Annotated in this window: 55 protein-coding genes, 1 tRNA gene, 2 pseudogenes and 1 riboswitch (1 of these 59 only partly in view); of the genes and pseudogenes, 22 read left to right on the top strand and 36 right to left on the bottom strand. The window is 72.2% G+C overall.

Going from position 1 to position 54,579, the window contains the following annotated elements; all coding sequences use genetic code 11:
- Positions 1–206, bottom strand: partial view of an ATP-dependent RNA helicase HrpA gene (gene hrpA, locus ACGFI1_RS42670; protein ID WP_392793373.1) — the 5' portion only. 3,730 nt of this gene lie to the left of the window's left edge; only the first 206 of its 3,936 coding nucleotides appear in the window; the start codon lies at positions 204–206; its stop codon lies beyond the left edge, outside the window.
- Between the two features lie 209 nt (positions 207–415).
- Here hrpA and ACGFI1_RS42665 point away from each other — a divergent pair, with 209 nt between their 5' ends.
- Positions 416–1,822, top strand: coding sequence for a protein kinase domain-containing protein (locus ACGFI1_RS42665; protein WP_392793371.1), 1,407 nt, complete (start codon positions 416–418; stop codon positions 1,820–1,822).
- Between the two features lie 22 nt (positions 1,823–1,844).
- On the opposite strand, the gene ACGFI1_RS42660 is transcribed toward ACGFI1_RS42665, so the two are convergent.
- Together ACGFI1_RS42660 and ACGFI1_RS42655 are read right to left on the bottom strand one after the other, a co-directional pair.
- Positions 1,845–2,753 (bottom strand): SDR family oxidoreductase, encoded by a 909-nt coding sequence (locus ACGFI1_RS42660; RefSeq protein WP_392744316.1) that lies wholly within the window; start codon positions 2,751–2,753, stop codon positions 1,845–1,847.
- A complete protein-coding gene (locus ACGFI1_RS42655; protein ID WP_392744319.1) occupies positions 2,750–3,523 on the bottom strand; it encodes an SDR family oxidoreductase in 774 nt (257 codons plus the stop codon). The genes ACGFI1_RS42660 and ACGFI1_RS42655 overlap by 4 nt, the downstream gene beginning before the upstream one ends.
- A gap of 54 nt (positions 3,524–3,577) precedes the next feature.
- Between ACGFI1_RS42655 and ACGFI1_RS42650 the strand changes: the two genes are divergently transcribed.
- From ACGFI1_RS42650 to ACGFI1_RS42635, 4 genes are read left to right on the top strand one after another with little or no spacing between them, the layout of a single operon-like run.
- Positions 3,578–4,324 (top strand): enoyl-CoA hydratase family protein, encoded by a 747-nt coding sequence (locus ACGFI1_RS42650; RefSeq protein ID WP_386875636.1) that lies wholly within the window; start codon positions 3,578–3,580, stop codon positions 4,322–4,324.
- Positions 4,325–4,335: 11 nt separating this feature from the next.
- Positions 4,336–5,184: a CoA transferase subunit A gene (locus ACGFI1_RS42645; protein WP_138638550.1), complete on the top strand. Its 849-nt coding sequence runs from the start codon at positions 4,336–4,338 to the stop codon at positions 5,182–5,184.
- Entirely contained in the window at positions 5,181–5,912 is a 732-nt protein-coding gene (locus ACGFI1_RS42640; protein ID WP_138638543.1) for a CoA-transferase subunit beta, read from the top strand. The genes ACGFI1_RS42645 and ACGFI1_RS42640 overlap by 4 nt, the downstream gene beginning before the upstream one ends.
- Positions 5,913–5,964: 52 nt before the next feature.
- Complete coding sequence (locus ACGFI1_RS42635) at positions 5,965–7,026, top strand: NAD(P)H-dependent flavin oxidoreductase (RefSeq protein ID WP_392793369.1); 1,062 nt, start codon at positions 5,965–5,967, stop codon at positions 7,024–7,026.
- Here the strand turns inward: ACGFI1_RS42635 and ACGFI1_RS42630 are convergent.
- Entirely contained in the window at positions 6,995–7,636 is a 642-nt protein-coding gene (locus ACGFI1_RS42630; RefSeq protein WP_392793368.1) for a TetR/AcrR family transcriptional regulator, read from the bottom strand. The two genes, ACGFI1_RS42635 and ACGFI1_RS42630, sit on opposite strands and share 32 nt — an antisense overlap.
- 69 nt (positions 7,637–7,705) lie before the next feature.
- Here ACGFI1_RS42630 and ACGFI1_RS42625 point away from each other — a divergent pair, with 69 nt between their 5' ends.
- Positions 7,706–8,281, top strand: a complete 576-nt coding sequence (locus tag ACGFI1_RS42625) for a peroxiredoxin-like family protein (protein WP_392793367.1) — start codon at positions 7,706–7,708, stop codon at positions 8,279–8,281.
- A gap of 3 nt (positions 8,282–8,284) precedes the next feature.
- On the opposite strand, the gene ACGFI1_RS42620 is transcribed toward ACGFI1_RS42625, so the two are convergent.
- The 6 genes from ACGFI1_RS42620 to ACGFI1_RS42595 form a co-directional block, all read right to left on the bottom strand.
- Positions 8,285–9,265: a quinone oxidoreductase family protein gene (locus ACGFI1_RS42620; RefSeq protein WP_392793366.1), complete on the bottom strand. Its 981-nt coding sequence runs from the start codon at positions 9,263–9,265 to the stop codon at positions 8,285–8,287.
- On the bottom strand, positions 9,265–10,275 hold the full coding sequence (locus ACGFI1_RS42615; RefSeq protein WP_387075957.1) for an aldo/keto reductase: 1,011 nt from the start codon (positions 10,273–10,275) through the stop codon (positions 9,265–9,267). The genes ACGFI1_RS42620 and ACGFI1_RS42615 overlap by 1 nt, the downstream gene beginning before the upstream one ends.
- Positions 10,276–10,404: 129 nt before the next feature.
- On the bottom strand, positions 10,405–11,265 hold the full coding sequence (locus ACGFI1_RS42610; RefSeq protein ID WP_386875644.1) for a helix-turn-helix transcriptional regulator: 861 nt from the start codon (positions 11,263–11,265) through the stop codon (positions 10,405–10,407).
- A gap of 28 nt (positions 11,266–11,293) precedes the next feature.
- Positions 11,294–12,475: an acyl-CoA dehydrogenase family protein gene (locus tag ACGFI1_RS42605; protein WP_392744335.1), complete on the bottom strand. Its 1,182-nt coding sequence runs from the start codon at positions 12,473–12,475 to the stop codon at positions 11,294–11,296.
- Positions 12,476–12,505: 30 nt separating this feature from the next.
- On the bottom strand, positions 12,506–13,282 hold the full coding sequence (locus ACGFI1_RS42600; protein ID WP_392793365.1) for an enoyl-CoA hydratase/isomerase family protein: 777 nt from the start codon (positions 13,280–13,282) through the stop codon (positions 12,506–12,508).
- Between the two features lie 60 nt (positions 13,283–13,342).
- A complete protein-coding gene (locus ACGFI1_RS42595; protein WP_386875650.1) occupies positions 13,343–14,038 on the bottom strand; it encodes a GntR family transcriptional regulator in 696 nt (231 codons plus the stop codon).
- Between the two features lie 92 nt (positions 14,039–14,130).
- Here ACGFI1_RS42595 and ACGFI1_RS42590 point away from each other — a divergent pair, with 92 nt between their 5' ends.
- Positions 14,131–15,282: an acyl-CoA dehydrogenase family protein gene (locus ACGFI1_RS42590; RefSeq protein ID WP_386875652.1), complete on the top strand. Its 1,152-nt coding sequence runs from the start codon at positions 14,131–14,133 to the stop codon at positions 15,280–15,282.
- Between the two features lie 17 nt (positions 15,283–15,299).
- Here the strand turns inward: ACGFI1_RS42590 and glpK (ACGFI1_RS42585) are convergent, their stop codons facing one another.
- Together glpK (ACGFI1_RS42585) and ACGFI1_RS42580 are read right to left on the bottom strand one after the other, a co-directional pair.
- Positions 15,300–16,826, bottom strand: a complete 1,527-nt coding sequence (gene glpK / locus ACGFI1_RS42585; protein ID WP_138640805.1) for a glycerol kinase GlpK — start codon at positions 16,824–16,826, stop codon at positions 15,300–15,302.
- A gap of 42 nt (positions 16,827–16,868) precedes the next feature.
- Positions 16,869–17,636 (bottom strand): IclR family transcriptional regulator, encoded by a 768-nt coding sequence (locus tag ACGFI1_RS42580; RefSeq protein WP_138640804.1) that lies wholly within the window; start codon positions 17,634–17,636, stop codon positions 16,869–16,871.
- 247 nt (positions 17,637–17,883) lie between these two features.
- On the opposite strand from ACGFI1_RS42580, the gene ACGFI1_RS42575 reads away from it, so the two are divergent.
- The 3 genes from ACGFI1_RS42575 (at position 17,884) to ACGFI1_RS42565 (ending at position 22,143) form a co-directional block, all read left to right on the top strand.
- Positions 17,884–18,720: an MIP/aquaporin family protein gene (locus ACGFI1_RS42575; RefSeq protein ID WP_392793363.1), complete on the top strand. Its 837-nt coding sequence runs from the start codon at positions 17,884–17,886 to the stop codon at positions 18,718–18,720.
- A gap of 34 nt (positions 18,721–18,754) precedes the next feature.
- Positions 18,755–20,272 carry a glycerol kinase GlpK gene (gene glpK, locus ACGFI1_RS42570; RefSeq protein ID WP_386875655.1) on the top strand — a complete coding sequence of 506 codons (1,518 nt, stop codon included), beginning with the start codon at positions 18,755–18,757 and terminating at the stop codon, positions 20,270–20,272.
- Positions 20,273–20,487: 215 nt separating this feature from the next.
- Positions 20,488–22,143 carry a glycerol-3-phosphate dehydrogenase/oxidase gene (locus ACGFI1_RS42565; protein ID WP_392793361.1) on the top strand — a complete coding sequence of 552 codons (1,656 nt, stop codon included), beginning with the start codon at positions 20,488–20,490 and terminating at the stop codon, positions 22,141–22,143.
- Here ACGFI1_RS42565 and ACGFI1_RS42560 read toward each other — a convergent pair.
- From ACGFI1_RS42560 to ACGFI1_RS42510, 11 genes are all read right to left on the bottom strand, one after another.
- The gene (locus ACGFI1_RS42560) at positions 22,140–22,946 is read right to left on the bottom strand and encodes an FAS1-like dehydratase domain-containing protein (protein WP_392793359.1); all 807 of its coding nucleotides are present in this window, start codon (positions 22,944–22,946) and stop codon (positions 22,140–22,142) included. The genes ACGFI1_RS42565 and ACGFI1_RS42560 overlap by 4 nt on opposite strands.
- 24 nt (positions 22,947–22,970) lie before the next feature.
- Positions 22,971–24,131 (bottom strand): NADH:flavin oxidoreductase, encoded by a 1,161-nt coding sequence (locus tag ACGFI1_RS42555; protein WP_386875659.1) that lies wholly within the window; start codon positions 24,129–24,131, stop codon positions 22,971–22,973.
- Between the two features lie 169 nt (positions 24,132–24,300).
- Positions 24,301–25,458: an acetyl-CoA C-acetyltransferase gene (locus tag ACGFI1_RS42550; protein WP_138641425.1), complete on the bottom strand. Its 1,158-nt coding sequence runs from the start codon at positions 25,456–25,458 to the stop codon at positions 24,301–24,303.
- 22 nt (positions 25,459–25,480) lie between these two features.
- On the bottom strand, positions 25,481–26,098 hold the full coding sequence (locus ACGFI1_RS42545; RefSeq protein ID WP_138641426.1) for a TetR/AcrR family transcriptional regulator: 618 nt from the start codon (positions 26,096–26,098) through the stop codon (positions 25,481–25,483).
- Positions 26,099–26,105: 7 nt separating this feature from the next.
- A complete protein-coding gene (locus ACGFI1_RS42540) occupies positions 26,106–26,885 on the bottom strand; it encodes an SDR family oxidoreductase (RefSeq protein ID WP_386875665.1) in 780 nt (259 codons plus the stop codon).
- Positions 26,882–28,120 carry an acyl-CoA dehydrogenase family protein gene (locus ACGFI1_RS42535; protein WP_386875667.1) on the bottom strand — a complete coding sequence of 413 codons (1,239 nt, stop codon included), beginning with the start codon at positions 28,118–28,120 and terminating at the stop codon, positions 26,882–26,884. Before ACGFI1_RS42535 ends, ACGFI1_RS42540 begins: the two co-directional genes overlap by 4 nt.
- 24 nt (positions 28,121–28,144) lie before the next feature.
- Positions 28,145–29,395 (bottom strand): glycosyltransferase, encoded by a 1,251-nt coding sequence (locus tag ACGFI1_RS42530; RefSeq protein ID WP_387075989.1) that lies wholly within the window; start codon positions 29,393–29,395, stop codon positions 28,145–28,147.
- On the bottom strand, positions 29,379–32,288 hold the full coding sequence (locus ACGFI1_RS42525) for a bifunctional glycosyltransferase/CDP-glycerol:glycerophosphate glycerophosphotransferase (protein WP_392793358.1): 2,910 nt from the start codon (positions 32,286–32,288) through the stop codon (positions 29,379–29,381). Before ACGFI1_RS42525 ends, ACGFI1_RS42530 begins: the two co-directional genes overlap by 17 nt.
- Positions 32,289–32,532: 244 nt before the next feature.
- On the bottom strand, positions 32,533–33,300 hold the full coding sequence (locus ACGFI1_RS42520) for a C40 family peptidase (protein WP_138642010.1): 768 nt from the start codon (positions 33,298–33,300) through the stop codon (positions 32,533–32,535).
- Positions 33,301–33,310: 10 nt separating this feature from the next.
- Positions 33,311–33,467, bottom strand: a riboswitch (cyclic di-AMP (ydaO/yuaA leader).
- Positions 33,468–33,924: 457 nt separating this feature from the next.
- A complete protein-coding gene (locus ACGFI1_RS42515; RefSeq protein ID WP_301176054.1) occupies positions 33,925–35,787 on the bottom strand; it encodes a PP2C family protein-serine/threonine phosphatase in 1,863 nt (620 codons plus the stop codon).
- A 214-nt stretch (positions 35,788–36,001) separates the two neighbouring features.
- Positions 36,002–36,673: a hypothetical protein gene (locus ACGFI1_RS42510; RefSeq protein WP_392793356.1), complete on the bottom strand. Its 672-nt coding sequence runs from the start codon at positions 36,671–36,673 to the stop codon at positions 36,002–36,004.
- Positions 36,674–36,910: 237 nt separating this feature from the next.
- Here ACGFI1_RS42510 and ACGFI1_RS42505 point away from each other — a divergent pair.
- A tRNA-Pro gene (locus ACGFI1_RS42505) sits at positions 36,911–36,984 on the top strand.
- A gap of 338 nt (positions 36,985–37,322) precedes the next feature.
- Here ACGFI1_RS42505 and ACGFI1_RS42500 read toward each other — a convergent pair.
- The 5 genes and pseudogenes from ACGFI1_RS42500 to ACGFI1_RS42480 all read right to left on the bottom strand — a co-directional run bounded on the left by ACGFI1_RS42500 (position 37,323) and on the right by ACGFI1_RS42480 (position 40,675).
- Entirely contained in the window at positions 37,323–38,069 is a 747-nt protein-coding gene (locus ACGFI1_RS42500; RefSeq protein WP_392793355.1) for a hypothetical protein, read from the bottom strand.
- Positions 38,070–38,243: 174 nt separating this feature from the next.
- Positions 38,244–39,016 (bottom strand): annotated as a pseudogene (locus tag ACGFI1_RS42495) (DUF1003 domain-containing protein).
- A gap of 144 nt (positions 39,017–39,160) precedes the next feature.
- Complete coding sequence (locus ACGFI1_RS42490; RefSeq protein ID WP_392793354.1) at positions 39,161–39,337, bottom strand: hypothetical protein; 177 nt, start codon at positions 39,335–39,337, stop codon at positions 39,161–39,163.
- Positions 39,298–39,717, bottom strand: a complete 420-nt coding sequence (locus tag ACGFI1_RS42485) for an SPFH domain-containing protein (RefSeq protein WP_392793353.1) — start codon at positions 39,715–39,717, stop codon at positions 39,298–39,300. The genes ACGFI1_RS42490 and ACGFI1_RS42485 overlap by 40 nt, the downstream gene beginning before the upstream one ends.
- 43 nt (positions 39,718–39,760) lie before the next feature.
- Positions 39,761–40,675 carry a LysR family transcriptional regulator gene (locus ACGFI1_RS42480; RefSeq protein ID WP_392793351.1) on the bottom strand — a complete coding sequence of 305 codons (915 nt, stop codon included), beginning with the start codon at positions 40,673–40,675 and terminating at the stop codon, positions 39,761–39,763.
- Between the two features lie 105 nt (positions 40,676–40,780).
- Here ACGFI1_RS42480 and ACGFI1_RS42475 point away from each other — a divergent pair, with 105 nt between their 5' ends.
- The 3 genes from ACGFI1_RS42475 to ACGFI1_RS42465 all read left to right on the top strand — a co-directional run bounded on the left by ACGFI1_RS42475 (position 40,781) and on the right by ACGFI1_RS42465 (position 43,190).
- Entirely contained in the window at positions 40,781–41,284 is a 504-nt protein-coding gene (locus ACGFI1_RS42475; protein ID WP_392793350.1) for a UBP-type zinc finger domain-containing protein, read from the top strand.
- A gap of 81 nt (positions 41,285–41,365) precedes the next feature.
- On the top strand, positions 41,366–42,574 hold the full coding sequence (locus ACGFI1_RS42470) for a PP2C family protein-serine/threonine phosphatase (RefSeq protein WP_392793348.1): 1,209 nt from the start codon (positions 41,366–41,368) through the stop codon (positions 42,572–42,574).
- A 358-nt stretch (positions 42,575–42,932) separates the two neighbouring features.
- On the top strand, positions 42,933–43,190 hold the full coding sequence (locus ACGFI1_RS42465; protein WP_392793428.1) for a DUF6458 family protein: 258 nt from the start codon (positions 42,933–42,935) through the stop codon (positions 43,188–43,190).
- A 102-nt stretch (positions 43,191–43,292) separates the two neighbouring features.
- Here the strand turns inward: ACGFI1_RS42465 and ACGFI1_RS42460 are convergent, their stop codons facing one another.
- The 4 genes from ACGFI1_RS42460 to ACGFI1_RS42445 all read right to left on the bottom strand — a co-directional run bounded on the left by ACGFI1_RS42460 (position 43,293) and on the right by ACGFI1_RS42445 (position 45,338).
- Entirely contained in the window at positions 43,293–43,769 is a 477-nt protein-coding gene (locus tag ACGFI1_RS42460) for a hypothetical protein (protein ID WP_392793347.1), read from the bottom strand.
- Between the two features lie 82 nt (positions 43,770–43,851).
- Positions 43,852–44,289 (bottom strand): STAS domain-containing protein, encoded by a 438-nt coding sequence (locus ACGFI1_RS42455; RefSeq protein WP_392793345.1) that lies wholly within the window; start codon positions 44,287–44,289, stop codon positions 43,852–43,854.
- Between the two features lie 78 nt (positions 44,290–44,367).
- Positions 44,368–44,937, bottom strand: coding sequence for a DUF5994 family protein (locus tag ACGFI1_RS42450; protein ID WP_392793343.1), 570 nt, complete (start codon positions 44,935–44,937; stop codon positions 44,368–44,370).
- A 47-nt stretch (positions 44,938–44,984) separates the two neighbouring features.
- Positions 44,985–45,338, bottom strand: coding sequence for a hypothetical protein (locus tag ACGFI1_RS42445; RefSeq protein WP_392793341.1), 354 nt, complete (start codon positions 45,336–45,338; stop codon positions 44,985–44,987).
- Between the two features lie 634 nt (positions 45,339–45,972).
- Between ACGFI1_RS42445 and ACGFI1_RS42440 the strand changes: the two genes are divergently transcribed.
- Genes ACGFI1_RS42440 through ACGFI1_RS42430 form a run of 3 tightly spaced genes read left to right on the top strand, consistent with a single transcriptional unit; the run spans position 45,973 to position 46,883 of the window.
- Entirely contained in the window at positions 45,973–46,329 is a 357-nt protein-coding gene (locus tag ACGFI1_RS42440) for a hypothetical protein (protein ID WP_392793339.1), read from the top strand.
- Positions 46,326–46,682, top strand: coding sequence for a PRC-barrel domain-containing protein (locus ACGFI1_RS42435; RefSeq protein WP_392793338.1), 357 nt, complete (start codon positions 46,326–46,328; stop codon positions 46,680–46,682). Before ACGFI1_RS42440 ends, ACGFI1_RS42435 begins: the two co-directional genes overlap by 4 nt.
- A gap of 33 nt (positions 46,683–46,715) precedes the next feature.
- The gene (locus tag ACGFI1_RS42430) at positions 46,716–46,883 is read left to right on the top strand and encodes a hypothetical protein (protein WP_392793336.1); all 168 of its coding nucleotides are present in this window, start codon (positions 46,716–46,718) and stop codon (positions 46,881–46,883) included.
- A 195-nt stretch (positions 46,884–47,078) separates the two neighbouring features.
- Here ACGFI1_RS42430 and ACGFI1_RS42425 read toward each other — a convergent pair.
- Positions 47,079–47,282 (bottom strand): annotated as a pseudogene (locus ACGFI1_RS42425) (YhjD/YihY/BrkB family envelope integrity protein); the annotation flags it as partial.
- Between the two features lie 32 nt (positions 47,283–47,314).
- On the opposite strand from ACGFI1_RS42425, the gene ACGFI1_RS42420 reads away from it, so the two are divergent.
- From ACGFI1_RS42420 to ACGFI1_RS42410, 3 genes are all read left to right on the top strand, one after another.
- Positions 47,315–47,560 carry a hypothetical protein gene (locus ACGFI1_RS42420; RefSeq protein ID WP_392793335.1) on the top strand — a complete coding sequence of 82 codons (246 nt, stop codon included), beginning with the start codon at positions 47,315–47,317 and terminating at the stop codon, positions 47,558–47,560.
- Positions 47,561–48,002: 442 nt separating this feature from the next.
- Entirely contained in the window at positions 48,003–48,413 is a 411-nt protein-coding gene (locus ACGFI1_RS42415) for an STAS domain-containing protein (protein ID WP_392793333.1), read from the top strand.
- A 632-nt stretch (positions 48,414–49,045) separates the two neighbouring features.
- Entirely contained in the window at positions 49,046–49,294 is a 249-nt protein-coding gene (locus ACGFI1_RS42410; protein WP_392793331.1) for a hypothetical protein, read from the top strand.
- A gap of 25 nt (positions 49,295–49,319) precedes the next feature.
- Here the strand turns inward: ACGFI1_RS42410 and ACGFI1_RS42405 are convergent, their stop codons facing one another.
- Positions 49,320–50,288, bottom strand: a complete 969-nt coding sequence (locus ACGFI1_RS42405) for a YihY/virulence factor BrkB family protein (RefSeq protein ID WP_392793329.1) — start codon at positions 50,286–50,288, stop codon at positions 49,320–49,322.
- A gap of 430 nt (positions 50,289–50,718) precedes the next feature.
- Here ACGFI1_RS42405 and ACGFI1_RS42400 point away from each other — a divergent pair, with 430 nt between their 5' ends.
- Positions 50,719–51,243 (top strand): STAS domain-containing protein, encoded by a 525-nt coding sequence (locus tag ACGFI1_RS42400; protein WP_392793327.1) that lies wholly within the window; start codon positions 50,719–50,721, stop codon positions 51,241–51,243.
- 103 nt (positions 51,244–51,346) lie between these two features.
- On the opposite strand, the gene ACGFI1_RS42395 is transcribed toward ACGFI1_RS42400, so the two are convergent.
- Entirely contained in the window at positions 51,347–52,114 is a 768-nt protein-coding gene (locus ACGFI1_RS42395) for a GAF and ANTAR domain-containing protein (RefSeq protein WP_392793326.1), read from the bottom strand.
- Between the two features lie 100 nt (positions 52,115–52,214).
- Positions 52,215–52,886: a GAF domain-containing protein gene (locus tag ACGFI1_RS42390; protein ID WP_392793324.1), complete on the bottom strand. Its 672-nt coding sequence runs from the start codon at positions 52,884–52,886 to the stop codon at positions 52,215–52,217.
- Between the two features lie 345 nt (positions 52,887–53,231).
- Here ACGFI1_RS42390 and ACGFI1_RS42385 point away from each other — a divergent pair, with 345 nt between their 5' ends.
- Positions 53,232–54,341, top strand: a complete 1,110-nt coding sequence (locus ACGFI1_RS42385; protein ID WP_392793323.1) for a fatty acid desaturase family protein — start codon at positions 53,232–53,234, stop codon at positions 54,339–54,341.
- Positions 54,342–54,579: the final 238 nt, after the last annotated feature.

Here is a 54,579-nt window from a genome sequence, read left to right as displayed (position 1 = left end):
GGCACGGCGCGGCGGCGCCGCTCGACCCGCCGCTCGGCGGCCTCGACGTCGGCGGCGATCTCCTCGGCGACCTTCGCGCGGCGCGCCGCGTCCCGCATCTTCTGGACGCCGTCGATCCGGCGGCGCAGCCGGTGCTGGTCGCGGAGCATCAGCTCCGGCAGGCGCGCGCGCAGACCGGCGAGCGGCGATTTCACACTCGTCCCCATAACCATCGACAAGGATAGGGTTCCAGGCTCCCCGGCCTCGCTGACCCCACAACCTTCGCACCGTAGCCGGAACGCCCGGCGCTGGGCGATCCATTTTCCCGCCGTTACAACACCGCCGCCCGGAACCGCATTCCGGGCGAGCACGCTGCGTCGTCATTCATTCACGGAAAGTCCTCCCTTCGAGGTCCGGCTCCGTCATCATGGGTGAAGTGGAACCCCCGACCACCGCGGGCCGCCACCGGATCGACCGCCTGCTCGGCTCGGGCGGGTTCGCCTCGGTCTGGCTCGGCCACGACCCGGACCTCGACGCCCCCGTCGCGATCAAGATCCTCGGCGAGCACTGGACGCTCCGCGCCGACGTGCGGGAGCGGTTCGTGCAGGAGGCGCGGCTGCTGCGCCGCGCCGACTCGCACCGGCTGGTGCAGGTCTTCGACATCGGCGAACTGCCGGACGGGCGGCCCTACTTCGTGATGACCTACGCCGACCGGGGCACGCTCGCCGACCGGCTGGCGGGCGGCCCGCTCCCGGCGGACGAGGCGCTGCACGCCGCGCGGGAGATCGCGCGCGGCGTGCAGGACCTGCACGACCTCGGCATCGTGCACCGCGACCTGAAGCCGTCCAACGTGCTGCTGCGGTCGGCGCCGGGCGGCGGCGAGCGGCTCATGATCGCCGACCTCGGGATCGCGCGCAGCGGCGACCACCTGTCCTGCCTGACGCTGCCCGCGGGCTCCCCCGGCTACATGGCCCCCGAGCAGGCGCAGGTCGACGGGGCCCCCGACCACCGCGCCGACGTGTACGGCCTCGGCGCGCTCACCCACCACCTGCTGACCGGGGAGCCGCCCGCGGTGCCCGCGCGGCCGCCGAGCGCGGCACGGCCCGCCGTCCCGCCCGCCGTGGACGCGGTCGTGCTGCGCGCGCTGGACCCCGACCGCGAGCGGCGCTGGCCGTCGGCCGCCGGGTTCGGGGCCGCGCTCGCGGGCGCCGCCGCGACCGGGGCCGGCACCGCCACCGCTCCCGCCGAGGCGGGCGGGCGGCGGGCCCGGCACCGGTCGCTGGCCGCCGCGACCGCGCTGGCCGCCGCGGCGACCGCCGCCGCCGGGACGTACTGGGCGCTCGCCGGGCCGGCGGGCGGAGCGCACCACCGCCCTGCGGACCGGTGGCTGCGGGCCGGCTCCGACGTCCCCGACCGGTACCGCGGCCTGATCGTCCAGGCGGGGACGTGGTGCCGGATGCCGGGGCTGAGCCCGGCGCTGATCGCGGCGATGCTGAAGGCGGAGAGCGGCTTCGACCCGCACCTGTCCGACCCGGCCAGGGACGAGTACGGCATCGCCCGCTGGACGCCGCGGGTGCTGGTGTTCTGGCAGCCGGGCGGGCTCGACAACCCCGAGCCCGCCCCGGGCCGGATCACGCCGGAGCTGTCGATCCCGGCGATGGGCCGCTTCCTGTGCTTCTGGGGCAAGGACCTGAAGAACGTGCCGGGCGACCCGGCACTGAACCTCGCCGCCACCTACCGGACGTCGTCCAAGACGGTGGTGAAGGCGGGTGGTGTGCCCGCCAAGGTCAGGCCCTACACCGACCTGGTCCGCCGCTACTTGGACGACTACCGGCCGCGTTAGCGCCGCGTCCGGCCGGCCCGGCTCAGCCGGCGCCGTAGACGGGCTCGGGGGCGGGGGCCTTGGCCAGGAGGTCCTTGACGACGTCGCCGACCTCGGCCGGGTCCCAGCGGGCGCCCTTGTCGGCCGTGGGGCCGTGCCGGAAGGCGTCCATCACGCAGATCTTGCCGCCCTCGGCCTCGAAGACGCGGCCCGTGACGCCGCGGGACCCGGCGGAGCCGAGCCAGACGACGAGCGGCGAGACGTTCTCGGGGGCCATCGCGTCGAACTCGCCCTCGGCCGGGGCGGCCATCGTCTGCGCGAAGACCTCCTCGGTCATCCGGGTGCGGGCGGCGGGCGCGATCGCGTTGACGGCCACGCCGTAGCGGCCCATCTCGGCGGACGCGACGAGGGTCAGCCCGACGATGCCGGCCTTGGCGGCGGAGTAGTTGCCCTGGCCGACGCTGCCGAGCAGCCCGGCGCCGGACGAGGTGTTGATCACGCGGGCGTCGACGTCGCGGCCCGCCTTGCTCTCGGCCCGCCAGTACCGGCCGGCGTGCTTGAGCGGCAGGAAGTGGCCCTTGAGGTGGACGCGCATGACGGCGTCCCACTCGTCCTCGCCCAGGTTGATCAGCATGCGGTCGCGCAGGAACCCGGCGTTGTTGACGAGGGTGTCCAGCCGCCCGAACGTGTCGATCGCGGCCGCGACCAGGGCGGCGGCGCCCGCGTCGGTGGCGATGTCGTCGGTGCTGGCGACGGCCTTCCCGCCGAGCGCCTCGATCTCCTCGACGACGTCGTGCGCAGGGCCCCCGGACGCGTCGCCGGTGCCGTCGCGCGCGACGCCGAGGTCGTTCACGACGACGAGGGCGCCCTGGCGGGCGAACTCCAGCGCGTGGGCGCGGCCGAGCCCGCGGCCGGCGCCGGTGACGGCGACCACCCGGTCCTTGCAGATCATCGTGATTCCTCCTTGTTCACGGTGGCGGCGTCCAGGAAGGCGGGGCGCTCTCCCCCGCCGTGGACCTGCATCGACGCGCCGGTGACGTAGGACGCGAGGTCCGAGGCCAGGAACGCGCAGGCGGCGCCGATGTCGTAGGGGTCGGCGAGGCGGCCCATCGGGACCGTCCCGGCCACGGCCGCGATGCCGTCCTCGTCCCCGTAGTGCAGGTGGGACAGCTCGGTGCGGACCATCCCGAGGATCAGCGTGTTGACCCGGATGTGCGGCGCCCACTCGACGGCGAGCGAGGTGGTGAGGCTGTGCAGGCCGGCCTTGGCGGCGCCGTAGGCGGCGGTGCCGGGCGACGGCCGCACCCCGCTCACGCTGCCGATGTTGATGACCGAGCCGCCGCCGCGCTCCATGATCTTCGGCTGCAGGGCGCGCGCCATGATCAGCGCGGAGGTCAGGTTCAGCTCGATGATCTTGACGTGGGTGCGCAGGCTGCCGTCGGCGACCGGCAGGTAGGGCGCGCCGCCCGCGTTGTTGACCAGCACGTCGACGCCGTCGAGGCCGTCGGCGAACGCCTGCACGGCGTCGGGGTCGCGCACGTCCAGCGAGACGAACCGCGCCGTCCGGCCGCCGGCCTCGGGCAGCGCCTCGGGTTCGCGCCTGGCGACCGCGACGACGTCGGCGCCCGCCTCCAGCAGGGCGCGGCTGATCCCGGCGCCGACCCCGCGCACGCCCCCCGTGACCACGGCGGTCCGGCCGCCCAGGTCGAGCGTCAGTGACATTCCGCCTCCTCTGCTACCTTCTGTTCTAACAAATGTTTGGTGGAAAGGTAGCGCATGGGAGTCTCCACCACGACCCTGGACGGGGTCGCCGAGATCGTCGTGGACGCGCCGCCGGTCAACGCACTGACCGTCGCGGGCTGGTACGAGCTGGCCGACGCGGTGCTCGCCGCGGGCCGCGACCCCGAGGTCGGCGCGGTCGTGCTCCGGGCCGAGGGCCGGGGCTTCAACGCGGGCGTCGACATCAAGGAGATGCAGAGCACCGAGGGCCACGCCGCCCTCGTCGGCGCGAACCGCGGCTGCTACGCCGCCTTCGCCGCCGTGTACGACTGCGAGGTCCCGGTCGTCGCCGCGGTCCACGGCTTCTGCCTCGGCGGCGGGGTCGGCCTCGCCGGCAACGCCGACATCGTGGTCGCCGCGCAGGACGCCTACTTCGGGCTGCCGGAGGTGGACCGGGGCGCCCTCGGCGCCGCGACCCACTTGGCCCGGCTCGTCCCGCAGCACCTGATGCGCGCGATGGTCTACACGTGCCGCAACGTCACGGCGGCGGAGCTGCACCACCACGGCTCGGTGCTGGAGGTCGTCCCGGCGGACGAACTGCGCGCCAAGGCCCTGGAGGTCGCCGCGAACATCGCCGCCAAGGACCGGTACGTGATCCGGCGCGCCAAGGAGTCGCTCAACGGCATCGACCCGGTCGACGTCAAGCGCAGCTACCGCTACGAGCAGGGATTCACGTTCGAGCTGAACCTCGTCGGCGCGGGCGACGAGCACCGTGACGCCTTCGTCGCGAAGGGGGCCAAGTGAGTTCCAAGGTGATGTCGGCCGACGAGGTCGCCGCGTCGCTGGAGAGCGGCATGACCGTCGGGATCGGCGGCTGGGGGTCGCGGCGCAAGCCGATGGCGCTCGTCCGGGCGATCCTCCGCTCCCCGGTCACCGACCTGACCGTGGTGAGCTACGGCGGCCCGGACGTCGGCCTGCTGTGCGCGGCCGGGAAGGTCCGGCGGCTCGTCACGGCGTTCGTGACGATGGACTCGGTCCCGCTGGAGCCGCACTTCCGGCAGGCGCGCCAGACGGGCGCGATCGAGCTGACCGAGTACGACGAGGGCATGTTCCTGTTCGGGCTGTACGCGGCGGCGCACCGGCTGCCGTTCCTGCCGACCCCGGTCGGGCTCGGCTCGGACGTGATGAAGGTCAACCCGGAGTTGAAGACGGTCCGATCGCCGTACGACGACGCGACCGAGCTGGTCGCCGTCCCGGCCCTGACGATGGACGTCGCGCTCGTCCACATGAACCGCGCCGACGCCCGCGGCAACGCCCAGTACCTCGGCCCCGACCCGTACATGGACGACCTCTTCGCCAAGGCGGCCGGCCGCACCTACGTCTCGTGCGAGCGGCTGGTCGACACGGCCGACTTCGCCAAGGAGGGGCCGGTGCAGTCCATGCTGATCAGCCGGTCGCACGTGGCGGGCGTGGTGGAGACCCCGAACGGGGCGCACTTCACCGACTGCGTGCCCGACTTCGGGCGGGACGAGAAGTTCCAGAAGCTCTACGCGCAGTCCGCGGCCGACCCGGAGAAGTGGGCCGAGTTCAGCGCGCGGTTCCTGTCCGGCGACGAGGCCGCCTACCAGGACGCCGTCCGGACCTGGCGGGAGGAGTCCCGATGAGTGATGTGACGCGCGCGGAGGTGTGCGCCGCGGCGTGCGCCGACCTGTTCCGCGGCGACGGGGAGATCGTCGCGGCGGCGGTGGCGGGGTTCGTGCCGATGCTGGGGTCCCGGCTTGCGCGGGCCACGTTCGAGCCCGACCTGCTGACGACCGACGGCGGGCCGTCGCTGAGCGCCGAGCCGGTCCCGCTCGGCCGGTCGGCGGAGACCGTCGAGGGCTGGCTGCCCTTCCGCGACCACCTGTGGCTCGTCCTGAACGGCCGCCGGCACGTGGTGATGGGGCCGAGCCAGATCGACGCGCACGGCAACACCAACATCTCGTGCATCGGCGACTGGGAGCGGCCGTCGCGGCAGCTCCTCGGGGTGCGCGGCGGGCCCGGCAACACGCTGCTGAACACGACGAGCTACTGGGTGCCCAAGCACTCGACCCGCGTGTTCACCGAGAAGGTCGACATGGTGAGCGGCGTCGGCTGGGACCGGGGCGCGCACGAGATCCGCGCGGTCGTGACCAACCTCGCCGTTCTCGACTTCGACACCCCGGACCGGCGGATGCGGCTGCGCTCGGTGCACCCGGGCGTGAGCGTCGCGGACGTGACCGCCGCCACCGGCTTCGAGCTGGCCGTCCCGGACGAGGTGCCCGAGACGCGGCTGCCGGACGAGGCCGAGCTGCGGATCATGCGCGAGGTGCTCGACCCGAAGGGGCTGCGGGAGCGAGAGGTTCCGGCATGAGCGAAGCGAACCGGGGGGTGCGGGGGACCGCCCCCCGAAGGAGGTGGGCCTGATGGAGCAGCTGCTCGACACCCCGCTGACCCGGCTGGCCGGCGTGCGGCACCCGGTCGTCCAGACCGGCATGGGATGGGTGGCCGGGCCGCGGCTCGTCACCGCCGTGGCGAACGCGGGCGGGCTCGGCATCCTGGCCTCGGCGACGATGACCCTCGACCAGCTCGCCGACGCGATCCACGAGGTCAAGGACCGCACCGACGCGCCGTTCGGGGTCAACCTGCGGGCCGACGCCGGCGACGCGGCCGACCGCATCGACCTGCTGATCAAGGAGGGCGTGAAGGTCGCCTCGTTCGCGCTCGCCCCCAAGCAGGAGCTGATCGCCAAGCTGAAGGACGCCGGACTCGTGGTGATCCCGTCCGTCGGCGCGCGGCGGCACGCGGAGAAGGTCGCGGGCTGGGGCGCGGACGCCGTGCTCGTCCAGGGCGGCGAGGGCGGCGGCCACACCGGCGCCGTCGCCACCACGCTGCTGCTGCCGCAGGTCGTGGACGCGGTCGACATCCCGGTCATCGCGGCCGGCGGCTTCTTCGACGGGCGCGGCCTCGCCGCCGCGCTCGCCTACGGGGCGGCGGGCGTCGCGATGGGCACCCGGTTCCTGCTGACCTCCGACAGCTCGGTGCCCGACGCGGTCAAGCAGGTCTACCTGCGGACCGGCGAGACCGTGGTGACGCGGCAGGTGGACGGCATGCCGCACCGCGTGCTGCGCAGCGAGCTGGTCGACACGCTGGAGAAGTCCGGGCGGGTCGGCGGGCTCGTGCGGGCGGTGCGCAACGGCGCCCGGTTCAAGAAGCTGTCCGGGATGTCGTGGCGGGAGATGATCGCCGACGGCAAGGCGATGAAGCACGGCAAGGACCTGTCCTGGTCGCAGGTGCTGATGGCCGCGAACACGCCGATGCTGCTGAAGGCGGCCATGGTGGACGGCCGCCCCGACCTCGGTGTGATGGCCTCGGGCCAGGTCGTCGGCGTCATCGACGACCTGCCCACCTGCGGTCAGCTGATCGACGGCATCGTGCGGCAGGCCGCCGCGGCGATCACCGCCCAGCAGTCCCTTCTGGTGCGCTAGGCGCGCCCAGGCCGCGCAGCACGGCCGCCAGTCCCCCGCGGAACTCCTCGTCGGGGCCGATCCGGCGGCCGTGCCGCGCGGTCTCCGTCAGGTGGGGGAACTCCTCCCGGGGCAGCGCGGCGATGGCGGCCGTCCCCTCCCCCGACAGCGCCCCCAGATGCTCCAGCTGGATCGCGCCGATGACGTAGGCGAGCACGGCGCGCAGCGCGATGGCCCCCCGTCGCCCGGTGATGCCGGCCTCGGCGAGGATCGCGGCGACCGCCTCCCCCCAGCACAGGGAGCCCGCCGACGCGTGCCGGTGGGCGAGCGTCAGCGGCATGATCGCGGCGTGCGCGACGAAGGCGTCCCGCAGCCGCAGCGCCATGGCCGTGATCCGCTCCTCCCACGGCCCGTCCTCCGGCGGCACCGGGTCGACCTCCGCGTAGACGAGGTCGACGACGAGACCCTCCAGTTCCTCCCTGTCCCGCACGTAGCGGTAGAGCGCCATGGTGCTCATCCCGAGCTCCTTGGCGACGGCGCGCATGGACAGCCCGGCGAGCCCGTCGCGGTCGATGACGACGAGCGCGGCTCCGGCGAGCTTCTCGGTGGTGAGTGAGCGTGGTCGAGGCATGGCGCTTGACAGCGTACGACATACGCCTACGATCTTAAGCGTATGCCGTACACCTAAAGGAGCGGTGCCATGCACCTCGCGCCCGGTTCCGACATCCCCGCCCGTGAGCTGACGCCCGTCAGCGGCCCGGCGGTACCCGTCCCCGACCCCGGCCGCCTCGTCCACCTGCAGTTCCGCCGGTTCGCGGGCTGCCCGGTCTGCAACCTGCACCTGCGCTCGTTCGCCGTCCGGCACGCCGAGATCGAGGCCGCGGGCGTCCGCGAGATCGCGGTCTTCCACTCCGCCGCCGAGGAGCTGCGCGAGCACGTCGCCGGCCTCCCGTTCGCCGTGATCGGCGACCCGGGCAAGCGGCTGTACGCCGAGTTCGGCGTGGAGTCCGCCCGCCGCGCGCTGCTCGACCCGCGCGTGTGGTGGACGATCGTCCGCGCCCTCGCCGCCGGCGGCCGGGCGCTCGCCCGCGGCCAGGCGAAGGCGCCGAAGCTCCGCCCGGACGGCGGCCGCCTAGGCCTGCCCGCCGACTTCCTGATCGGCCCGGACGGCCGCCTCCTCGCCGCCAAGTACGGCGAGCACGCGGGCGACCAGTGGAGCGTCGACGAGCTGCTCGCACTGGCCGCCGGCGCCCCGGCCCCCTCCGGGCGGCGCTGAGGTTCAGCCGCCCACGGCGAGGACGAGCTTCCCGGTCGTGGCGCCCGACTCGATGCGCTCGTGCGCCTCGGCGGCCCGCTCCAGGGGCAGTTCCTCCACCTGGACGCGCAGGCCGCCGGAGGCCGCTGCGGCCACCGCGCGGCGCAGCGCGCGGCCCGCCTCGGCCGGCGCGGTCCCCGCGAACGCGGCGAGGTTGAACCCGGACACGGTCTTGTTGGCGAACCACAGCTCGTTCGCCGGGACGCCGACGTCGTCCGCGCCGGACGCGTTGCCCATCACCACCAGCCGGCCCATCGGGGCGAGCGCGTCCAGGCTCGCGCGGCGGGCGGGGCCGCCGACCATGTCCACGACGATGTCGAAGCCGCGGCCGCCGGTGAGGCCGGCGACCTCGCCCGCCAGGTCGCCGCGCAGCACGACTTCGTCGTAGCCGAACCGGCGCGCCGCCTCGACCTTGGCCGGGCCGCCGACGGTCCCGGCCACCCGGCCCGCGCCGAGCAGCCGGGCGGCCTGCCCGAGCTGGCTGCCGACGCCCCCGGCCGCCGCGTGCACCAGGACGCTCTCGCCCGGCTCGATGCGCGCGACGCGGTCCAGGACGAGGAACGCGGTGGCGCCGTTGGACGGGACGGCCGCCGCGACGTCCAGTCCGAGGCCCAGGCCGTCGAGCGGGGCGACGAGCTCGGCGGACGTCACGGCGACCTCCGCGTAGCCGCCGCCGTCCACGATCGTGAGGGCGGCGACGGGCTGGCCCCTGCGCAGCCCCTCGACGTCCGGCCCGACCTCCCGGATGCGGCCGGACACCTCGATGCCGGGGACGAACGGCAGCGGCACGTCGACGACGCCCCGCCGGTACAGGACCTCGGCGAAGTTCGCCCCCGCGTACGCGACGTCGATGGACACCTGCCCCGGCCCCGGCTCGGGGGCCTTCACCTCGGCCGGGCGCAGGACGTCCGCGCCGCCGAACTCGGGGATCGTGACGGCGCGCATCAGTACCGGCCGCCGACGGCCGCGGGCACCTCGCCCAGCTCGGCCAGGTCGGTCTCGGTGAGGTCGAGGCCGGCGGCGCCGGCGTTGTCGCGCAGGTAGCGCCGCTTCTTGGTGCCGGGGATCGGGATGACGTGGTCGCCCTGCGCGAGGGTCCACGCGATCGCCACCTGCGCGGGGGTGGCGCCGTGGCGGGCTGCGACGGCCTTGACCACGTCCACGATGCGCATGTTGGCCCGGAGTGCGTCCTCCTGGAAGCGCGGGTTGCCGGCCCGGAAGTCGGTGCCCTCGAAGTCGGCCGAGGTGACGGTCCCGGTCAGGAACCCGCGGCCGAGCGGGGAGAACGGCACGAACGCGGCCCCGTTGGCGGCGCACCAGCCGACCACGTCGCCCACGCCCCCGCCGGTCCCGGCCGTGTCGCCGGGCATGGTCCCCGCGCGGCCGCCGGGCGCGCCCATCGCGTCGCGCGTCCACAGCGACAGCTCCGACTGGACCGCCGCGACCGGGTGGATCGCGTGCGCCTCGGCGGCCTGCGCGACGCTGACCTCCGACAGCCCGAGCGTGCGGACCTTGCCCTCGGCGACCAGTTCCGCCATCGCCCCCCAGGTCTCGGCGAGCGGCACGTCCGGGTCGACCCGGTGCAGGTAGTACAGGTCGATCACGTCGGTGCCGAGGCGGCGCAGGCTGTCCTCGGCGGACGCCTTGGCGTGCTCCGGGCGGCCGTCGCGGACGATGTTCCGGGTGACCGGGGACTCCACGACCAGGCCCGTCTTCGTGGCGACGACCGCCTCATCCCGGCGGCCCTTCAGCGCGCGGCCGACGAGGGTCTCGTTGTGGCCGTCGCCGTAGGGCTGCGCGGTGTCCAGGAACGTGACGCCGAGGTCGAGGGCCTCCCGGATCAGCGCGACCGACGCCTCGTCGTCCCGCTCCGACTCGGTGTAGGCCCAGCTCATCCCCATGCACCCGAGCCCGACGGCGCCCACCGGCGTGCCCGCGAAATCACGCGTCCTCATGACTCGTCCTCCTTCGGTTCTCGCTACGAGGACGATCCTGCAGGGCGCGCGCGGAGGATGGCAGACTCCGTTGAACCTGGGTGTGGCACCACCACCCTCAGTGCGGAACGGGCCCGCGGCCCCGCGGAGTCAGCCGGCGGCGGGCAGGGCGCGGCGGGCCATCAGGCGTTCGAGGCGCTCCTGCGTGCCGGTGCCGGGCCGCGGGTTGTGCAGCACCAGGTGGTGGCCCGGACGGTCGGCGAGCGGCAGCATCGTCCCCTCGAAGACCAGCTCGCCCGCGTCGGGGTGCTGGATCCCCTTGACGGCCAGCGGCGGCGCGCTCACCTCGTGGCGGGGCCACAGCTCGGCGAACTCGGGGCTGGCGGCCAGCATGTCGGCGATGAGCCGGTCGAAGCCGGGGTCGTCGGGGTAGCGGGCGGCGTCGGCGCGGAACCGCGCGACGACGTCGGGCGCGGCGGCGGTCCAGTGCGTGTGCATCGACCGGTAGCGGACGTTGGTGAAGAACGTCACCAGGCAGTTGTGGTCGGTGTCGCCGTAGCCGAACACCTCGCGGGCCGCGTCGTTGATGGCGAGGAAGTTCCAGTGCCGGTCGCGGACGTAGGCCGGGCGCGGGGACCAGGCGTCCAGCACCCGCTGCAGCTCCGGCGTGACCGGGACGGCCGGGTCGGCCTCCGCCCGCGGCGGGTTCAGGCCGGCGAGCAGGTACAGGTGCTCGCGCTCGGCCGCGTCCAGCCGCAGCGCGCGGCCGACCGCGTCGAGGACGTCGCCGGAGACCTTGATGTCGCGGCCCTGCTCCAGCCACGTGTACCAGGACACCCCGACCCCGGCGAGGACGGCGACCTCCTCGCGGCGCAGGCCCGGCGTGCGGCGCCGGCCCCCGTCGGGCATGCCGACGTCGGCGGGGGTGAGCCGGGCGCGGCGGGTCCGCAGGAAGTCGCGCAGCTCGTCGCGGCGGCGGCCGGGGGCGGCGGCGGGGGTCGGGCTGGCCATGCCGCCACGATATCCGCCGCCCGCCCGGTCAGCCCGCGCCGTCCAGCAGCCGGCGGCCGATGATCATCTTCTGGATGTCGGCGGTGCCCTCGCCGATCAGCAGCATCGGCGCCTCCCGGTAGAGCCGCTCGATCTCGAACTCCGTGGAGTACCCGTAGCCGCCGTGGATCCGGAACGCGTCCTCCACGACCTCCTTGCAGTACTCGCTGGCCAGGTACTTCGCCATGCCCGCCTCGAGGTCGTTGCGCTCGCCGGAGTCCTTGCGCCGCGCCGCCATGACCATCATCTGGTGGGCGGCCTCGACCTTGGTGGCCATCTCGGCGAGGCGGAACAGGACGGCCTGGTGCTCGGCGATCGGCCTGCCGAACGTCTCGCGCTGCCGCGCGTAGTCCAGGGCCAGCTCGTAGGCGCGCCTGGCGACGCCGCAGCCGCGCGCCGCGACGTTGACACGGCCGACCTCGACGCCGTCCATCATCTGGTAGAAGCCCCGGCCTGGCGCGCCGCCAAGGATCTGGGCCGCCGGGACGCGGTACCCGTCGAAGAGCAGCTCGGTGGTGTCGACGCCCTTGTAGCCCATCTTCTCGATCTTGCCCGGGACGGTCAGGCCGGGCGCGACCTCGCCGAAGCCGGGGGTCTTGTCGATGAGGAACGTCGTCATGCCGCGGTGGCCGGCGTCGGGGTCGGTCTTGACGAGCGTGGCGACGAGGTTGGCGGAGCCGCCGTTGGTCAGCCACATCTTCTGGCCGTCGATCACGTAGTCGTCGCCGTCGGGCACGGCGCGGGTCGTGATGGCGGAGACGTCGGAGCCGCAGCCGGGCTCCGACATCGAGAACGCGCCCCGGACCTCCCCGGTCGCCATCTTCGGCAGGTAGTGCGCCCGCTGCTCGGCGGTGCCGTGGTGGGCGATCATCCAGGCGACGATGAAGTGGGTGTTGACGATGCCGGACACGCTCATCCAGCCTCGCGACAGCTCCTCCACGACCAGCGCGTACGTCAGCAGCGACGCGCCGAGCCCGCCGTGCTCCTCGCCGATCATCAGGCCGAAGAGCCCGAGGTCCCTCATGCCGTCGACGATCGCCTGCGGGTACTCGTCGGCGTGCTCCAGGGCGGTGGCGACCGGGAGGATCTCCCGGTCGACGAACGCGCGGACGGTCGCGACGATCTCCCGCTGCTCGTCCGACAGCCCGTGCGTCTGCTGCAGCCTGCTCATCCGTGCTCCCTCTCTGGCGGCCCCGAAGCCCTAGCGGCCCTCGAAACGCGGCGGGCGGCGCGCGGCGAACGCGGCGCGGCCCTCGGCGAAGTCGGCGCTGCCGAACAGCGCGGTCTGCTCCTCCATCTCGGCCTCCAGCAGCCCGTCCGGGTCGAGGTCGGTACAGGCCAGCAGCTGCTTGGCGGCGGCGACCGAGAGCGGGGCGAGCGCGGCGGACTCGGCGGCCAGGCCGAGCGCGGCGTCCAGGGCCCCGCCGGGCGGCGCGAGGGAGTCGGCGAGGCCGATCTCGTAGGCGCGGGGCGCGGGGACGGTCCGCCCGAAGACGAGCATCTCCTTGGCGCGGCCCATGCCGACGCGGCGCGGGAGCGTCCAGAGCAGGCCGCCGTCGGCGACGAGGCCGACCTTGCCGAACGCGGCGACGAACCGGGCGTCCTCGGCGGCGACCACGTGGTCGCAGACGGCGGCGAGGGACACCCCGAGCCCGGCGGCGGCGCCCTCGACGGCCGCGATCACCGGTGTGCCGCACGTCGCGATGAGCCGGACGGCCTCGTGCAGCGGGGTGAGCCGGGCGCGGACGTCGTCCGGCGCGGCGCCCTCCATCGACCGGACGTCGCCGCCCGCCGAGAACGTCCCGCCGGCGCCGGTCAGCACGATCGCCCGCACCGCGGGGTCGTCGGCGGCGCGCCGCAACTCCGCCAGGAGCCGCTCGCGCGTCGGGAGGTCGACCGCGTTGCGCGCCTCCGGCCGGTTCAGCGTGAGCACGCGCGCCGCGCCGCGATCGGTGACCGTGACCACCTGGTCGTCCATCCGCCCTCCCGGAAATTTTTTATACGATACGCGGCCTGCCGCGGCCGGGTTCGGGCGGCCTCACTCCGCCTCGGCCGCCCAGAAGCCCCGCGCCTCCAGATGCACCACCAGCAGCGTGCCCGCGTGCCGGATGTGGGCGCGCATCGCCTGCCGCGCGGCCTCGGCGTCCCCGGCGCGCAGCGCGGCGAGGACGAGCCGGTGGTCGTCGACCGACGCCCGCGTCCAGCCCTCGATGCCCGCGTAGAAGCGGCGCGGCGCGTACCGGACCACGGTCTGCAGCAGCCACGCCATCTTCGGCGACCCGGCGCGCAGGTTGATCAGCCGGTGGAACTGGTGGTTGGCGCGCTCGACGCCCGCCGAGTCGCCGGCCGCGAACGCCTCCTCCAGCAGCGCCTGCGTCCGGTCGAGGGCGTCCAGGTCGGCCTCGGCGGCCCGGCCGGCGGCGCGGGCGGCCAACTCGCCGGCGAAGTACGCCTGAGCCTCGAACAGGTCCTGGACGTCCTGCCGGGTGAGCGGCGCCGGCATGAACCCGCGGCGCGGCTCCAGCGTCACGAAGCCCTCGCCGCGCAGCGACAGCAGCGCCTCCCGGACCGGGGTGACGCTGATCCCGAGGTCGTCGGCGATCCGCTCCAGCCGGAGGAACTCGCCGTGCCCGACCTGGCCGGACATGATCAGGTCGCGGACGTGCGCGGCCACCTCGTCGCTCAGCTGGCGGCGGCGGCCGAGGGCCGGGCCGCCGGATCCGGCAGCGGTCATCGTCCCCCCTGGGCGCCTGCGGTATTTTCACATCAAATATATGAGAGATCGCCCCCGTGCGGGAGCCCGCGCGGGAGGAGGGTGGAGCCGCCGTGTTCACGCTCAGCGACGAGGAGCGCGCCATCGTCGAGGTCGTCGCGGACTTCGTCGACAGGGAGGTCCGCCCGGTCGCCCGGGACCTGGAGCACGCGGGCGCGTACCCCGAGCGCCTCATCGACCGGATGAAGGAGCTCGGCGTCTACGGCCTCGCCGTGCCCGCGCCGTACGGCGACGTCGCCGTCTCCAAGGCGTGCTACGCGCTCGTCACCGAGGAGCTGGCGCGCGGCTGGATGACCCTGGCCGGCGCGTTCGGCGGGCACACGGTCGTCTCGCACCTGCTCGCGGTGTTCGGCACCGAGGAGCAGAAGGCCCGCTACCTGCCCCGGATGGCGACCGGCGAGCTGCGCGCCACGATGGCGCTCACCGAGCCGTCCGGCGGCTCGGACCTGCAGGCGATGAGCACGACCGCGCGGCGGGACGGCGACCGGTACGTCGTCGACGGCGCCAAGATGTGGATCACCAACGCCCGGATGTCGGGGCTCATCGCGCTGCTGTGCAAGACCGACCCGCACGCGTCCCCGCGCCACCGGGGCATCAGCATCCTGCTCGTGGAGAAGGGCCCCGGCCTGACCGTCTCCCGCGACCTGCCGAAGCTCGGCTACAAGGGCGTGGAGAGCTGCGAGCTGTCCTTCGACGGCTACGAGGCGCCGCTCGACGCGCTGCTCGGCGGCGAGGAGGGGCGCGGTTTCGCCCAGATGATGCGGGGCCTCGAAGTGGGCCGCATCCAGGTCGCGGCGCGCGCGCTCGGCGTCGGTCGCGCCGCCCTTGAGGACTCCCTCCGCTACGCCCAGCAGCGCGAGGCGTTCGGCAAGCCGATCTGGCAGCACCAGTCGATCGGCAACTACCTCGCCGACATGGCCACGCAGCTGCGGGCCGCGCGGCTGCTCACCCTCGACGCCGCCCGGCGCCTGGACGCGGGCGAGCGCTGCGACATGGAGGCGGGCATGGCCAAGCTCTACGCCTCCGAGGCCGCGATGCAGATCGCGCTGAACGCCGTTCGCATCCACGGCGCGGCGGGCTACTCCACCGAGTTCGACGTGGAGCGCTACTTCCGCGACGCCCCGCTGATGATCGTCGGCGAGGGGACGAACGAGATCCAGCGCAACGTCATCGTCAAGCAGCTGATCGAGCGCGACCGGATCTAGGGCGGGGGGCTCCGGCCTCACGGCGCGGTCGCGGGGTCCTCGCCGGCGCGGATCCAGCCGAACGTGCGCTCCACGGCCCGCTTCCAGTTGTCGTACTCGGCGGCGCGCCGCGTCGGCTCCATCGCCGGGACCCAGCGGGCGGCCCGGTGCCAGTTGCGGCGCAGCCCTTCGAGGCCCGCCCAGTAGCCGACGGCGAGCCCGGCGGCGTAGGCGGCGCCGAGCGACACCGTCTCCACCACCATCGGCCGCTCCACGGGCACGTTCAGCATGTCCGCGACCATCTGCATGACGAGGTTGTCGGACGTCATGCCGCCGTCGGCCTTCAGCTCCTTCAGGCCGAGCCCCGAGTCGGCGTTCATCGCGTCCACCACCTCGCGGGTCTGCCAGCCGGTCGCCTCCAGCACGGCCCGCGCCAGATGCCCCTTCGTGATGTAGGACGTGAGGCCGACGATGATGCCGCGCGCCTCGCTGCGCCAGTGCGGCGCGAACAGCCCCGAGAAGGCCGGGACGATGTAGCAGCCGCCGTTGTCGTCGACCGTCCGGGCCAGGGTCTCGATCTCCGGCGCGGTGGAGATCAGCCCGAGGCCGTCCCGGAACCACTGGACGAGCGCGCCGGTGATCGCGATCGAGCCCTCCAGCGCGTACACCGCGGGCTCGTCGCCGATCTTGTAGCCGACGGTGGTGAGCAGCCCGTTCGCGGACTTCACCGGCGTGGTGCCGGTGTTCATCAGCAGGAACGCGCCCGTCCCGTAGGTGCACTTGGTCTCGCCCGGCGAGAAGCACGTCTGCCCGAACAGCGCGGCCTGCTGGTCGCCGAGGGCGGCGCCGATCAGCACCCCGGGGAACACGCGGCGGGCCGTCCCGTAGGTCTCGGTGGACGAGCGGATCTCCGGCAGCATCGCGGCCGGCACGCCGAAGAAGTCGAGCAGGCCGGCGTCCCAGGACAGGGTGCGCAGGTCCATCAGCAGGGTGCGGCCGGCGTTGGTCACGTCGGTGACGTGCACGCCGCCGTCGACGCCGCCGCTGAGGTTCCAGATCAGCCAGCTCTCCATCGTGCCGAACAGGACCTCACCGCGTTCGGCGCGCTCCCGGAGGCCGGGCGTGTGGTCGAGCAGCCAGCGGATGCGCGGCGCGGAGAAGTAGGCGGCCAGCGGCAGCCCGCTGCGCTCGGTGACCATCGCGGCGCCGGGGGCGCGGGCCAACTCGTCCACCAGGGCGCCGGTGCGGGTGTCCTGCCAGACGATGGCGCGGCCGATCGGGACCCCGGTCAGCCGGTCCCACAGGACGGTCGTCTCGCGCTGGTTGGCGATCCCGACCGCGGCGACCTGGTTCGCGGTCACCCCCGCCTGGGCGAGCGCCTCGGGGGCGATCCGCTCCAGGTTGCGCCAGATCTCCATCGGGTCGTGCTCGACCCAGCCCGGCTTCGGGAAGTGCTGCCGGTGCTCGCGCTGCGCGACCGACACCAGCCGGCCGCCGTGGTCGAACAGGATGCACCGCGTCGAGGTGGTGCCCTGGTCGATCGACATCACGTAGCGCTCGGTCACGGTCGGCCCCCTCCCCCCGGACGCGGCGCCGGGGCCGCGGCGTCACCAGCGCGAGCCCCCGAGGTCGCGGGAGACGGCGCGGGCCGCGTCCCGCACGTACCCGACGAGCCGCGGCTCGGGGACGCGCCGCGCGTCGCAGATTCGCTCGACCGCGCCGGAGATGCCGATGGCCCCGACCACCAGCCCCCCGTGCCCGCGGATCGGCGCGGCGATGCCCGCCTCGCCGATCGACAGCTCCTCGGTCTCGGCGGCCCAGCCGTTCTCCCGCACCCGGGTGGCGGCCCGTGCGAGTTCGCGCGGATCGGTGATGGTGCGCCGGCAGTAGGACTCCAGGACGGTGTCGCGGATGGACGCGGCGGCGTTGGCGTCGTGGGCGAGCAGCGCCTTGCCGAGGGCGGTGGCGTGCAGCGGCAGCAGCGAGCCGACGTCCATGGCCTGGAGGGTGTCGTCGGGCCGGAAGACGTGGTGGACGACCAGGACCTTGCCCTCCAGCAGGGTCCCGATGCGGACGGCCTCGCCGCTGCGCGAGGCGAGCGCGTCGGCCCAGTTGATGGCGCGGGACCGCAGCTCGTTGACGTCCAGGTAGCTGGTGCCGAGATGCAGCAGGGCGGCGCCGAGCTGGTACTTGCCGGTGCCGCCGTCCTGCTCGACGAAGCCGACGCGCTCCAGGGTGCGCAGGATGCCGTGCGCGGTGCCGCGGGCGAGCCCGAGCGAGCTGGCGACCTCACCGACGCCGAGCCGTCCCGAACTGGCGGCGAGCAGCCGCAGGATCGCGGCGGCGCGCTCGATCGACTGCACGGGTCCGGGCACGAATCCCAGGGTAGTTCTCCCGGCGGTGTGCCGACAATGTCGGCGCTTGTCGTGATTGTCGTCCCGTACGGTCCGAACTGCCCGGATTCTGTGATCTCGTGCACAGATTGGAGGGTAACCGGCGCCGGGCAACGGGGAAAGTGTTCGACATTGTCGGCAGTCTCCCGTTGTCGGCGGTCCATCCCCGACTTACCGTCTGGCCAGCCTCACGGGGCCTCGCGTCCACCCCACCTGCCGAGGAGAGCCCATGACGGAACGCACCGCGCAACGACCGAGAATCCCCTCGCTCGCCGGTGAGCTCGCGGCCGAGTTCGCCGGCACCCTGATCCTCATCCTGTTCGGCGTCGGCGTCGTCGCGCAGGTCGCCGCCGCCGGCATCGGCGACCACGACAGCATCGCCTGGGCCTGGGGGCTCGGCGTCACGCTCGGCGTCTACGTCGCCGCCCGGATCAGCGGCGCCCACCTCAACCCCGCCGTCACCATCGGGCTCGCCGCGTTCAAGGAGTTCGCCTGGCGCAAGACCGCGCCCTACATCGCCGCGCAGACGGCGGGCGCGTTCATCGCGGCGCTGCTCGTCCGCTGGAACTACAGCGAGGTGCTCGCCAAGGTCGACCCCGGCCACACCATCAAGACGCAGGGCGTCTTCTCCACCCTGCCCGGCAACGGCACCCTCCCGGTCGGCACCTGGGGCGCGTTCCGCGACCAGGTCATCGGCACCGCGATCCTGCTGTTCGTGATCAAGGCGCTGACCGACATCCGGAACTCGCCGCCGCTGGCCAACCTGGCCCCGTTCCTGATCGGCCTGCTGGTGGTCGCGATCGGGATGGCGTTCGGCACCGACGCCGGCTACGCGATCAACCCGGCCCGCGACTTCGGCCCCCGGCTCGCCTCGTTCCTCACCGGCTACGGCGGCGCGTGGCGGGACCAGTACGGCGACCTGTACTTCTGGGTCCCGATCGTCGGCCCGCTGATCGGCGGCGTCGTCGGCGTCGGACTCTACAAGGCCCTGATCGGGCGGTTCCTGCCCCCCGAGGAGCCCGCCCAGGACATCGCCAAGCCCGAACCGCAGTACGAGACGGCCTGACCGTCCCGCACCCTCATCCCAGGAGACCGCACGCATGGCCGACTTCGTCGGAGCCCTCGACCAGGGCACGACCAGCACCCGCTTCATGATCTTCGATCACGGCGGGAACGAGATCGCCCGCCACCAGCTGGAGCACGAGCAGATCCTGCCGCGGGCGGGCTGGGTGGAGCACAATCCGACCGAGATCTGGGAGCGGACCCGCGCCGTCGTCCAGACCACGCTGAACAAGGCGAACCTGGGCCACACCGACCTGGCCGCGTTCGGCATCACCAACCAGCGCGAGACGACCGTGGTGTGGAACCGGCGCACCGGCCGCCCGTACTACAACGCGATCGTCTGGCAGGACACCCGCACCGACCGCATCGCCGCCGCCCTCGAACGCGACGGCAAGGGCGACGTCATCCGCCGGAAGGCCGGGCTGCCGCCGGCCACCTACTTCTCCGGCGGCAAGATCCAATGGATCCTGGAGAACGTCGACGGCGTCCGCGAGGCCGCTGAGGCGGGCGACGCCGTCTTCGGCACGACCGACACGTGGGTGCTCTGGAACCTGACCGGCGGGACGAACGGCGGCGTCCACGTCACCGACCCGACCAACGCCAGCCGCACCATGCTGATGGACCTGGAGACCCTCAGCTGGGACGACGAGCTCCTGTCGTTCTTCGGCATCCCCCGCTCCATGCTGCCGGAGATCAAACCGTCCTCGGCGCCCGCCGGCTACGGAGTCACCCGCGCGGACGGCCCACTCGGCGGCGAAGTCCCGCTGACCGCCGCCCTGGGCGACCAGCAGGCCGCGACCGTCGGGCAGGTGTGCTTCGCACCCGGCGAAGCCAAGAACACCTACGGCACCGGCAACTTCCTCCTGCTCAACACCGGTGAGGAACTCGTCCGGTCCAAGAGCGGCCTGCTGACGACCGTCTGCTACCAGTTCGGAGCCGACAAGCCGGTCTACGCGTTGGAAGGCTCGATCGCGGTGACCGGGTCGGCCGTGCAGTGGCTGCGCGACCAGCTCGGCATCATCTCCGGCGCCTCCGAAAGCGAAGCCCTGGCGCGCCAGGTCGACGACAACGGCGGCGTCTACTTCGTCCCCGCCTTCTCGGGCCTGTTCGCCCCCTACTGGCGCTCCGACGCCCGCGGCGCCATCGTCGGCCTGTCCCGCTTCAACACCAACGCCCACGTCGCCCGCGCCACCCTCGAAGCCATCTGCTACCAGTCCCGCGACGTCGTGGAGGCGATGCGGGAGGACTCCGGCGTCTCCCTGGACGTCCTCAAGGTCGACGGCGGTGTCACCGCCAACGAGCTGTGCATGCAACTGCAGGCCGACATCCTCGGCGTCCCGGTCTCCCGCCCCGTCGTCGCCGAGACCACCGCCCTCGGCGCCGCCTACGCCGCCGGCCTCGCCGTCGGCTTCTGGAACACCACCGACGAACTCCGCCAGAACTGGAACGAGGACAAGCGCTGGCACCCCACCTGGGACGACGACCAGCGCCAGACCGGCTACGCCGGCTGGAAGAAGGCCGTCACCCGCACCCTCGACTGGGTCGACATCGACTGACCACCCCCGGGCCGCGGCCCCCAGCCGCGGCCCGGGCCCCGTCGTCCAGCCCCCGCCCACCGCCAATCAGTTAACGAACTTCCTTCGGCCCCGTCGTCCAGCCCCCGCCCACCGCCAATCAATTGACGAACTTCCTTCGGCCCCGTCCTCCAGCCCCCACCCACCGCCATTCAGTTGACGAACTTCGTTCGGCGTTATTTCTTTGGGAGAGAGCAGTGACATCCGTAGCCCTCGGTCCGCTGTACCGCGAGGACGCGCTGCGCGCCCTCGCCGAGGCCGAGTTCGACGTGCTGGTGATCGGCGGCGGCATCGTCGGTGCCGGCGCGGCCCTCGACGCGATCTCGCGGGGGCTGTCCGTCGCCCTGGTGGAGGCGCGGGACTGGGCGGCGGGGACGTCCAGCCGCTCCAGCAAGCTCATCCACGGCGGCCTGCGCTACCTCGAGCAGCGCGACTTCGGGCTGGTGCGGGAGGCGCTGCGGGAACGCGGCCTGCTGCTGCATCGGCTCGCGCCGCACCTGGTGCGTCCCGTCCAGTTCCTGTATCCGCTGCGCAACCGGGTGTGGGAGCGGGCCTACGTCAGCGCGGGCGTCACCCTCTACGACACGATGGGCGGCAGCCGGGCGCTCCCGCGCCACCGGCAGCTGACCCGGCGCGGCGCGCTGCGCCAGGCGCCCGCGCTGCGCTCGGACGCACTGGTGGGCGCCGTCCAGTACTACGACGCGCAGGTGGACGACGCCCGCTACACGATGATGGTCGCCCGCACCGCGGCCCAGTACGGCGCGAAGGTCGTCACCCGGGCCGAGGCGACGGGGTTCCTGCGCGAGGGCGAGCGGGTCACCGGCGCCACGGTCGTCGACCTGGAGGGCGGTCAGGAGATCGCCGTGCGGGCCCGTCGGGTGGTGTGCGCGACCGGTGTGTGGACGGACGGCGCGCAGGCGATGACCGGCTCCCGGGCGGCGTTCGGGGTCCGCGCGTCCAAGGGCGTCCACCTGGTGGTGCCGCGCGACCGGATCCCGATGGAGACCGGCCTGATCACGCGAACGGCCAAGAGTGTGCTGTTCATCATCCCGTGGGGGCGGCACTGGCTCGTCGGCACCACCGACACCCCGCACGACGACGGGCCGGACGAGCCCGTCGCCGAGCACACCGACATCGGCTACCTCCTCGACCAGGCGAACGCCGTCCTGCGGACGCCGCTCACCCACGACGACATCGAGGGCGTCTACGCGGGGCTGCGGCCGCTGCTGTCCGGCGAGTTCGACGACACGACGCGGCTGTCGCGCGAGCACGCGGTCGCCGAGCCGGTCCCGGGCCTCGTCGTCGTCACCGGCGGCAAGTTCACCACCTACCGGGTGATGGCGCAGGACGCGGTGGACGCGGTCGCCGACGGCCTGGACGAGTCCGTGCCCGCGTCCGTCACGGCCCGGCTGCCGCTCCTCGGCGCGACCGGCTTCGAGGTGCTGTGGAACGAGCGGCGCCGCCTCGCCGCCGAGTCGGGCCTGCACGTCGCACGGGTCGAGCACCTGCTGCGCCGCTACGGGGCGTGCGCCCTGGAGGTCCTGCGGCTGGTCGCCGACAGCTCGGCGCTCGGCGCGCCCATCCCCGGCGCCGAGGACTACCTGTGCGCCGAGGCCGTCTACGCGGTGACGCACGAGGGCGCCCTGCACCTGGAGGACGTCCTGGCCCGCCGGCTCCGGGCGGCGATCGAGGAGTGGGACGGCGGCGTGGCCGCGGCGTCCCGCGTCGCCGAACTGGTGGCGCCCGTCCTCGGCTGGGACGAGGAGGACGTCCACGACGAGATCAAGCGGTTCGTCCGGCGGACCGCCGAGGAGCGCCGCGGCGGCGCCGCCCACGCGGAGGCCGCCGCCTAGGCGAACGTCGCGGTCATCGCGGTGACCCCGCCGGGCGCCTCGATGGACAGGTCCCCGTCCGGGGAGCCGGCCGCGACGAACGGCTGCCGCGCGTAGACGGGCCGGCGGGCGCGGAACGACAGCTCGCGCACCGTCCGGCCCGCCCGGCGCGGCAGTTCGAGGCAGAGGATCGCGAGCAGCGGCCCGTGCACGACGAGCCCGCCATGCCCCTCGACTTCGGTCGCGTACGCCTTGTCGTAATGGATGCGATGGGCGTTGTAGGTAAGCGCGCTGAACCGGAACAGCAACACCGGATCAGCGGTGACCGGCAACATCCAAGGCGCCTTCACATCAGGGCTGGAAAACGACACCTCGCCCGGCGAAGACTTGGCATCGCCGCTTCGGTAGACGAGATCCTGCTCCTCCACCGCGATCTCAACGCCGGCCCGCAGAAAGACATGGCGGACGGTGACGAACAGCATTTCCCCACTGCGCCCTTGTTTCACGACCGTCGAGAGGAGCTCCGTCCTCCGGGTGACCGTGTCGCCGACCCGCAAGGGCTCCCGAATGCGAAACCGTCCTCCGGCAAACATGCGGCGCCGCTCAGGAATGGGCGGTAGGAACCGCCCGTCGCGCGGATGCCCGTCCGGCCCCAGCTCCCGCTGCGCGGGCCGCTCCAGGAAGTGGACCCACTGCCACAGCGGCGGCAACTCGTCGCCGGGCGGCTCGACGTCCAAGACCCCCGCGAGCGCCGCCGAGGGCGCCGCGTCGATGACCTCGGTCGCCTCCTGCGGCTCCGGCGCCCATCCCGCGATGTCGATCATCGGCTCATCGTCCCAGCCCGCGCGTCAGGCCGGGATGAGGGGGCAGTGGGTGCCCTTGTAGATGGTGGGGACGCACCGGTTGCAGTGGATGCACAGCGACGGGGTGGACGGGTCGGCGGCGATGCGGTTCACGAGGTCGGGTTCGCGGAGCAGGGCGCGCGCCATGGCGACGAACTGGAAGCCCTCCTCCATCGCCTTGTCCATGGTCTCGCGGGTGGTGATGCCGCCCAGCAGGACGAGCGGCAGGTCCAGTTCGGCGCGGAACCTGCGGGCGTGCTCCAGCAGGTAGGCGTCCTGGTACGGGTACACGCGCAGGAACCGCTTGCCGAACATGCGCAGGCCGACGCGCATCGGCAGCTTGTAGCCGGCGGCGAACTCCGGGATGGGCATCTCGCCGCGGAACAGGTACATCGGGTTGAGCAGCGAACTGCCCGCGGTCAGTTCGAGGGCGTCGACGGTGCCGTCGTCCTGCAGCGCGCGGGCCACGTACAGGCTGTCGTCGATCTCCAGGCCGCCGCGGACGCCGTCCCGCATGTTGAGCTTCGCGGTGATCGCGATGCGGTCGCCCACCTCGTCCCGGACGGCGCGGGCGATGCCGAGCGCGACCTTGGCACGGTTCTCGATCGGCCCGCCGTACCCGTCCTTGCGCTTGTTGAGGCGCGGGCTGAGGAACGAGCTGGCCAGGTAGTTGTGCCCGAAGTGGATCTCCACGGCGTCGAACCCGGACTCGATCGCCAGCCGTGCGGCGTCGGCGTGCGCGCGGGTGATGCGCGCGATGTCGTCGGCCGTGGCGACCTTGGTGAACGCCATGCCGAGCGGGTTGAAGAAGCGCCCCGCCGAGATCGCGGGCAGCTTGTTGGAGCTGGCGTCCGCGACCGGCCCGGCGTGCCCGAGCTGCGCGGACGCGGCGGCGCCCTCGGCGTGCACGGCGTCGGTGAGCCGGCGCAGCCCCGGAACGGCCTCGGGCCGCATCCAGATCTGCCCCCGCTCCGTCCGCCCCTCGGGCGAGACCGCGCAGTAGGCGACGGTCGTCATGCCCACTCCCCCGGCGGCGGGCCGCCGGTGGTACTCGATCAGCTCATCGGTGACCAGGGACTCGGGCGCCATCCCCTCGAAGGTTGCCGCCTTGATCACCCGGTTGCGCAACGTCAGCGGCCCCAACCGAGCCGCCTCGAACACGTCCACACCAGCCTCCGTTCCACCTTCTTGAGTGAGAACCCCGATCCCCGAGTGAACAACCACCGGCTCTGGCTTGAACCTCGACCACCGGTCACGGGTCGGGCGGCCGGAGGGCGCCCAGCGCCCGGAGGCCGCCCGACCCGCGACGGGGGTTCCAGGGGGTCGCCCCCCTGGGCTAACGCAACCTCTCGATGATGGTCACGTTGGCCTGGCCGCCGCCCTCGCACATCGTCTGGAGGCCGTAGCGGCCGCCGGTGCGGTCCAGTTCGTGCAGGAGGGTGGTCATGAGGCGGGCGCCGGTGGCGCCGAGGGGGTGGCCGAGGGCGATGGCGCCGCCGTTGGGGTTGACCTTCGCCGGGTCGGCGCCGGTCTCCTTCAGCCAGGCGAGGACGACGGACGCGAACGCCTCGTTGATCTCGACGGCGTCGATGTCGTCCATCGTCATGCCGGTCTTCTTGAAGGCGTAGGCGGTGGCGGGGATCGGCGCGGACAGCATCCGGACGGGGTCCTCGCCGCGCGCGGAGATGTGGTGGATGCGGGCGCGCGGGGTGAGGCCGTGGTCCTTGACGGCCTGCTCGGAGGCGATGAGCAGGGCGGCGGAGCCGTCGGAGATCTGGGACGACACGGCGGCGGTGAGGCGCCCGCCGTCCACGAGGGTCTTCAGGCCGGCCATCTTCTCCAGCGTGGTGTCGCGGCGGGGGCCCTCGTCGGTGGCGACGCCCTCGTAGGGGGCGATCTCGCGTTCGAAGCGGCCCTCGTCGATGGCGCGGATGGCGCGCTGGTGCGACTCGTAGGCGAACCGCTCCATGTCCTCGCGGGACAGGTCCCAGTCGCGGGCGATCATCTCGGCGCCGTGGAACTGGGAGACCTCCTGGTCGCCGTAGCGGCGCGTCCAGCCCTTGGAGCCGGCGAAGGGGCCCTCGGTGAAGCCGAGCGGGGCGGCGGCGGTCATCGCGGACGCGATCGGGATCTGCGACATGTTCTGCACGCCGCCCGCCACGACCAGGTCGGACGTGCCGGACAGGACGGCCTGCGCGGCGAAGTGCACGGCCTGCTGGGAGGAGCCGCACTGCCGGTCGACGGTGACGCCGGGGACCTCTTCGGGGAGCCCGGCGGCGAGCCAGCAGGTGCGGGCGATGTCGCCGGCCTGCGGGCCGATGGTGTCGACGCAGCCGAACACGACGTCCTCGACGGCGGCCGGGTCGATCTTCGTCCGGTCCATGAGCGCGGTGAGGACGTGCGCGCCGAGGTCGGCGGGGTGCGCGCCGGCGAGCCCGCCGTTGCGCCGGCCCACCGGGGCCCGGACTGCGTCGACGATGTACGCCTCGGCCATGGTCTTCTCCTTCGTACGGGGGCTAGCTCGCCTGGATGCCTTCGAGGAACATGGCGAGGTACTGCTTGGCGATGTCGTCGGCGGACAGCCGCCCGCCGTGCTGGTACCAGTTCGCCGCGACCCACACGGTGTCGCGGATGAACCGGTAGACGAGGGTGCGGTCGAGGTCGGCGCGGAAGGCGCCCTCCTTGACGCCCCGGTCCAGCAGGGACAGCCACATCTCCTCGAACCGGCGCTGCGAGTCGAGCAGGTAGTGGAACCGCTCGCTGGTGGCGAGGTGCTTGGACTCGTTCTGGTAGAGGACGACGGCGGGCCGGTGCCGGTCTATCGAGCGGAACGACTGCGCGACGATGGCCTCGAGGGTGTCGCGGGCGTTGAGGTCCGCCGCGAGGACCTGCTCGTACCCGGCCCACATCTCGTCCAGGAAGGTGCGGAGGATCTCGTCGGCCATCGACTCCTTGGAGTCGAAGTGGTAGTAGAGGCTGCCGCCGAGGATGCCGGCGGCGTCGGCGACCTTCCGGACGGTGGTGGCGGAGTAGCCCTGGGAGGCGAACACCTCCGCGGCCGTGGCGAGCAGTTCCGCCCGCCGTTCCGCGCGGGCGGCGGCGGTGCCTTCGGCGTCGCGCCGTCGTGGACTCATCTTGTTCCTATGCGTGCTGGGAGGAGACGGAGACGACCTCGCCCGTCATGTAGGACGAGTAGTCGCTGGCCAGGAAGACGATAACGTTGGCCACCTCCCACGGCTCCGCGTAGCGCCCGAACGCCTCGCGCCGTGTCAGCTCGTCCAGCAGTTCCTCCGACGTGACCTTCACCAGGTGCGGGTGCATGGCGAGGGACGGCGACACGGCGTTGATCCGGACGCCGTGGTCGGCGGCCTCCAGCGCGGCGCAGCGGGTGAGGGCCATGACGCCGGCCTTGGCGGCGGCGTAGTGGGACTGGCCCTTCTGCGCCCGCCAGCCGATCACGGAGGCGTTGTTGACGATGACGCCGGAGCCCTGGTCGCGCATGGTGCGCAGGGCGGCGCGGGTGCAGCGCATGGTGCCGTTGAGGGTGATGTCGATGACGCGGTCCCACTGCTCGTCGGCCATGTCGACGAGGTCGGCCGTCCCGCCGAGCCCGGCGTTGTTGACGGCGACGTCGACGCGGCCGTAGCGCTCGACGGCGAGCGCGTACAGCGCCTGGACCTGCTCCTCGGAGGTGACGTCGCAGGGCAGCGCGGCGACGCGGTCGGCGCCGAACTCCTTCTCCAGTTCCTGCGCGGAGGCGGTGAGCCGCCGCTCGTGCGTGTCGGAGATCAGGACGCGGGCGCCCTCCTCCAGGCAGCGGCGGGCGGTGGCGCCGCCGATCCCGGCGCCGGCGGCGGCGGTGATCACGACGGCGCGGTCCTTCAGCAGGCCGTGGCCGGGGACGTAGGGCGGGGGCGTCATCCGCGTGCCTCTCTCGGGAGCCCGAGCACGCGCTCGGCGATGATGTTGCGCTGGATCTCGTTCGACCCGGCGTAGATCGTGTCGGAGCGGGAGAACAGGAACAGCCGCTGCCAGTCGTTGAGGTCGTAGTCTCCCCCGGGGGCGGACCCCCGGACCCCCTGGGCTTCGCCCGAAGAGCGCTCGTGGGGCTCACCATCGGCGACGAGCCCGGCGGCGCCGAGGACGTCCATGGCCAGCTCGCCGAGCTCGCGGTGCCAGGTGCCCCAGACGAGCTTGGAGATGGACGACTCGGGGCCGGGGGCGCCGGCGGCGACGCCCGCCATGGTCCGCACCGCGTTCAGCCGCATGATCTCCAGGCCCATGTAGGACCGGGTGAGCCGGTCGCGCAGCAGCGGGTCGTCGATGGCGCCGGTGCGGCGGGCGAGGTCGGCGACGCCCTCGAACTCGCGGGCGAACCCGACCTGCTGGCCGAGGGTCGCGACGCCGCGCTCGAACCCGAGCGTGGCCATCGCGATCTTCCAGCCCTCGCCGGGCGCGCCGACGATGTTGCCGGCGTCGGTGCGGGCGCCGTCGAAGAAGACCTCGTTGAACTCGGAGGTGCCGGTGAGCTGGATGATCGGCCGGATGTCGACGCCGTCCTGCCGCATCGGGACGAGCAGGTACGACAGGCCCTTGTGGCGGGACGAGCCGGGCTCGGTGCGGCAGACGACGAAGCACCAGTCGGCTTCGAGGGCGAGCGACGTCCACACCTTCTGGCCGTTGACCGTCCAGTGGTCGCCGGACAGTTCGGCGCGGGTCTGCACGTTGGCGAGGTCGGAGCCGGCGTCGGGCTCGGAGTAGCCCTGGCACCACAGCTCCTCGACCGCCACGATCGGGGGGAGGAACCGGGCGCGCTGCTCGTCGGTGCCGAACGCGATGATCGTGGGGCCGAGCAGGTTCTCGCCGATGTGGTTGACGCGGGCGGGGCCGTCGGCGAGCGCGTACTCCTCGTGGAAGATCACCTGCTGCTCGACGGTGGCGCCGCGGCCGCCGTACTCGCGCGGCCAGCCGACGCACGTCCAGCCGGCCGCGGCCATGTGCCGTTCCCAGGCCAGCCGCTCCTCGAACGCCTCGTGCTCGCGGCCGGGTCCGCCGAGCCCGCGGGCGTGCGCGAACTCGCCCGAGAGGTTCGTCTGGAGCCAGTCGCGGACCTCGGCGCGGAACGCGCGGTCCGCCGGCGACTCGTTCTGCTTCACGCCAGGGACTCTACCAAACAGTTGTTAGAAAGAATCTCTCCCCAGGGCGGGTTCCGCCGCGGGCGCGGCCGCCGGCTCGCGGGCGGGCGCGGGCGCGCGCTCGGGCACGGGCGGCGGCTCCCGGTGCAGCAGGTCGAACAACCGGTCCCAGCGGGCGAGGACGGCGTCGGGGTGGAAGCGCAGCACCGACGCCCGGGCCGCGGCGCCGAGGGCGCGGCGCTCCTCCGGGTCCCCCATGAGGCGGTCCAGCGCGGCGGCGAACGCGGCCGTGTCGCCCGGCTCGACCAGGACGCCGCTCTCCTCGCCGGCCCCGAGCAGCGCGCGGACGCCCGGTGCGCAGTCGAACGCCACCGTCGGCAGCCCGTACGCCATGGCCTCCAGCACCGACATCGGGAAGCCCTCCGCCCGCGACGGCAGCGCGAGCACCGACGCCTCGACCAGCGCCTGCTCGACGTCGGTGACCACCCCCCGGAACTCCACGGAGCCCGACAGCCCGGCGGCGTCCGCCCGCGCCCGCAGCTCCGCCTCCTTCGGGCCGCCGCCGTAGACGTGGAGGCGCCAGTCCGGATGGCGCGCGCGGACCGCCTCCCACGCCTCCAGCATCAGGTCGACGCCCTTCTCGTGGGACAGGCGCCCGACGCAGGCGACCACCGGGAGGTCCAGCGTCGGGTGGACGGCCGGCGTCACATGCAGCGGGTTCGGGATGTGGTCGACGTTGGTCATGCCGTCCCTGGCCCAGGCGTCGGCGTCCTCGGCCGTCAGCACCAGCATCCGGTCCGCGCCGGCGTAGTGCTCCCTGATCCTCCGGTACCGGGTCGACTTGCGGGTGGCCTCGTACGACTCGTGGCTCATCGCCACTACCCGCAGCCCGGACGTGTCGGCCAGCCGCACCCACTCCATCGCCCACACCTGCGCCACGATCACCACCGCCCCGGGCCCGGCGGCGGCGAACAGCTCCGACAGGCGCCCGGCGCCGCGCCGCTGAGCCGCCGTCCGCCGCAAATCCCGCGCGCGCGCCGCCGGGTTCAGCTTCTGCAGCGTGCTCTTCGGCCGCCACGCCAGCACCGGCGCCCGCCATTCCCGGTGCAGCACCTCGACGGCGTAGGAGCCGTCGCGGTCGTGGTGGTACGGCTCCGCGCCGCGGGTGATCCCCACGAGGGTGACGCGGTCCCCGCGCCCGGCCAGCAGGCGCGCCATGTGGTGCGCCCAGCGCTGCAGCCCGCCCATGTCGTCGGCGTTGTTGCACACGATGAAGACGTCACGCGGTGCGGCCATGGCTGCTCCCCCTGCGGCTCGTGCGTTCACTCCTGCGGCCCGGCCGTGCGGCCGGGAAGTAGCGGTCCGCCACCATCCGGGCGGCGGTGCCCCGGTCGTGCTCGCCGAAGCGCGCGGCGAACGCGCGGCGCCGGGGGCCGTGGACGGCCTCGGCCGCGTCCAGCCCGGCCAGTGCGGCGACGAGTTCCCGCTCGGTGCGGGTGATCGGCCCGGGCCCTTCCCGGTTCAGGTCGAGGTATCCGGGGGCGAGGTCGCGGCCGTCCGGCAGGTGCAGGACGATCGGCCGGTCCAGCAGCGCGAAGTCGAACATGATCGAGGAGTGGTCGGTGACGAGGGCGTCCGCGAGCAGCAGCAGGAGCGTGGCGTCGGGCACCGCGCCGACGTCCCGCATGACCGCGCGGGCGCCGGGCGGGACGTTGGCCTTGCACAGGTAGTGGGGCCGGACGAGCAGCACGTACTGCTCCCCCAGCTCCCGCGCGAACACCTCGGGGTCGATGGGCGGCTCCAGCAGCCCGCCGGGGCGCCCGTCCGGCCCGGTGGAGAAGGTCGGCGCGTACAGGACGGCGCGGCGCCCATCGTCCAGGCCGAGGGACGTGCGGAGCGCGGCGACCTCGGCGGCCAGCTCCGGATCGCCGTCCACCCCGTTGACCAGGGGGTCGTTGCGGGGATAGCCGGCCGGGAGCAGCTCGGAGCGCACCCCGAGGCCGGCGCACAGCGTCTCGACGTCGTGCCCGGAGCGCACCAGGAAGCAGTCGTAGCGCTCCACCATCCGCCGCAGCCGGGCCCTCTCGCCGGCGGAGGCCCTCTTCAGGCGGGGCTGGTCGAGGCCCATGGGCTTGACGGCCGAGCCGTGCCAGGTCTGGATATAGGTGGTCTCACGGCGTTTGCGCAGGCCCTCGGGGAAGCCCTGGTTGTCCACCCAGAACTGGGCGCGCGCCAGCGCCAGGAAGTACCGCCACGAACCCCGGCGGACGAGCACGGCGTCCTTGGGGAACCCCTTCGGGGAGGACGCGTACGCCCACACCGCCGTGATCGGCCGCCCCGTCCCGCGCAGCTCCCGGTAGAGGTACTTCGGGTTGTCGGAGTAGTGGCGTCCGAGATGGCTCTCGAAGACCACCAGGCCGGTCCGGACGGGCAGCCTGCTGAGCACCCGGTTGAACACGGCGATCTTGGTCCGGCGCGCGGTGAGCCGCCGGGCCGCCGCCCGCCGCACCGCCCGGACGCGGCGCCAGGCGAGCCGCCCCGGCGCCGAGGTGGCGGCGCGCCGCGCGGCGGCCCTCGCCAGCCGCGCCCACGGGCTCGCCGCCTCCAGCGTGAACGCCAGGTCGCCGCGGCCGGTGAGGCGGGAGCGGAGGCTGTCTCCGGCCAGCCGCGTCAGCCGGGGCCGGACGGGCAGCGCGACGCCCTCCAGCGGCGGCGATCCACGGCCCTCGCCGAGGCGGCAGACCATGTCCTCGCCGTCCGCCCGGACGCGCAGCCACGCGTCCCAGACGGGGTCGGCGAATCCGAGCGGCCTGATCTCGGCGGCCGGGTCGAACTCCGCCCGCCAGGCCAGGCGGTCGCCCTCGTGCCGGACGGCGACGCGGACCCGCGCCCGGCGCGCCCTGCGGCGCCGGTCGCGGAACTCCAGCGTCCCGGCCAGCTCGGCGTCCAGCGGGATCCGGCGCAGCGGGTTCGGCACATGCCCGGCGATCAGTGCGCGGCCGCCGCGCGTCTCCAGCCGCGTCACGGTCCCGGCCGGGCACAGCTCCTTCAGGGGCCGGACGTGGAAGCCGAGGCCGGTGACGTCCAGGATCCGGCGGCCGAGCCCCCCGCGGGGCCCGCCCTCGCCCCAGAAGACCCGCCCGTCCCGCTCCACCAGCCGGGCGCGGAGCACGGGCCGGCGCGGGGGCCGGTACTCGGCGGCGGCCAGCGCCCCGGCGTGGTCGCCCTCGCGGATCAGGTACGCGGCGATCGCGGGCAGCGGGTTGGCCAGCTCGAACACGCGCGGGTCCAGCTCGGCCAGGTAGCCGGCCGCGAGCTCCAGGAACCGGTCCCGGTGGGCGGGGTCGCGGCCGCGCAGTTCCCGCAGGTAGAGCAGCAGGTCGTGGTTGACGAACTTCACGTCCTTGGCGCGCCGCAGATCGTGCGCGCCGCGCAGCGCGAACAGCATGTCGATGCGCCGGTGGATCTCCAGCCGGTCGGCGAAGTTGGCCGGCTCGGACCGCCGGTTGGAGATCGACGGTGCCCCCGTCCGCCGCCGGACGAGCCAGCGGTAGACGCGGTGCGGGATCAGCGCGGTCCGCTCCGCCGCCAGGTAGGCCTCGGCGGTGAACAGCAGGTCCTCGTAGTGCAGCCGCTCCACGAACCGCAGCCCCTGCTCCTCCAGGAACCCGCGCCGGTACGCCTTGTTGGTGGAGAGGGTGTCGTAAAGGAGACCGGGGTTCTCGCGCAGCGACCCGTAGACGGCGCTGCGCTCGTACAGCCAGGGGTACCAGGGGCGGACGCGCCCCTTCGCCCCCTCCGGCATGTCCAGGAAGACCCGCTCGCACAGCCCGGAGACCAGGTCGGCGCCGGTGTCCTCGGCGGTGGCGAGCAGGTTGAGGCAGGCGTGCCGGTCCAGCAGGTCGTCGCTGTCGAGGAACATCACGTACCGGCCGGACGAGGCCTCGACGCCCGCGTTGCGGGGCCGGCCGCAGCCGCCGGAGTTCACCGGCAGGTGCACCGCCCGGACCCGGCCGGGCCGCGCGGCGGCGATCCGATCGGCGACCTCCCCGGTGCCGTCGGTGCTGGCGTCGTCGACGATCACGGTCTCGACGCCGCCCAGGGACTGCTCCAGCGTCGAGGCGACCGCATGGGGAAGCCGCCGGGCGTCGTTGTAGGCGATCACCACCACGCTGACATCCGGGCGCACCCGCTCGGCCTCCCCTCACCGGTCCCGCCGCGCACCGGACCGGCCGCCGGGGCCGGAGACCGGTCGGACGCGTTGCCAGGGATTCCTTTCCAGGAACGCCCCAGTGAGGTCCAAGGAGCATCAAAGGCTGTCAATGCTTCCCATTACTCGCCTTCAACGGCGACTTAGGACACACCTCCAGGAACGCCCGAAGGCGCCCGGCCGGAGCCGGGCGCCTTCGATGCGTGCGCTAGGGGGAGGAGCGTCAGGACGCGTACTCCGGGTAGCCGTAGCCGACGACCTCGGACTTGTCGCGGACCTTCTTCTCCACCTTGTCGTTGCTGTTGCCCTCGACCGTGCTGATCTTGCCGTTGCCGTTGTCCTTCACGACGAGGCCGACGTGGTCGATGTCGCCGATGCTGCCCTTCGAGCCGTCCTTCCAGTCGAAGAACACCACGGCGCCGGGCTTGGGCTTGTCGCCCCAGCGGTCGGCCTTCTTGAACCAGGTGGCGTGCTGGACGGTGTAGGCGTCCCAGCCCATGTTCTTCACGCCGGTGTGGGCCCCGACCCAGGACACGAACATGTCGCACCACTGGGCGCCGTTGTAGGCCTTGACCGAGAAGCCGCCGTCGCGCTGGGCGGTGGCCTTGGCGTGCGGGGTCGAGACGTACCACTTGTGGAACTTGGTCTGGCCGCCCTTGCCCTCGCTGATGCCGACCTGCTTCTTGGCGAGCGCGATGGCCTCGGAGGCCTTGACCGGACGCGGCGCGACGCCCCAGCCGGCCTCGCGGGCCTCGGCCTGGGTCATGCCCGCGGACTGCTTCGACGTGGACTGCTTCGACGCGGTGCCCTGCTCGGCCACCACGGCCGCCTTCGCCTGGGCCGGGGTCTCGGCCGCGGCGCTGCCGCCGGCGAGGGGGTTGAGGACGGCGAGTCCGACGGCTCCGGTGAGCACGGCGCCCACGGCGACGCCGACGGCCTTGTCCTCGGGGGAGAAGCGGTTGAGCGAAAGTCGATCGAAACGACCGGTCATGCAGGGAATCTCCTATCTTCCATGACGCCTACCGGGTTAGCTGACGGATTCGGGCATGGAAGCAGCCCTACGGCGCGGCTCTGGGTCGCGCCGATTCACCCCTGGAACGTTGGGTCCCCGGCTCCGTCCGGTCGCTTCGACCGGCACGGACTCGGCCTCGCACCGCACATGCGGCGCAGACTTATCGGATGTATCTCAGTGACTGATCTCTGAGGGGTGCGCGCATCGTCTGGCGCGCATCGCGTGCGGATACCGCTCCGCGATCCTCGGCCGCCCTGGGAACGGACGACCGGCGCGGCAACGCATGGGGTGCGTTGCGGGATTCCGGATAGAAGGTACCAACCTTCTGAGGAAAAGCAAACCAGGCACAAATCTCTGTCTTGCCTGCTCAAAGCCCTTCCAAGGATCCTTCAACACCGTCAGGCCCCGGCATCTTCCCGATCTTTACCGAACTGGCCCTCAGCCCTTTGCCCATGGGCCTTACAAGCCAATGCCCAAAGGGTAAAGAAACCCGGGGGGTTCCGGGCCGCATGCCCCGCCGCACCCTTCGCGGGGCCTGCGGGGGCCGTTCTCATGCGGCCTAGCTCACAGGGCCTGCCCGCCACCGGATCCGGGTGCGCTTCGTCACTCGACGCGCAGCGCGAAAAGCGTGGTGTCGTCCGCCGCCCGGTCGTGCTCCATCCGCGCCAGGACCTCGTCCAGCACCTGGTCGGGGCGGGTCGAGGCATCCCGCAAGATGCCGGTGAGGCGCTCGATGCGCTCGTCCAGGTCCGCGTCCCTGCGCTCCACCAGGCCGTCCGTGTAGAGGAACAGCATGTCCCCGGGGTCGAGCTCGGTGGTGATCGTCGTGTACTGCCAGCCGGGCATCGCACCGAGCATCGGGTCGCGGACCACCTCCAGCGGCGCCGCCCAGCCGTCCCGGACCAGGATCGGCGGCGGATGGCCCGCGCACGTCCACTCCAACACCCGGCGGGCCGGGTCGAAATGCCCGACGATCGCGGTGCCCGTCGCCGGCGGGTCCATGTTCCCGACCAGCTCGTTCAGCCAGCCGACCAGCCGCCCCGCGGGCTCGCCCGTGCACGCGAGGCCCAGCAGCCCGTTCCTCGTGCGCGCCATCGCGGCCGCCGCGGGCAGCCCGTGCCCGGCCGCGTCGCCGATCGCGAACACGGCCCGCCCGTCCGGCAGCACCCGCGTCGCGAACCAGTCCCCGCCGATGCGGGCGGTGCTCTCCGCCGCCAGGCTGCGCAGCGCCACCGTCAGGCCCGGCAGCTCCTCGATCTCGTCCTCGTCCGGCAGGATCGCGCGGCGCAGCGTCACCGCGACCCGCCGCTCCTGCGCCGTCCGCGCCTGCTGCTTCAGCATCTGCCGCCGGGTCTCGGCCAGCGCCCGCTCCACCCCGCGCCGCCGGGTGATGTCCTGCGAGACGATATTGATCGAGATCGGCAGCCCGGACTCGCCCAGCACCGGCTCGGCGAACAGCCACAGGTGCCGCGGCGTCCCGTCCGGCGCGATCACCCGGTGCTCGGCCTCCACCGGCTCCTTGCGGGAGAACATCGTCTGGATGGCCTCCTCCATCAGCGGGAGGTCGTCCTCCGCCACGACCTTCGGCAGGTCGTGCGGCATCGGCGGCACCTCCTCGGGGTCGAGGCCGTAGTTCGCCAGCATCTGCGGCGTCCAGTCGGCCTCCCCGGTCGCGAGGTCCCACTCCCCGAAGCCGATCAGCGCCAGCCGCTCCACCCGCTCCATCCGCCGCGCGACACGGTCCTCCGCGAAGTGGTACCGCCACGTGACGCAGACCCCGGTCGACACCCGGACGCACCGCACGCTCATCCGGGACGAGCGGGACAGCCCCCGCTGCGCCGTGGTGTAGGAGAACGAGTCGCGCTCCAGCCGCGTCCCCGACTCCCAGACCTCCACGTACTCCTCGAACAGCCCGCTGAGGACCGCCCCCGGATCCGTGCGCAGCAGCCGGAGCCCCGTCAGCTCCTCCCTGCCGCGCCCGAACATGTCCTTGGCGACGCCGTTGAGGTCGGCGTACAGGAAGTCCGCCACGGCGCCGTCGGGGCCGACGACCGGCACCAGGTGGGCGCAGGAGTCGAGCGTCCCGTCCAGCAGCGCCCGCGCCACGGGGTCGTCCCCCACCTCGGCGAGGATCTCCGCGTCCCCCGCCGTGTCCTCCGCCGTCACCCGGCGCAGGACCTCCTCCGCCTCCGACAGCACCGCCTGGCGCTCCGCCGCGCCGCCCTCGGCCCGCGGCGCCCGCCGCCCCGCGAGCACCGCCCCGACCGGCCCGCCGCCGCTGTCCTTGACCAGCAGGGACGCCGCCTCCGCCAGGTCCATCTCCAGATCGCGCGCAAGCCAGATCAGATGCTGCAGAGCCTCCCCCGGCGGGACGCCGAGCCGCCGGGCCAGCACGACCCGCGCCTCGGCCAGCACCGCGCGGTCGTGCGCGGCCCCCCGAAGGTCCTCCAGGTCCGCAACGTGCACCCCGGGCTGGGTGCCTTCCGCTTCCGCCAACCCTGTCCCCCGTTCGGCGTCACCTGCCCCTGGGAGAAAAAAGCTACATACGCCAGCGAAGGACTATTCGCCCACAACCTGGTAAACAGCCCAGATCTTTGCCCGGGTTTTCCGTTCCCGCCCGAACCCGACCACTTCCGATGACCCGCCCCGCACGGAACCCTTCCCCACCCTGTGACGCCCGTCACGCTCGCAGGACGTCCCTGGTCAACGCCGTGATCCCCCGCGACGCCTCCCGGTACGACGTACCCGCCGGCCACAGCGTCAGCACCACCACGATCTTGTCCCCGACCACCCCGGTCGTGTGCAGCACGGGCCTCCCGAGGCCGAGATCGGGCCGCACCAGGGCCGGCCGCGCCCCCGCCTCGAACCCCGACCACCCCTGCTTGACGGCCGCCCCGTCCGCCACCCGCGGAATCCCGAACGTCTGATCGAACCCGTCCGTCCCCCGCGGCGTCGCCCGCCGCAACTGCTCCAGAACGAAACCGTCCACATGCCGGTACATCGTCACGACATCCCGCGCACTCAGCGCCGCATACCCCCAGAACCCGGGCTTCTCCGCAGGCGGCGGCGCCGCCTCCTCCAACCCCAGCCGCCGCGCCATCCGCTCGACGATCTCCCCCTGCCCGCCCCGCCCCCACAACTCCGTGGCCGCCCCATCGTCACTGGACCGCAGCATCACCTCCAGCAGCTCCCGATCCGCCGCCGAAGCCCGATGCCGCTCCAGATAGTCCAGCGCGATGAGGATCTTCACCACGGAAGCCGCCCGGAACACCCGCCGCGCCTCCCGCTCCGCGACCACCCGCCCGGCCCGGACATCGAAGACCACATAGGAAGCCCGAACACCCTCAGGCACCCGAGGCACGACCTTCGCCGGCCCCGCGGTCGCCGTCGTCACCTCGGGCTCAGGACTCCCACTCACCGGCCGAGCCCCTCCCCCGCACCCGCACAGCATCCCGGCGCACAACACCCCGCCGACCACGGCCCGCACAGACCCCATCCGCCCCGCCCAACGATCGACGGGGCCCGCAATCCCGGTACGCACGACCCCGCGGACTGCGCTACAGTGAACACGCCCGCCCAGAGCGGGCACCGGGACGTAGCGCAGTTTGGCAGCGCACTTGACTGGGGGTCAAGGGGTCGTGGGTTCAAATCCCGCCGTCCCGACAAGAAGTACCAGCTCAGAGGCCGTTTCTCCACCACGGAGAACCGGCCTCTTGATCGTTTGTTAGCCGTTCGTTAGTGAACCCGGCCGCCTCCCCCGTCATCCGGACGGTTCACACAGGACTGGAAGAGCCGCGAACCGCCCCGCGCCCTGTCCCGGTGTTCAACCAGGCCACACCGAGCCATCAGGCCCAGTCCGTCGCGGCCGCCCAGAGCAGGAGCGTCGCTAAGGCCCAGCGACCGCTGGGCCTAGGGTCGGGTTTGCCGACCCTAGGCCCCCTACGGCCAGTGCTCACCCTCATCTCCGCCCGGCCTCCTCGGTCGGGTTCTCCTGGACGCTTTCATCGCCGCTCGCGGACCGTGCTTGGGGTCCGATTTCGGCCGACGCGGCCGCGGAGCCTTCTGCGGGGCCCTCCACGGGGGTGAGCGTCTTCGGCGTGAGGCGGTCGTATTCGGTCATGGATCTCAGCCATCCTCGGGGGTGTTGGAGTGATCGGTGGCCGTTCGATGCCGCGGGTCGCCCTCGGCGCCGACGGTGGAGGGTGCCGTGCCGGCGGCGCCGCCGTCGAGCAATTCCTCGAAGAGGGTGCGGTAATGGCCCTGGCCTGGCGGAGCACCTCGGTCGAGGCCCCCTGCCCGGCCGCGCGGGCGCTGATCCTGTGGGCCCTCCGATAGTGATCCAAGACGCGAGAATGCCCGACCGACAGATCGGCGACCCGCTGCTCGTAATCCTGCGTTCCGTATCCGCGGTCCGCCATGACGCGACTGACGAGCCGGTCGGCGTCGGACAGCGCGTCCTCGGGGGCGTCCACAAACCGTTCCTGCACGCGGGCCCACTCGGCGTGGTAAGCCTGCCGGGCCGCCGGGTCCAGGGGATGCAGATCCATGTGCTCGACGCCGTTTCGCCTGCTCACCAACTGGCGCTCGGCCTCACGCCGGTTCCCGATGGCCTCCACGGTGCGGTCGTACTCCGGTCCGAACTGCCTGCGCAGCCCGTCGCGCCGCCGCATCGTCCACGTGACCAGCGCCGCCACCGCGGCCGCGACGATCACTATGACGATGACAGCGAATACCAGAGAGAGGGTCATATGATCCGCCTGCCCTTTTCGCAGCCGAAACCAAAAAAGTCACAGCGAGGCCGAACAAGAATCAGGTGCCGACGAGAAGATTGCGTCTCGCGAATGCCGGTGAAGTTCACTGCTCATTCCGTCATCAAATGCCATTCGTGTGCCGATGGATATGGGCAGGTCGAGAAATGTTCATCACCGAGGCCGGTCACACCTCGGTCGCACCTGAAGAAGCGCGGGCCGAACGCGGTCACGCGGTGACGGCAATCCCGACCTCAAGTGGGGTGGTGCCTCGTCGTCGACTGGTTCGAGGACCGGGATCGTCCGAGGCCGCCCGAGTCGTCCTTCCAACGGGCGGCCCCGGAGAGATCCGGCCGGTCCCCCGACATGGCGGATCACTGCCCAGTGAAGATGATCCGTCGAGTGATGGCTATGAGGTATTCGAGCACGGCTCATCTCTTTCAGAGCTTGCCGGAGTCGCATCGCGGACGGCGACCGGCGAGTCGACGGATCAGAATGCGGGTGGGACATCGCGCCGGAGATGGGCGAGGGCTTCTTCGGCGAATGGCTGGCATCGTGGACGCACTGGCAGTCGGGTCCGTGCGCGTCGCGATGCCAGACGATCAGGAACTGCAGGGCGAGCTGGTTGACGCGGTAGTCGTGTTCGGCCTCCAGCCGGTCGGTCTCGGCTTGGCGGTTCTGGGAGAGCGGGATCAGCGGGGCCACGTAGGCGGCTTGGGTGGAGAACACCAGGTTGAGCAGGATGAACGGGTAGGGTCCCAGCGCAGGAGCGCGCCCAGCAGGTTGACGGCTATCCAGGCGGCCACGATGAGTGTCTGCACGATGATGAACCGCCACGATCCGAACACCGCGGTGACCGCGTCGGCCAACCGCTCCCCGCGGGTGCGCTGCTCGTAACGGCGCTGGTTGGCCGGATGCCGATGGGCGCGGGGCCGACGAGTGATCATCGCGATGGCGGGACGGGAGACCGGCCCGCCTCCACCGGAATGGCGAGGCGGGGGCGGCGTGCTGATGCGGATGGAGTCGACCGGCCGCGTGGCTCAGGGTCGTGCACCCGAGCGTGAGCGACGGAGTTCCCGATGGGGGCCTTCTCAGGTGCCGGCAGTGGGAGCGGGCGGGTCCACGACCGTGGTCGGGGCGGGTTGCGGGGCGTCGTTGGGCGTGAGGGCGGGAAGAGCGGCGGACTTCTCGCGGGCGAGGAAGGCCCCAAGTTCGGCGATGGTGGTCATCAGCGGCGCGGGGAACACCACGGTACTGTTCTTGTCCACGCCGATCTCGACCAGGCTCTGCAGGTTCCGCAGCTGCAGCGCAAGGGGTGGGCCATCATCGTGTCCGAGGCGTCGCCGAGGGCGGCGGCGGCCATCGATTCGCCCTCCGCGCTGATGATCTTGGCGCGCTTCTCCCGCTCGGCCTCGGCCTGCTTGGCCATGGCGCGTTTCATGGTCTCGGGGAGCTGGATGTCCTTCAACTCGACCAGGCTCACCTCCACGCCCCAGGCGATGGTGGTGACGTCGAGGATCTCGCGGATGTCGGCGTTGATGCGGTCGGTCTCCGACAGCGTCTGGTCCAGGGTGTGCTGCCCGGCCACCTTGCGCAGCGTCGTCTGGGCGATCTGGTCGATCGCGGCGCGGACGTTTTCGATCGCCACGACCGATCACTCGCCCGGGCCGGGCCGATCGGCGGTTGGCGGGTCAGCCGTTCGGTTGGTCGGCGGTGGTGAGCCAGCTGAGCCGTTCGGACATGCTCCGGGCGCAGGCGACGACGGCGTGGACGTGAGGGGAGTCGTCGGTGGCGCGCCACAGGATCGACCAGGGGTAGAAGGAGGCGGGATCGGTGAGTGGCCGCCAGATCGTCCCGGGGAGGGCGGAGATGCAGGAGGAGGGCACGCAGTACAGGCAGCGGCCTTGGGCGACCAGGGTGGACGCGGCGCGGATGCTGTCGACGGTGCCCTGGTGCACCGTCGGGGTGAAGCCGGCGGTGCGGCACATCTCGACGGTGAACTGGTTGAATTCCGGGGCTTTCATCTCCTCGGCCAGCAGCAGCGGCTCGCGGGCGAGGGCCTCGACCGGTACCGCGTCCAGGTCGGCGAAGCGGTGCCCGCGGGGGACCAGGACGCCGAGGCGGTCCTGGCGGAACAGGTGCGAGGCGATAGCGCTGGGTGCGTGGGCGGCGCGGCCGATGCCCACGTCCAGGCGTCCGTCGACGAGCTGCTGGTACTGCTCGGGCACGCCGGCCTCGATCTGGTGGATCACCAGGTCGGGGTAGCGCGCCTGGGCCTCGTGCAGGATCTGCGGCATCGAGTCGTAGCTGGCGTCGATGATGCCGACCCGCAACGCCGGCGCGGTTCCCTGCGCGGTCCGGGCGGCCTGGGCGGCGCGCTCCACGTGGGCGAGGATCTGCCGCGCCTCGACCAGGAAGGCCGCCCCCGCCGGGGTCAGGGCGACGTAGTGCGTGGTGCGCTCCAGCAGGCGCACTCCGAGCTCCCGCTCCAGTCGCTGTATCTGCTGGCTCAGTGCCGACTGCACGATGTGCTCGCGAGCCGCCGCGCGCCCGAAGTTGAGTTCCTCGGAGACGGAGACGAAATAGCGGAGCTGGCGCAGTTCCACGTCTCCCGCCTTCCGGGCCGGAACAGCTGGACCCCTCCAAGGAGGGTAACAGCGCTGTGCGCGCTGAAGTTCAACGTCGCCGGCCGACGGTTATCACCGCCACTGATGACCCCTGCCCGTATTGCCCGGTTCGATCCGACCCGAGAGCGGGCTCAAGTGGGAGTAGGCGCCCTCCACGCGCCCGAGCCCGCCGGCGGCGTCCGAGCCGGACGTCCCTCATCGGATGGCGGCCCCTGCGCCCGGAACTGGAGTACTGACCGGGGGCGATGCGACACCCGGAAGGGGAGGTTCGATGAAGCACGAGATGAGGGTCCGCGCCATGGCCTCGGGCGTGCCGTACAGCCCCATGGCTCGGCGCCCCGCTGTGAGCATCTGGTCGGCGTGACGCCCGTCGCGCCACGCTCACATGGTTGCGCGGCGTGTGAGGCGCGGGGCGACCGGTGGACGGCGCTACGGCTGTGCCTGACCTGCGGCTGGGTGGCCTGTTCCGACGACTCGCCGCGCCGGCACGCGCGGGCGCACTACCAGGAGACCGACCATCCGCTCGCTGCCGCCATGGAGCCGGGATCGACCTGGAGATGGTGCTATGTCCACGAACGTCTCGTCTAACACTCTCGATACGCGGAGTTACCGTCCGTGCCGGAGGGCACATAGACGGGCATGGGGGAACCGAACGGGCCCGCGGAAGCGGTGGATCGCAGCGAAGGCTTCGGTGAGCGGCTGCTGGGACAGTTGCTGGACCGGGCGCACGAGATGCCGCCGCAGCTCATCGCCCCGCTGGTGGCCGAGGAGGTCCGCGCGATCGGCGGCCGGGACGTCTCGATCCTGTTGCAGGACTACGCCCAGCTGACGCTAGTGCCGCTGCCCGGCCGCGGCCTCACCGACGGTGAACCGCTGCCGCTGGAGGGGTCTGCGGCCGGGCGCGCTTTCCTGTTGGAGACCACCGTCGAACAGTCACGGCCCGACGGTGTGCGGATGTTCCTGCCGCTGCTGGACGGCAGCGACGAGATCGGCGTGATGTCGTTGACCTTGGACAAGGTCGACGACGACGACCGCCGGCTGCTGCGGCGGCTCGCGGGCCTGGTCGCCGACATGCTGGTGACCAAGAACCACTACACCGACCAGTTCCTGCGGGCACGGCGGCGCGCGCCGGTGAGCGTGCCCGCGGAGATCCAGTGGTCACTGCTGCCCCCGCTCACCATGACGACGCCGCAGGTCGCCGTCGCCGGAATCCTCGAACCCGCCTACGACGTCGCCGGCGACAGCCTCGACTACGCCCTCAACGACGACGTCCTGCACCTGGCCATGATCGATGCGATGGGCCACGGTCTGAACGCCGCGGTGCTGGCCACCGTCGCCGTGGGCGCCTACCGGCACGCCAGACGCGCCGAAGCGGGCCTCGCCGAGTTGTACGCGTTCATGGACACCGCCATCGACACCCAGTTCGGCCCCGACCACTTCGTCACCGCGCAGATGATGCGCCTCAACATCGGGACGGGCCACCTGCGATGGGTCAACGCCGGCCACCCCGCACCCATGCTGATCCGCGACCACAAGGTCATCTGCGCCCTCGAAGGCCACGGCACACTCCCTGTCGGCTTCGGCGGCTCCACCCCCCGGATCAACCACCGCCAGCTCCGCCCCGGCGACCGGGTCCTGGCCTACACAGACGGCCTCATCGAAGAGCACACCGCCGGCGGGACGCTGTTCGGCGAGGATCGCCTGATCGCCACCATCGAACGCGTCGGCCCTGCCAGCGCGACCGTCCAGCAGATGGTGCGGAACCTCTCCCACACACTCATGCGGGAAAGAGGCGGGATCACCAGCGACGACGCCACCCTCCTCCTCATCGAATGGCGCGGCGGAACCGCCGACCACCTCACCAGACCACTCCTGTGACCACGAGCCTCCCGGGCCCGGCCGGGGGGTGAGGCGGTGAGCTTGTCGCCCTCCCCGTGCCGCAACGGCACACGCGGCGCCACTCGCCACCCGGATCCCAGGAGACGCGTGGCGCTTCTGTGAACGGCGCGCTCGGTCCGACCGGTTGCGTCGACCGGTCATCTCCGGAAGAGAAGAGACCTTCGGAAATCCGCTGTTTCCCCTGCGGCCGGAGAGCGGTTGAATGGTGCTGAAACGAGCATGCGAGCCCGATGACCATAAGGTGCATCCGGACCGAATTCACGGCTCGTGCAAGGATTCCGCTCATGGGCAAAGACGCCTGGTTCATCGATGTGTTTTCACCGAAGGGCGGCGTGTGATGCCGATAGGCGGTATCGCCCTCCTCGTGGTCGGCGCGATTCTCGTTTTCGCCGTCACCGGATCCGTGAGCGGAATCGATCTGCACGCGGTGGGCGCTGTCCTCATGGTCGCCGGCGTGGCCCTGCTGCTGCTTCCGCTGGTCGTGCGCGGAAGGCCGCGTCCGAAGCGATGGTCGGCCCGCAGCCGCCAGGACGCCATCGACGAAGCGCGCACCCGGCAAAGACGGCAGAGGGTGCCCGATGACCATGAAAAGTGAATACCTTCGGCTGGTGATGGGACTCATCGGCGGCATGGTTCTCGCGGTGGCGATCGTCTGCGTGCTCATCGCGGCGGTCGCCGTCGTCGTTTCCTGAAGGGATCACCGGTCGGCGGCTGGGTCCCATTGCCACCAGGCGAAGGAATGGATGTACCGGACGCGCCTGCGGGAGGGCCGGCGTCCATACGTCAGGGCGATGATGCCGTGGCCGTCCGCGTGGCCGTCCGCGTGGCCGTCCGCTTGATCGGGCGGATGGCCTGCGGCCCCCGACGGGGTCCCGGGCGGCGCGGATGCGGCGGCGCTGACCTCGCCCAGCAGCAGGCGGGCGGATGCGCGCAGTTCCAGCCGCAGATCGCGCGGGCCGTGCGCGGCGGTGCGGGTGAGAAGGTCTTGGACGAGCGCCGTCAACTGGTCACTGAGGTCCCCTGCTGCCGACCCCAGCCCCCACGCTCGCAGCGCATCGTGAACCGTGCGGCGGACCTGTCCCGCCGCCGCCCTCCCGGCGGGCAACCGCCACTCGCCCGTGCGCAGACCGGGACGCGCGGCGGCATCGACGTCGTTCTCGTCGGGGACGCTCACAGTCCTCTCCGCTCGAGAACGAGCCCGGACCTGGATGTGCGCCGCAAGGCGGGCCGGAGACGCGGAACCGGGCTCGGTCTGGTCATATCGCAGCTCTTGTGTCCGGCGCCAAGGCGGTCATGCGGCGAGCCCGGCGCGGACTGCCCGGGGCGGGCAGGACGATGAGCGCGCGGTCGAGCCCGGAGGTGCGGAGCAGTCCGGCGACCTGCGGGCCGGGGGCGGCCAGGCGCAGGGTGATGCCGAGTCCGTGGGCGCGGCGGCGGATGCCGATCAGCACGGCCAGTCCGGCCGCGTCGGCGGACGTCACCGCTCTCAGATCGAGGATCAGCAGGCGGCCGCTGTGCCGCAACGCTCCGATCAGGTGTTCGCGCAGCGCCGCGGCGGCGGCGCCGTCCAAGGCGCCCGACAGTGCGACGATGGTGTGACCGGGACGCCGGTGGGCGGGCATCCGCACCTCGTCGGGGCCCCCGCGCGAGATCCGCGGCGGCGGGCGGGGTGGTGTGGTGGTGAAGGTGGTCATGGTGATCTCCGTTCGGAGAGAGGGCGGAAGTTCCGAGCCCGGGCGGCCCACTGACGGGCCGGCCGGGACAGGGTCGCATCAGCGTGTCGCCGGGTCACCTCTAAGGCGTCCGCCCTCGGATTCCCAGGCGTCCTCCGAGTCGTCCTGGGTGCCCGCCCGGCCGGGCGCTTCCGTGAGAGCGGCCAGCAGACCGGCGGTGTGCAGATGGTTGGCGGGGTGGGACGCCAGTTCCATCACCGCCTCGGCTTCGGCGCGGGTCGTGGAGACCGGGACGGTGAGCAGGTCGACGCGCCGCCCGTCGGCGTGAATCGCGGTGAGGAGCCCGGCGGGGAGTGAGTCGAACCAGCTCAGCCGCACCACCCGGGTGTCGGCCGGGCCGTCGATCCGCAGCCGGCGCGGCCGGCTGTCCCAGTCGTCCACCCGCAGCAGGACGTGGGTGATGGGACGGTGGTCGTCGACGGGGCCGTGGTCCTGCAGCGCCAGGACCAGCCCCGGCAGTTCCGCGACCGGGTCGGCCGAGCGGGGCCACCAGGCACCGTCCAGCGCGGTCCGCACTGAGCCGGGAGGAGCCGCAGGGCGCAACCGCAACCGTGGAGTCGAGGGTGGTGACAGGCTGATCGTCGTGCGGCGTTCGGTGGTGGTCCACATGGCCGGCACCTTCTCTTGGATTTCGATCGATGCGGTGAGCCGGTTCCTCATCGGAGGCGCTTGCGGGGCAGCGGCCGCAGTTGGGTGAGGCGGGCGGTGCCCAGGATCAGGGTGACCGCACTTCCGGCGGCCATCGCGGCCAGGAGCACGACAGCCAGCGGCAGGACACCGCTGATGCCGGCGAAGGAGATCCGTGTGTCGCCGGTGTTGCTTACCACGAGCACCATGAAGACGGCCGAGATGACCGCGACGGCCCACATCCCGGACCACGCCACGCTGGTGCGGGTCACCTTCACCGCCTGCGCGGCCGGCCGGGTCTTGCGTTGACCGGGCGAGCCGGGGCCGGGCTGGAAGCCCGCACCCGGACGGCTACTGGTGCGAGGCTCGTACGAATTCGGCATGACTCCCCCTCTCGGGGGCGAGCCGGTGTGACGGAACAATCTCAGAACGAGGAAGCCATCGTTGCCGGATAATTTGATCCTACCCGAGAATTCATGAATATTTGCAATTTTCTAAAGAGATTGTTTCGGGAGGCGGGCGGGAACAGGGGATCAGGATTCATTTGGGCTCCGGGCGGCGGTCATCGGTGCAAGTGATGGCGTGTGCACGCATTGCCTGTTTCCCGGCATCAGGCCGTCCGACTTGAATGAGGAGCAGCCGGTCACCGCTGGGGGCTGCGCCCGGCTGGTCCAGGGCCGTCCGCTCCTCCCCGAGCCGGCGACCCTGGACCGAGGACGACCCGTGGTGAGCGAGTCCTTTGGCTGGGTTGCTGAACAGGAAGTGAGCCCCATGACCGTCCGAGACCGGGTCCCCGCGATCCGAACCTCGAAATGCCGCCCCCCTCCCGGCGCGCCTGATCGGGGCGACCACGGGCAGCGGCCCTCAAGCGCGGACGCCGTTCCATCCTCGCCGGTGGTGGTGTCAGTCGCCCTTCCCGCGCCCGCACCGGATGCCGTCCGGCAGGCGCGCGCCTTCCTGACCTCCCGCCACGCCACCGGCGTGGACGAGTTTCTCTGGCAGTCCAGGGAGCGGGCGATGCCCGACCGCGACACCATCGGCGCGGTCATCGACGCCGGCGACCGGGCCCAGCGCGGGAACGGCGACAGTCCCGAGCCGGTCGAGGTCGCCGCGGCACTGCTGGTGCTGAGCGCGGTCCGCCTGAATCTGGACCAGACCGAGGCGCGCCTGCTCAACACTGCCCAAGCCGCGCGCCGGAGCTTCGAACAGATCGCCGCCGTTCTCGACCTCGGCGTCGAGGAGACCGAGGAGCGCTACCGGCAACTCAAACCACGCCTGGACGAACCGGCCGCCGCGCCGGGCCGGTGTTTCCGGCACATCCCCCGCCGTCCGGGCGAAACTGCTTCCACCGGAAAAATGAAGGAGTTCGAATGATCCAAATGGCCGACATCAGGGAATGGCGTACCTGCGCCGTCCTCGACTCCGGCGGCCACAAGATCGGCACGCTGGAATCGGTCTACGTCGACACCAGCACCGACGAACCCGCCATGGCCACCGTGCGGATCGGCCTGCCCACCCGGCACCGCCTGGCCTTCGTTCCCCTGGAAGGCGCGACCGCCGGGCCCGGCTACGTGCGGGTCGCCCACGACAGGTCGCGGGTCAAGCACAGTCCCGCGATCGGCACCGACGACGTGCTGCCCGCCGAGGACGAGGAGGCCGTCTTCCGGCACTACGGCCTGCACTACGAACCCGGCGCCGGCGGCGAGCGCCAGCTCGCCCGCCGCTGAGCGCCCGAACCCCGGCCGAAGGAGTGAAGGCACATGATGGTCTTCGTCCTCGTAGTAATCATCGCCGCGCTGGTGCTGGGCATCCTCGGCATTCTCGTCCACGGCCTGTTCTACCTGCTGATCATCGGCATCATCGTTCTCGTCGCCGATCTGGCGTTCCTCGGGGTGCGCTCGACCAGGCGCAAACGGCCGCTTCGCTGACCATCCGCGTGGAACCGGGCCCCCGACATCAGTCCGCGTCGTCCGCGGGCCGGTCGAAGTCGACTTCGACGTTCTCGAACCCCTAGTGGCGCTCGGTCTCGGCATGGAAGCGTAGGCGCGCCGGTCCCCGGCGGTCAGCTCGACGTTGTCGGTGAAGGGCGTTAGCAGGCTGCGGGGCCACAGCCGCCGCTCGCGCACCACGTTGATCTCCACTCCCACCACGAAGACGACCGGGCCCAGGTAGATCCACGTCAGCGGGCCGAGCACGAGACCGAACATGACATAGGTGGCGGTCGCGCCCTTGAGCATGTGGGCGAGCAGGAACGCACCGGCCCACTGCAGCACCTGCCAGACAAGCGCCGAGACGATCGCCCCCCGTCCGGACCTGCGCAACGGTGAGCGGCCGCGCGGTCAGCGCCCGGAACGTCACCGTGAACAGCACGACGTTGATGGCGACCGCCACCACGATGGCGCCCGCCCGCACGCCGGCACCGAAGACGCCACCGGACGCGGTCACCGCCGACAGCAGCGTGGTAGCCAGGACCACCCCGCCGCCGACCGCCAGCAACACCAGACTGCGCACCCTGGCGGCGATCGGGTTCGGTCGCGAGTTGCGCGGCACGCCCCAGATCTTGTTCAAGGCGTTCTGGAACCCGAGGTCGCCAGAGGCTGAGTAGGCGTAGCGGACGCAGGGGCGGCCAGCCGCCGACTCGTCCGGCATATCCCGGAACGGTCCTGCGGCCCGGCTCTCAGGCGGCAGAGCCGGAACCGCCGTGGTCTGTGAAGAGAGGATCGACCGATGACTGGTCGCGAAGCGCTACACGGTATTCGCGGGAGCGGACCTGACGGTCACGGGATCGGGAAGCGGGATGGGATGGTTAGGCAGGCGTTGGGTGGCGCGTGGGGGCTGGAGCCGGTCTGGTGCGGACCCCGTAGGGGTACATCACAGATAGGCCCATCACACGCACCAGCTCCGGTGCGCATCCGCGTTCAGGCGACTTTGCAGGTCGTTGCCCTCGATCAGGCGGTTTGCGGCGTACCGTGGGTTGCAGCGCGTCCGCTGGTCAACGCGCCACCGACCCGCACGCGCGCTATCCGCTGCGTGATCGGAGCGACGCCATGAACACCACTTATACGGCTCAAGGCCATACCGACATCCATCCGCGGGTTGTGCTGTCGGTCGTGCGTCGGCCTTCGTTCACCGTCGCCGCCCTGCAAGGCGAACTCGACCTGGTGACCGCGCCCGCGCTGTGCGACCGGCTACTGGCGCTGCTTCACCCCGGGCAGCGGATGCTGGTCCTGGACCTGTCGCAGCTGTGGTTCTGCGACGCGGCCGGAATCTCCGCTCTGATCAGTGTGTGGCACCGTGCTCTGGCCCTGGGCGTCTCGATGCGTCTGGCCTCCCCTCGCTCGCACGTGGCGAGGATCCTGGAAGACGCCGTCCTGGAGTACGGCCTCCGAACCTACTCGACCCTGCCTCGAGCGCTCAAGCAACCTCTGCCTCCGGCGCTGGAACCGGCCGCGGTCTGACGGGCCCGCGCTGGCGCCGTCGCCTGAGCGAAGGTTCATCCATCGCTGGACGGGTCTGTCACCCGATCACCGCCACGGTCCGCAGCCTGGCGTTGCCGGCGGTCGGCGGGCAAGTCGGCGCTCGCCGCCGGCGGCGGGTCCGTAGTAGACCAACTCCAGTGTTGCCGACCTTGCGGCCACCGAAGTCGAGCCCGGCGCCGGTGCACCATTCCCCCGGATGTCGGCCGATGAGCCGGGGCGGCAGGTCGTGCGCCCAGTCCAGCAACTGGCCCAGCAGCCATTCACAAGTAACGGCAGTGTCAGACAGGACGTTCGTGGACGTAGCACCATCTCCACATCGATCCCGGCTCCATCGCGGCGGCGAGTGGATGGTCGGTCTCGTAGTGCGCTCACGCGTGCGGGTGCGGTGAGTCATCGGAGCAGCAGCCGAGCCGTTCGTGCTGAACGGCACGCCCCGGCTCGCGGCGGGGAACAGCAGGTTCGTCGCGGCCTTCACCCCTTAGCAGCCGGGACGCCGCACCAGCAGACCGGCCCGCTTCACCTGCCGTGACAGCACCGCGTAGTCGCTGCCCCGCACGCGCCCTCCGGCATCGGTCCGGTGCGGTGCGCCGCCACGGGCGTCGCCCGGGGTGATGGTGCTCAATTCCCGGCGGCTCGCGAGCACATCTGGTGATCCACCAGTGGAGGCCGGCGTCCCCGAGCAGTATCAGCAACTCATCGACGGACGGTTGGACGCGGGCATCGACCGCGCTGCACTGGCCCCCAGCGGGGGCGCCTCGCACCTGTTCCACCGGGACCGCCTCGGCGTCGCCGTCTTCCGGCACTACGGCCTGGACTACCGGCCCGTCACCGGCGGCGGACGCCGGCTCGCCCGCCGCTGACGCGGCCCGGCGCGGGGCCCGGACGTCAGTCCGGGTCGTCGCGTCGAGGCGGGTCGAACTCCACGTCGACGTTCTCGAAGCCTTTGTGACGTTCGGTCTCGGCGTAGGAGGTGTAGGCGCGCCGGTCCCCGGCTGTCAGCTCGACGTTGTCGGTGAAGGGCGTCAGCAGGCTGCGCGGCCACAACCGCCGCTCAAGGACGACGTTGATCTCGGCGCTCAGCACGAAGGTGGCCGCGCCCAGATAGATCCACGTCAGCAGGCCGAGGACGATGCCGAACATGCCGTAGGTGGCGCTGGCGTCCTTGAGCATGTGGCCGAGCAGGAACGCGCCGGCCCACTGAATGACCTGCCAGACCAGCGCCGCGGTGAGCGCCCCCGTCCGGACCTGCGCGATGGTGAGCCGCCGGGCGGTCAGCACCCGGAACGCGACGGTGAACAGCACGACGTTGACGGCGACGGCCACCAGGATCGCCGCCGCCCGCACACCGGCGCCGGCACCGAAGACGCCACCGGATGCGGTCACCGCCGACAGCAGCGTGGTCACCAGGATCACCGCGCCGCCGACCGCCAGCAGCGCCAAGCTGCGCACTCTGGCGGCGATGGGGTTCGGCCGGGAGTTGCGCGGCACTCCCCACATTTTGTTCAAGGCGTTCTGCGTGGCCTGTACGACGCCCAAGCCGCCGTAGAGGCTGCCTACAACACCCGTGGCCAGAGCCAGGATGCTGCCGTGGAAGGAATGGATGTTCGCGCCGATCTGGTCCCCGAGGACCGGGAACTGCGCAAGCGCCGAATCCAGTACGCGTTGCTGCAGCCCCGGGTTGCCCTCCAGCGCGAACCCCAGCCCGGTGACAAGCAGCAGCAGCAGCGGAAACAACGACACGAACCCGTAATAGGTGATCAACGCCGTGAGATACGCGCCCTGGTCGTCCACGAACTTGTACACCACCGCCAGCGGCAGACCCGCCCAGCGATGCCGCCTCTGATAGGCGTCCATCCGGCCGACCACTCCCACACGGCCCTTCTTCCCCCATCAGCGCGCGCCCAACGCTCGACCGCCGGTCCGGGCGAGCGGCCGCCTCCTGCCCTCACCGGCCTCCCCGAGATCCCGGCGCTGCCAACCGGCGGCATCCGGCGTGATTTCCGGCATCGCGGTCACTCCCGTCCCTTCCTCGGCGTGCGCGGACGAGTTCAGGCACGAGCACGGCTGCCGGTCGATCGCCGTGCGCGAGTACGCGCTTTCTCCGTCCCGGCGCGGTCCTCCCACCGCCTCTCCTTACCTGCCACGGGCCGGAAAGGTGCGGACACGACCGCAGGGTTAGACCGCCGGTCGTGGGCGGCCTATGCTGCGTGTGACGGCGGTAGCCGTCTGTCGGGCCGCTCCAGACCCTGGCGGCGTAAATGCGTACGCTCCAGGGAGGGCTGCCATGACGGCATTCGAATCCTCGCCCCCATCCTCGGTTCCACCGGAAACAAGAGCGATTCCGGACACCACGGCCGGCGACCGCGGCCGAGCCGGGGCGCAGGTCAGTCTCCGGCGGACGGACGTGGAGTGCGGTGCCGGGTCGACCGCGATGCTGCTGGCCCTCGCCGGCGAGATCGACGCTTCCAACAGCGACTGGCTGGCCGTCCGGCTCAGCACCATCATCACCAGCGCGTCCGCCGGTCACGCCGGAACCGCCCCGAGCAGCGGTGTGGTCATCGACCTCACCCGCCTCAGGTTCTGCGACGCCGGCGGCATCACGGCCCTGGTCAAGGCCTTCAAGCACGCCCGCGATCAGCGGCTGGTCCTGAGCCTGGCCGTAGCCGCAGGGCGGGTCGACCGCGTTCTTCGCATTACCGGCATCGACGACGTCATCGCCCTGCATCCGGAGCCGGCGGACGCGTTGGCGGCCTTGCGCCGACGTGACGACCGGACGGCGCAGCGCCCGGAAGCCGCCCCCGACGGCTGACCTTGCACAGCGCTCCGTCCGTGTGGAGGCATCCGCCGCGTGGGCCGCCGAGCGGGCCGGCGTTCCGCGTGCTCGTCGCCGCCTTGCCGTCACCGTTCCGCGGTCAACCGTTGTCGACGGGGCGGCCGGGATCGTGCTGCCGGTGCAGGAAGCCCGCCACGGCGGGGTCGTCGTCGATGACGGCCTGTGCGAGGTCGGCGAGTTTGCGGTTGGTGTTGCGGGCCTGGGCGCGCAGAGCGGCGAAGGCCTGATCGAGTGAGGTCTGGTGGCGTTCGGCGAGCATGCCCTTGGCCTGCTCGATGAGCACACGGGTGTTGAGCGCGATCTGCAGTTGCTGGGACAGCAGTTGATGTTCGCGGGCTGCGCGTTCGCCCAGGATGCCGATGGTGGCCACGTCGGCCATCGCCTGCCCCAGCGACTGGACCGTGGTGGCCTCGTCGACGGCCAGGACCGTAGAGGGGGCGGTGAACAGGTTCATCGCGCCGATGATCCGCTCTCGCATCCGCATCGGCAGCGCCACCACCCCGCCGTAACCCGCGTCGAGGGCCGCGGCGCTGAACAGCGGCCACCGGGAGGCCTCGGCGGCCAGGTCGGCGACCCTGACGGGACGGCCGGTGGCGAAGCAGTCCAGGCAGGGGCCCTGCCGGGACTGGAGCTGGAACAACTCCAGCAGCCGGGTCTGTTCGGTGGAGGCGGCGATCACCTGCAGCTCGTCGGCCTGGTCGGTGAGAAGGATCCCGGCCGCCTCTACCTCCAGCAGTTCCACGCAGCGTTCGGCCAGCCGGTGCAGGAACTCGATGAGATCGAAATCGACCACCAGGGTGTCGGCCAGCTCGACGAACACCTCAGCGAGTCGTTGTTGCTGTGGCATGGCTGCTCAATCCATTTCCTCGGCCCAGTGGCTGGGGGTCCTGTCGTGTGACGTCGTCTCTTGCAGACCGCAGTGGTCAGCGTGCCGATCCATCGTGCCGTCAGCCGTCGGGAAGATCGTCGGGGTGGAACCGCAACCGCCGGTCCACCACCTGGCGGGCCAGCCCCGCCAGCGGGACACCGTCGGTGAACGCGCGGGCACGCAGCGCCGCGAACGCGTCCTGCAGACCGACACCGAGCTGGACGGCGACCATCCCGGTCGCCTGGTACACCTCGATCCTGCCCTCGCCCGGCCCGCCCAGCGGCCACGCCCCCTGGTCCGAGGCCGCACCGTCCGGCGAGGTCCGGCCCGCGGCCAGCATCACCGCCACCGCCGTCCGGCACAGCGTCACGGCGTCGGCGACCTGCTCCGCGGTCAGCGGTCCCGGCCTGACCCGGTACAGGGTGAGGGTGCCCAGCCGGATCGCCCCCACCTGCAGCGGGAAGGCGAACATCGCCCGTACCCCGGCCGCCGTGGCCACCGGCGCGAACACCGGCCACCGGGAGGCGCCGGCCGGCGAGGAGACATCGGCGACCAGCACCTGGCCTCCGGAGGCACCGGCCTCGATGCCCGGCCCCTCCCCCAGGGTGAACTGCTGCTCCTCCAGGAGCGCGGCCACCGCGTCGGTGGCGTACGCCTGCTGCCGCCGGTCCGGCCGGGTCGCCACCGACACCGCCGCCCCGTCCACCCCTACCGCCGCCACGGCCGCCTGGCACACGTGCGCGGGGGACACCGTCTCTCCGTCCGCGCACCCGGCGACCAACGCCCACAACCGGGCCGCCCGCGCCTCGCCCGCCGTCGGTATCGCCGCTCACCGCCCCACTGTCCGAAGCGACCGGATGGCCACACCCCGGCCCCAGCGTCCCACAGCCTCCCGAACAGCGTCGACGGGCGCCGAACACCGGCAGCCATCGTGGTTCACGCCGGTGACGGCCGACGGCACCCGGGCTTACCGGCCCACGGCCGCCCGGCGATCAGCTCTGCCGATCAGCCCTGCTCAGATCGCCTGTGTCGGCATCCCAGGCCAGCAGGTTCCACTGGAAGTGACAGGCGTGCCCTCTCGGGAATGCTCGCCCGAATGGAAGAAGACAGTGTGACCACAAGCGCGACCACGGACGCTCCGGCCCCCGGCGGTGCCCCCGCCCAGGGCCGTGGCGAAGCGGTTCCGCGGGGCAGCGACTACGCGCTGCTGTCCCGCGAGGTGAAGCGGGCCGGGCTGCTGGCCCGGCGGCCGGGCTACTACACCGTCAAGATCGTCTCAAATCTCGTCCTGCTGGCGGCCGGTTGGGCGGCCTTCGCCCTGATCGGACCGTCCTGGTGGCAACTGGCAGTGGCGGCGTTCCTTGCAGTCGCCTTCACGCAGACCGCCTTCCTCGGGCACGACGCGGGCCACCAGCAGATATCCGGCTCCAAACGGGTGAACGAGCTGCTGGGGCGGCTGCACGGCAACCTGCTGGTCGGGCTCAGCTACGAGTGGTGGATCTCCAAGCACAACCGGCATCACGCCCACCCCAATCAGATCGACCGCGATCCCGACATCGCGACCGGAGCACTCACCTTCACCCGCGAAAGCGCTCGGGCCCGGCACGGCCCCGGCGCCTGGCTGGCCCGGCACCAGGCATGGCTGTTCTTCCCGATGCTGCTGCTGGAAGGATTCCACCTGCATCTCTCGGGGGTCCGCGCCCTGTTCGGCGGCACGGCCACCGCGCGCGGGCCGGGCAGGGCCCGCCTGGCCGAGGGCGGTCTGCTGCTTGCCCACACCGGCGGATATCTCACCGCCCTGTTCTGGGTACTCCCTCCACTGCAGGCCGTGGGCTTCCTCCTCCTCCAGCAGGGCCTGTTCGGCCTGTACCTGGGCTGTTCTTTCGCCCCCAACCACAAGGGCATGCCGATGCTCGGCAGGAACGACAAGACGGACTTCCTGCGTCGGCAGATCCTGACCGCGCGCAACATCCGCGGTGGCCGGATCACCGATCTCGCGCTCGGCGGGCTGAACTACCAGATCGAGCACCACCTGTTCCCGTCCATGCCGCGGCCCAACCTGCGCCGCGCGCAGACGCTGGTGCGCACCTTCAGCGAACGCCACGGCATCACCTATTGCGAGACCGGTCTCCTCCAGTCCTACGCGCAGGCGCTGCGCCATCTCCATGCGGTCGGCGGGCCGTTGCGTCCCGAACTGGAGTACTGACCCCGCCGGCCGGGCACCGGAACCTTGCGTGACCGGACCCGGTCACTCCATCGACACGCGGTCACGGGATCGGGAAGCGGGATGGAATTGTCAGGCGGGCGTTGGGCGGGGTGGGGAGGTGGAGGCGGTCTACGGCGGATCCCGTAGATGGTTCATCGACCAAGAAGAACCCATAACCGGAGACCTCGTGGCCACCCTAGCGGTGACGAGGCGGTTCGACCTGACCGACGCGCAATGG

Origin of the sequence: Actinomadura geliboluensis (assembly GCF_043197915.1) — a bacterium.
GTDB lineage: Bacteria > Actinomycetota > Actinomycetes > Streptosporangiales > Streptosporangiaceae > Spirillospora > Spirillospora geliboluensis.
Note: the sequence above shows the minus strand (reverse complement) of the source record. Positions and strands in the feature narration are given on the sequence as shown.

Bases quoted from the DNA above. Each gene is read 5' to 3' on its own strand.
- ACGFI1_RS42625 (WP_392793367.1), top strand. From the start codon at position 7,706: ATGCACCTCGCGCCCGGTTCCGACATCCCCGCCCGTGAGCTGACGCCC.
- ACGFI1_RS42440 (WP_392793339.1), top strand. From the start codon at position 45,973: ATGCCCGACCGCGACACCATCGGCGCGGTCATCGACGCCGGCGACCGG.
- ACGFI1_RS42450 (WP_392793343.1), bottom strand. From the start codon at position 44,937: ATGTGGACCACCACCGAACGCCGCACGACGATCAGCCTGTCACCACCC.
- ACGFI1_RS42500 (WP_392793355.1), bottom strand. From the start codon at position 38,069: ATGACCCTCTCTCTGGTATTCGCTGTCATCGTCATAGTGATCGTCGCG.
- ACGFI1_RS42655 (WP_392744319.1), bottom strand. From the start codon at position 3,523: ATGTCACTGACGCTCGACCTGGGCGGCCGGACCGCCGTGGTCACGGGG.
- ACGFI1_RS42385 (WP_392793323.1), top strand. From the start codon at position 53,232: ATGGAAGAAGACAGTGTGACCACAAGCGCGACCACGGACGCTCCGGCC.
- ACGFI1_RS42560 (WP_392793359.1), bottom strand. From the start codon at position 22,946: ATGATCGACATCGCGGGATGGGCGCCGGAGCCGCAGGAGGCGACCGAG.
- ACGFI1_RS42445 (WP_392793341.1), bottom strand. From the start codon at position 45,338: ATGCCGAATTCGTACGAGCCTCGCACCAGTAGCCGTCCGGGTGCGGGC.
- ACGFI1_RS42415 (WP_392793333.1), top strand. From the start codon at position 48,003: ATGAACACCACTTATACGGCTCAAGGCCATACCGACATCCATCCGCGG.
- ACGFI1_RS42645 (WP_138638550.1), top strand. From the start codon at position 4,336: ATGTCGGCCGACGAGGTCGCCGCGTCGCTGGAGAGCGGCATGACCGTC.
- ACGFI1_RS42405 (WP_392793329.1), bottom strand. From the start codon at position 50,288: ATGGACGCCTATCAGAGGCGGCATCGCTGGGCGGGTCTGCCGCTGGCG.
- ACGFI1_RS42410 (WP_392793331.1), top strand. From the start codon at position 49,046: ATGGTGCTCAATTCCCGGCGGCTCGCGAGCACATCTGGTGATCCACCA.
- ACGFI1_RS42550 (WP_138641425.1), bottom strand. From the start codon at position 25,458: ATGGCCGAGGCGTACATCGTCGACGCAGTCCGGGCCCCGGTGGGCCGG.
- ACGFI1_RS42540 (WP_386875665.1), bottom strand. From the start codon at position 26,885: ATGACGCCCCCGCCCTACGTCCCCGGCCACGGCCTGCTGAAGGACCGC.
- ACGFI1_RS42455 (WP_392793345.1), bottom strand. From the start codon at position 44,289: ATGACCACCTTCACCACCACACCACCCCGCCCGCCGCCGCGGATCTCG.
- ACGFI1_RS42575 (WP_392793363.1), top strand. From the start codon at position 17,884: ATGACGGAACGCACCGCGCAACGACCGAGAATCCCCTCGCTCGCCGGT.
- ACGFI1_RS42530 (WP_387075989.1), bottom strand. From the start codon at position 29,395: ATGGCCGCACCGCGTGACGTCTTCATCGTGTGCAACAACGCCGACGAC.
- ACGFI1_RS42395 (WP_392793326.1), bottom strand. From the start codon at position 52,114: ATGCCACAGCAACAACGACTCGCTGAGGTGTTCGTCGAGCTGGCCGAC.
- ACGFI1_RS42430 (WP_392793336.1), top strand. From the start codon at position 46,716: ATGATGGTCTTCGTCCTCGTAGTAATCATCGCCGCGCTGGTGCTGGGC.
- ACGFI1_RS42605 (WP_392744335.1), bottom strand. From the start codon at position 12,475: ATGAGCAGGCTGCAGCAGACGCACGGGCTGTCGGACGAGCAGCGGGAG.
- ACGFI1_RS42545 (WP_138641426.1), bottom strand. From the start codon at position 26,098: ATGAGTCCACGACGGCGCGACGCCGAAGGCACCGCCGCCGCCCGCGCG.
- ACGFI1_RS42660 (WP_392744316.1), bottom strand. From the start codon at position 2,753: ATGATCTGCAAGGACCGGGTGGTCGCCGTCACCGGCGCCGGCCGCGGG.
- ACGFI1_RS42520 (WP_138642010.1), bottom strand. From the start codon at position 33,300: ATGACCGGTCGTTTCGATCGACTTTCGCTCAACCGCTTCTCCCCCGAG.
- ACGFI1_RS42595 (WP_386875650.1), bottom strand. From the start codon at position 14,038: ATGACCGCTGCCGGATCCGGCGGCCCGGCCCTCGGCCGCCGCCGCCAG.
- ACGFI1_RS42465 (WP_392793428.1), top strand. From the start codon at position 42,933: ATGCCGATAGGCGGTATCGCCCTCCTCGTGGTCGGCGCGATTCTCGTT.
- ACGFI1_RS42635 (WP_392793369.1), top strand. From the start codon at position 5,965: ATGGAGCAGCTGCTCGACACCCCGCTGACCCGGCTGGCCGGCGTGCGG.
- ACGFI1_RS42615 (WP_387075957.1), bottom strand. From the start codon at position 10,275: ATGAGGACGCGTGATTTCGCGGGCACGCCGGTGGGCGCCGTCGGGCTC.
- ACGFI1_RS42600 (WP_392793365.1), bottom strand. From the start codon at position 13,282: ATGGACGACCAGGTGGTCACGGTCACCGATCGCGGCGCGGCGCGCGTG.
- ACGFI1_RS42475 (WP_392793350.1), top strand. From the start codon at position 40,781: ATGACCCCTGCCCGTATTGCCCGGTTCGATCCGACCCGAGAGCGGGCT.
- ACGFI1_RS42435 (WP_392793338.1), top strand. From the start codon at position 46,326: ATGATCCAAATGGCCGACATCAGGGAATGGCGTACCTGCGCCGTCCTC.
- ACGFI1_RS42630 (WP_392793368.1), bottom strand. From the start codon at position 7,636: ATGCCTCGACCACGCTCACTCACCACCGAGAAGCTCGCCGGAGCCGCG.
- glpK (WP_386875655.1), top strand. From the start codon at position 18,755: ATGGCCGACTTCGTCGGAGCCCTCGACCAGGGCACGACCAGCACCCGC.
- ACGFI1_RS42620 (WP_392793366.1), bottom strand. From the start codon at position 9,265: ATGCGCGCCGTCACGATCCCCGAGTTCGGCGGCGCGGACGTCCTGCGC.
- ACGFI1_RS42650 (WP_386875636.1), top strand. From the start codon at position 3,578: ATGGGAGTCTCCACCACGACCCTGGACGGGGTCGCCGAGATCGTCGTG.
- ACGFI1_RS42400 (WP_392793327.1), top strand. From the start codon at position 50,719: ATGACGGCATTCGAATCCTCGCCCCCATCCTCGGTTCCACCGGAAACA.
- ACGFI1_RS42610 (WP_386875644.1), bottom strand. From the start codon at position 11,265: ATGGCCAGCCCGACCCCCGCCGCCGCCCCCGGCCGCCGCCGCGACGAG.
- ACGFI1_RS42640 (WP_138638543.1), top strand. From the start codon at position 5,181: ATGAGTGATGTGACGCGCGCGGAGGTGTGCGCCGCGGCGTGCGCCGAC.